The sequence below is a fragment of the Evansella halocellulosilytica genome (genome assembly GCF_002335745.1).
Classification (GTDB): domain Bacteria; phylum Bacillota; class Bacilli; order Bacillales; family Salisediminibacteriaceae; genus Bacillus_CA; species Bacillus_CA halocellulosilytica.
Genome location: NZ_NIST01000001.1, coordinates 1,575,382 through 1,633,052 on the forward strand (window position 1 = coordinate 1,575,382; position 57,671 = coordinate 1,633,052).

General features: G+C 37.2%; 54 protein-coding genes, 1 pseudogene and 1 CRISPR repeat array (1 of these 56 running past the window's edge). Of the genes and pseudogenes, 46 read left to right on the forward strand and 9 right to left on the reverse strand.

The genetic code is table 11. The features are described 5' to 3' along the window. Positions 1-153: 153 nt before the first annotated feature. The 4 genes from CD001_RS07540 (at position 154) to CD001_RS07555 (ending at position 3,156) form a co-directional block, all read left to right on the forward strand. Positions 154-1,230, forward strand: a complete 1,077-nt coding sequence (locus CD001_RS07540; protein WP_096186909.1) for a hypothetical protein — start codon at positions 154-156, stop codon at positions 1,228-1,230. Further along, on the forward strand, positions 1,223-1,627 hold the full coding sequence (locus CD001_RS07545; protein ID WP_179298649.1) for a VOC family protein: 405 nt from the start codon (positions 1,223-1,225) through the stop codon (positions 1,625-1,627). The genes CD001_RS07540 and CD001_RS07545 overlap by 8 nt, the downstream gene beginning before the upstream one ends. Before the next feature lie 306 nt (positions 1,628-1,933). Continuing rightward, positions 1,934-2,437 (forward strand): GyrI-like domain-containing protein, encoded by a 504-nt coding sequence (locus tag CD001_RS07550; protein ID WP_096186911.1) that lies wholly within the window; start codon positions 1,934-1,936, stop codon positions 2,435-2,437. 227 nt (positions 2,438-2,664) lie between these two features. Continuing rightward, positions 2,665-3,156: a GyrI-like domain-containing protein gene (locus CD001_RS07555; RefSeq protein WP_096186912.1), complete on the forward strand. Its 492-nt coding sequence runs from the start codon at positions 2,665-2,667 to the stop codon at positions 3,154-3,156. Between the two features lie 187 nt (positions 3,157-3,343). On the opposite strand, the gene CD001_RS07560 is transcribed toward CD001_RS07555, so the two are convergent. Beyond that, a complete protein-coding gene (locus tag CD001_RS07560; protein WP_096186913.1) occupies positions 3,344-4,783 on the reverse strand; it encodes a hypothetical protein in 1,440 nt (479 codons plus the stop codon). Between the two features lie 18 nt (positions 4,784-4,801). Further along, positions 4,802-5,542: an RNA polymerase sigma factor gene (locus CD001_RS07565; RefSeq protein WP_096186914.1), complete on the reverse strand. Its 741-nt coding sequence runs from the start codon at positions 5,540-5,542 to the stop codon at positions 4,802-4,804. A gap of 447 nt (positions 5,543-5,989) precedes the next feature. On the opposite strand from CD001_RS07565, the gene CD001_RS07570 reads away from it, so the two are divergent. The 18 genes from CD001_RS07570 to CD001_RS07655 all read left to right on the forward strand — a co-directional run bounded on the left by CD001_RS07570 (position 5,990) and on the right by CD001_RS07655 (position 25,340). Continuing rightward, positions 5,990-6,688: a hypothetical protein gene (locus tag CD001_RS07570; protein ID WP_096186915.1), complete on the forward strand. Its 699-nt coding sequence runs from the start codon at positions 5,990-5,992 to the stop codon at positions 6,686-6,688. A gap of 23 nt (positions 6,689-6,711) precedes the next feature. Continuing rightward, positions 6,712-7,476, forward strand: a complete 765-nt coding sequence (locus tag CD001_RS07575) for an OmpA family protein (protein WP_096186916.1) — start codon at positions 6,712-6,714, stop codon at positions 7,474-7,476. Between the two features lie 1,054 nt (positions 7,477-8,530). Then, a complete protein-coding gene (locus CD001_RS07580) occupies positions 8,531-8,827 on the forward strand; it encodes a WXG100 family type VII secretion target (RefSeq protein WP_096186917.1) in 297 nt (98 codons plus the stop codon). 226 nt (positions 8,828-9,053) lie between these two features. Further along, positions 9,054-12,479, forward strand: coding sequence for a type VII secretion protein EsaA (gene esaA / locus CD001_RS07585; RefSeq protein ID WP_096186918.1), 3,426 nt, complete (start codon positions 9,054-9,056; stop codon positions 12,477-12,479). After that, positions 12,454-12,954 carry a type VII secretion protein EssA gene (essA, locus tag CD001_RS07590; RefSeq protein WP_096186919.1) on the forward strand — a complete coding sequence of 167 codons (501 nt, stop codon included), beginning with the start codon at positions 12,454-12,456 and terminating at the stop codon, positions 12,952-12,954. The genes esaA and essA overlap by 26 nt, the downstream gene beginning before the upstream one ends. Positions 12,955-12,962: 8 nt before the next feature. Further along, a complete protein-coding gene (locus CD001_RS07595; protein ID WP_306454063.1) occupies positions 12,963-13,217 on the forward strand; it encodes an EsaB/YukD family protein in 255 nt (84 codons plus the stop codon). A gap of 44 nt (positions 13,218-13,261) precedes the next feature. Further along, positions 13,262-14,530 (forward strand): type VII secretion protein EssB, encoded by a 1,269-nt coding sequence (gene essB / locus CD001_RS07600; RefSeq protein ID WP_096186921.1) that lies wholly within the window; start codon positions 13,262-13,264, stop codon positions 14,528-14,530. Between the two features lie 54 nt (positions 14,531-14,584). Further along, a complete protein-coding gene (essC, locus tag CD001_RS07605; protein ID WP_096186922.1) occupies positions 14,585-19,042 on the forward strand; it encodes a type VII secretion protein EssC in 4,458 nt (1,485 codons plus the stop codon). Positions 19,043-19,057: 15 nt separating this feature from the next. Then, complete coding sequence (locus CD001_RS07610) at positions 19,058-19,483, forward strand: YwqH-like family protein (RefSeq protein WP_096186923.1); 426 nt, start codon at positions 19,058-19,060, stop codon at positions 19,481-19,483. A gap of 5 nt (positions 19,484-19,488) precedes the next feature. Further along, entirely contained in the window at positions 19,489-19,797 is a 309-nt protein-coding gene (locus CD001_RS07615) for a TIGR04197 family type VII secretion effector (protein ID WP_096186924.1), read from the forward strand. Positions 19,798-19,814: 17 nt separating this feature from the next. Continuing rightward, positions 19,815-21,272: a T7SS effector LXG polymorphic toxin gene (locus CD001_RS07620; RefSeq protein ID WP_096186925.1), complete on the forward strand. Its 1,458-nt coding sequence runs from the start codon at positions 19,815-19,817 to the stop codon at positions 21,270-21,272. 13 nt (positions 21,273-21,285) lie between these two features. After that, a complete protein-coding gene (locus tag CD001_RS07625; RefSeq protein ID WP_096186926.1) occupies positions 21,286-22,086 on the forward strand; it encodes a hypothetical protein in 801 nt (266 codons plus the stop codon). Positions 22,087-22,107: 21 nt separating this feature from the next. Beyond that, positions 22,108-22,566, forward strand: coding sequence for a hypothetical protein (locus CD001_RS07630; protein WP_096186927.1), 459 nt, complete (start codon positions 22,108-22,110; stop codon positions 22,564-22,566). After that, complete coding sequence (locus CD001_RS07635) at positions 22,563-23,006, forward strand: DUF5085 family protein (protein WP_096186928.1); 444 nt, start codon at positions 22,563-22,565, stop codon at positions 23,004-23,006. The genes CD001_RS07630 and CD001_RS07635 overlap by 4 nt, the downstream gene beginning before the upstream one ends. 25 nt (positions 23,007-23,031) lie before the next feature. After that, positions 23,032-23,361 carry a hypothetical protein gene (locus CD001_RS07640; protein ID WP_096186929.1) on the forward strand — a complete coding sequence of 110 codons (330 nt, stop codon included), beginning with the start codon at positions 23,032-23,034 and terminating at the stop codon, positions 23,359-23,361. A 6-nt stretch (positions 23,362-23,367) separates the two neighbouring features. Next, positions 23,368-23,697 carry a hypothetical protein gene (locus CD001_RS07645; RefSeq protein ID WP_096186930.1) on the forward strand — a complete coding sequence of 110 codons (330 nt, stop codon included), beginning with the start codon at positions 23,368-23,370 and terminating at the stop codon, positions 23,695-23,697. A 66-nt stretch (positions 23,698-23,763) separates the two neighbouring features. Continuing rightward, the gene (locus tag CD001_RS07650) at positions 23,764-24,294 is read left to right on the forward strand and encodes a hypothetical protein (protein WP_096186931.1); all 531 of its coding nucleotides are present in this window, start codon (positions 23,764-23,766) and stop codon (positions 24,292-24,294) included. Positions 24,295-24,593: 299 nt separating this feature from the next. Further along, positions 24,594-25,340 (forward strand): STM3941 family protein, encoded by a 747-nt coding sequence (locus CD001_RS07655; protein WP_306454064.1) that lies wholly within the window; start codon positions 24,594-24,596, stop codon positions 25,338-25,340. Positions 25,341-25,554: 214 nt separating this feature from the next. On the opposite strand, the gene CD001_RS07660 is transcribed toward CD001_RS07655, so the two are convergent. The 4 genes from CD001_RS07660 to CD001_RS07675 form a co-directional block, all read right to left on the reverse strand. Continuing rightward, positions 25,555-25,725 (reverse strand): XapX domain-containing protein, encoded by a 171-nt coding sequence (locus CD001_RS07660; protein WP_407081098.1) that lies wholly within the window; start codon positions 25,723-25,725, stop codon positions 25,555-25,557. A gap of 44 nt (positions 25,726-25,769) precedes the next feature. After that, the gene (locus tag CD001_RS07665) at positions 25,770-26,999 is read right to left on the reverse strand and encodes a NupC/NupG family nucleoside CNT transporter (RefSeq protein WP_257009743.1); all 1,230 of its coding nucleotides are present in this window, start codon (positions 26,997-26,999) and stop codon (positions 25,770-25,772) included. Positions 27,000-27,097: 98 nt separating this feature from the next. Next, on the reverse strand, positions 27,098-27,916 hold the full coding sequence (locus CD001_RS07670) for a purine-nucleoside phosphorylase (protein WP_096186935.1): 819 nt from the start codon (positions 27,914-27,916) through the stop codon (positions 27,098-27,100). Positions 27,917-28,065: 149 nt separating this feature from the next. Continuing rightward, positions 28,066-28,629, reverse strand: a complete 564-nt coding sequence (locus CD001_RS07675) for a TetR/AcrR family transcriptional regulator (RefSeq protein WP_096186936.1) — start codon at positions 28,627-28,629, stop codon at positions 28,066-28,068. 53 nt (positions 28,630-28,682) lie between these two features. On the opposite strand from CD001_RS07675, the gene CD001_RS07680 reads away from it, so the two are divergent. From CD001_RS07680 to CD001_RS07745, 15 genes and pseudogenes are all read left to right on the forward strand, one after another. Then, on the forward strand, positions 28,683-29,336 hold the full coding sequence (locus tag CD001_RS07680) for a fibronectin type III-like domain-contianing protein (protein WP_096190524.1): 654 nt from the start codon (positions 28,683-28,685) through the stop codon (positions 29,334-29,336). 210 nt (positions 29,337-29,546) lie between these two features. After that, positions 29,547-30,452 (forward strand): cation diffusion facilitator family transporter, encoded by a 906-nt coding sequence (locus CD001_RS07685; protein ID WP_096186937.1) that lies wholly within the window; start codon positions 29,547-29,549, stop codon positions 30,450-30,452. Between the two features lie 1,131 nt (positions 30,453-31,583). After that, positions 31,584-31,892 carry an ArsR/SmtB family transcription factor gene (locus tag CD001_RS07690; protein WP_096186938.1) on the forward strand — a complete coding sequence of 103 codons (309 nt, stop codon included), beginning with the start codon at positions 31,584-31,586 and terminating at the stop codon, positions 31,890-31,892. Between the two features lie 232 nt (positions 31,893-32,124). Next, positions 32,125-32,283: pseudogene (locus CD001_RS26870) on the forward strand (sensor histidine kinase); the annotation flags it as partial. A 327-nt stretch (positions 32,284-32,610) separates the two neighbouring features. Beyond that, positions 32,611-32,949 (forward strand): polysaccharide deacetylase family protein, encoded by a 339-nt coding sequence (locus CD001_RS07700; protein ID WP_096186939.1) that lies wholly within the window; start codon positions 32,611-32,613, stop codon positions 32,947-32,949. Between the two features lie 53 nt (positions 32,950-33,002). Beyond that, a complete protein-coding gene (locus tag CD001_RS07705; protein ID WP_096186940.1) occupies positions 33,003-33,197 on the forward strand; it encodes a polysaccharide deacetylase family protein in 195 nt (64 codons plus the stop codon). Positions 33,198-33,420: 223 nt separating this feature from the next. After that, positions 33,421-34,449: an LCP family protein gene (locus tag CD001_RS07710; RefSeq protein WP_257009744.1), complete on the forward strand. Its 1,029-nt coding sequence runs from the start codon at positions 33,421-33,423 to the stop codon at positions 34,447-34,449. 62 nt (positions 34,450-34,511) lie between these two features. After that, entirely contained in the window at positions 34,512-34,613 is a 102-nt protein-coding gene (locus CD001_RS27260) for a hypothetical protein (RefSeq protein ID WP_407081099.1), read from the forward strand. A 469-nt stretch (positions 34,614-35,082) separates the two neighbouring features. Then, on the forward strand, positions 35,083-37,137 hold the full coding sequence (cas9, locus tag CD001_RS07720; RefSeq protein ID WP_179298651.1) for a type II CRISPR RNA-guided endonuclease Cas9: 2,055 nt from the start codon (positions 35,083-35,085) through the stop codon (positions 37,135-37,137). 90 nt (positions 37,138-37,227) lie between these two features. Continuing rightward, positions 37,228-38,205, forward strand: coding sequence for a hypothetical protein (locus tag CD001_RS26330; protein WP_179298652.1), 978 nt, complete (start codon positions 37,228-37,230; stop codon positions 38,203-38,205). 15 nt (positions 38,206-38,220) lie between these two features. Continuing rightward, positions 38,221-39,129, forward strand: coding sequence for a type II CRISPR-associated endonuclease Cas1 (gene cas1, locus CD001_RS07725; RefSeq protein ID WP_096186943.1), 909 nt, complete (start codon positions 38,221-38,223; stop codon positions 39,127-39,129). A 4-nt stretch (positions 39,130-39,133) separates the two neighbouring features. Then, entirely contained in the window at positions 39,134-39,442 is a 309-nt protein-coding gene (gene cas2, locus CD001_RS07730) for a CRISPR-associated endonuclease Cas2 (protein WP_096186944.1), read from the forward strand. A 58-nt stretch (positions 39,443-39,500) separates the two neighbouring features. Then, positions 39,501-40,463, forward strand: coding sequence for a hypothetical protein (locus tag CD001_RS07735; RefSeq protein WP_142303557.1), 963 nt, complete (start codon positions 39,501-39,503; stop codon positions 40,461-40,463). Between the two features lie 25 nt (positions 40,464-40,488). Further along, positions 40,489-42,503: direct repeats of the CRISPR family, unit length 36 nt; unit sequence GTTTTAGTACTCTGTAGTTTTAAGTGGATATGAGAC. 688 nt (positions 42,504-43,191) lie between these two features. Continuing rightward, positions 43,192-44,430, forward strand: a complete 1,239-nt coding sequence (locus CD001_RS07740) for an erythromycin esterase family protein (RefSeq protein WP_096186946.1) — start codon at positions 43,192-43,194, stop codon at positions 44,428-44,430. Between the two features lie 270 nt (positions 44,431-44,700). After that, positions 44,701-46,029, forward strand: coding sequence for a S8 family peptidase (locus tag CD001_RS07745; RefSeq protein WP_096186947.1), 1,329 nt, complete (start codon positions 44,701-44,703; stop codon positions 46,027-46,029). A 70-nt stretch (positions 46,030-46,099) separates the two neighbouring features. On the opposite strand, the gene CD001_RS07750 is transcribed toward CD001_RS07745, so the two are convergent. The 3 genes from CD001_RS07750 to CD001_RS07760 form a co-directional block, all read right to left on the reverse strand. Then, on the reverse strand, positions 46,100-46,723 hold the full coding sequence (locus tag CD001_RS07750; protein WP_096186948.1) for an NAD(P)-dependent oxidoreductase: 624 nt from the start codon (positions 46,721-46,723) through the stop codon (positions 46,100-46,102). 28 nt (positions 46,724-46,751) lie between these two features. Then, on the reverse strand, positions 46,752-47,228 hold the full coding sequence (locus CD001_RS07755) for a MarR family winged helix-turn-helix transcriptional regulator (RefSeq protein ID WP_096186949.1): 477 nt from the start codon (positions 47,226-47,228) through the stop codon (positions 46,752-46,754). A gap of 188 nt (positions 47,229-47,416) precedes the next feature. Beyond that, on the reverse strand, positions 47,417-48,883 hold the full coding sequence (locus CD001_RS07760) for a TcaA 3rd/4th domain-containing protein (protein WP_096186950.1): 1,467 nt from the start codon (positions 48,881-48,883) through the stop codon (positions 47,417-47,419). Between the two features lie 425 nt (positions 48,884-49,308). On the opposite strand from CD001_RS07760, the gene CD001_RS07765 reads away from it, so the two are divergent. From CD001_RS07765 to CD001_RS07805, 9 genes are all read left to right on the forward strand, one after another. Further along, positions 49,309-49,497, forward strand: a complete 189-nt coding sequence (locus CD001_RS07765) for a hypothetical protein (protein WP_096186951.1) — start codon at positions 49,309-49,311, stop codon at positions 49,495-49,497. 351 nt (positions 49,498-49,848) lie between these two features. After that, positions 49,849-50,964 (forward strand): AAA family ATPase, encoded by a 1,116-nt coding sequence (locus tag CD001_RS07770; protein WP_096186952.1) that lies wholly within the window; start codon positions 49,849-49,851, stop codon positions 50,962-50,964. Next, entirely contained in the window at positions 50,957-52,180 is a 1,224-nt protein-coding gene (locus CD001_RS07775) for a CpaF family protein (RefSeq protein ID WP_096186953.1), read from the forward strand. Before CD001_RS07770 ends, CD001_RS07775 begins: the two co-directional genes overlap by 8 nt. Before the next feature lie 26 nt (positions 52,181-52,206). Then, the gene (locus CD001_RS07780) at positions 52,207-53,148 is read left to right on the forward strand and encodes a type II secretion system F family protein (protein WP_096186954.1); all 942 of its coding nucleotides are present in this window, start codon (positions 52,207-52,209) and stop codon (positions 53,146-53,148) included. A 5-nt stretch (positions 53,149-53,153) separates the two neighbouring features. Further along, the gene (locus CD001_RS07785) at positions 53,154-54,017 is read left to right on the forward strand and encodes a type II secretion system F family protein (protein WP_096186955.1); all 864 of its coding nucleotides are present in this window, start codon (positions 53,154-53,156) and stop codon (positions 54,015-54,017) included. 35 nt (positions 54,018-54,052) lie between these two features. Further along, positions 54,053-54,244, forward strand: coding sequence for a Flp1 family type IVb pilin (locus tag CD001_RS07790; protein WP_096186956.1), 192 nt, complete (start codon positions 54,053-54,055; stop codon positions 54,242-54,244). Between the two features lie 24 nt (positions 54,245-54,268). After that, the gene (locus CD001_RS07795) at positions 54,269-54,874 is read left to right on the forward strand and encodes a TadE/TadG family type IV pilus assembly protein (protein WP_096186957.1); all 606 of its coding nucleotides are present in this window, start codon (positions 54,269-54,271) and stop codon (positions 54,872-54,874) included. 44 nt (positions 54,875-54,918) lie between these two features. Next, positions 54,919-57,132: a DUF5702 domain-containing protein gene (locus CD001_RS07800; protein ID WP_096186958.1), complete on the forward strand. Its 2,214-nt coding sequence runs from the start codon at positions 54,919-54,921 to the stop codon at positions 57,130-57,132. Positions 57,133-57,151: 19 nt separating this feature from the next. After that, positions 57,152-57,671: the 5' portion of a DUF4352 domain-containing protein gene (locus tag CD001_RS07805; RefSeq protein WP_096186959.1), read on the forward strand. 155 nt of this gene lie beyond the right edge of the window; 520 of the gene's 675 nt are visible here — the first part of the coding sequence; it begins with the start codon at positions 57,152-57,154; its stop codon lies off the right edge, out of view.

Consider the following 57,671-nt stretch of genomic DNA (forward strand, 5'->3'; position numbering starts at 1 on the left):
TTTCGCTGACATATATTTTAAGGAAGCTTTTCATAAGTTGACAAAACTTGTGGGAAGCTTCTTTCTTTTGGGAGGGGAAACATTATTTTTGAATGGTGGTGTAAGGAAATGAGTTTTACTTACGTTTATTAAAATGAAGGGAGGAGGAGTAGTATGAAAAACGATAACCGTAATCAAGTTTCATCAAAGGTAATATTGTCTAACTATCATTTTTCTGGTATTGATAATTCTCAAATAGGGGCTATTAAATCTGTGGCAGACTATTATGGAATCCCAGTATCGACTTCTTGCATTTTTGGGATGACTGGACTTGCATTTTTAACGGTTGTGGATGAAAGCTTAAATCAAACGCATAGTGTGCCAGTGCCAGAAGTGTATGAAATGGCCGGAAATATAGGGATACAAATAGAGGGGATACATGTCCAAGCAGAAGGAGAAAAATTTAAAGAGCTACAAGCTAAGGCATGGGAGAAAGCAAGAGCAGCTCTCGACTCAGGATGTCCAGTCTTTGCCAGTGATTTGGACTTGTATGATGAAACATCACTTGTGTACGGGTATGATCATCAAGGCTACTATACACATTCCTGGCATGCAGGATACGACTATTGTGATGATGTCGTTCCGTGGACGAAGCTGGGGTATGGCTACTGTCCATGCATAAACTGTGTCAATCAGCGTGCTGAAGGAAAACATCAACCGATACGAAGCTTAATTTCACTGCATTGGGCCAAAAAAAACGAACCGAAGAATAAGCTAGCGTCGTTTAAGGAAGCCCTCAAATTTGTCATAAAATTGAATGAAGCGAATTCGTTCGAAAGAGGGAGGCGTATGTTTTTAGTTGGAAGTCCAGCCTATGGATGTGTCATTAATGCTTTAAAAGATCAATCGTTGCTGAGACGTTATTTTGGGCTCATCATGGACACATTCGATGAATCAAAGCGACATGCAGTTCTATTTTTACAAGACATAAACAAACATTTGCCATACTCTACCGATCCAATGATTCAGAAGGTGACAGGGATGTATGAAGAGATGGCTCGTCTAACGAAGTCTATCACTCAAAACTTCCCTTTTGAACAACCGCTAGAACCAATCACAGATCACGAATTGCTTGAAAAAACCATCTCATCGTTAACGGAGCTAAAAGAGTTAGATGCCGTAGCTATTGGTCAGTTAAAAGAGATTTATCATATTATATATGATGAAAGGGGTGAAAGACATCATGAATGAACTTGTTCAAATCTACTTGCCTGTGACTCATATTAAACGTTCCGTTGATTGGTATATCGAGGTTTTTGGTTATGAACGAATATGGATGGAGGATAATCATGCCAACCTTAAACTAAAGCAAGGACCACTTCTCTTCTTAAAAAAGACCGCAATTAAGCAACCAATTCATTTTTCAATGAATGGTCAGAGATTACCAGTACTCAGCTTCAAAACGAAGGATATTGATAAACTTTATAATAAACTATTAGAAAACAATGAAAACGTACAAGAATTAAGCGAATACGGCAAAGGGATAAATGGACCTTATAAAGCATTTACAGTTCGTGATTTAGATGGTCATTTACTTGAGGTTAACAATTACCCAGACTTACATCTATCGCAGTTTAGAGGGTGTTAGATTTCAAATTGATAGAGAAATACTCCATTCGGTTCGTAGAAAATGTTTATAATAGCACGGATATATGCCTTATTCGATCTAATGCTGTGAAATTCATGTCAAGGTAATTTTGAGTATTTTATAATTTTTTTCGAGATGATGTTAGGTTTTTTACCGCTTGTGGCATCTAGTTATATACGGCATTAAATGACGGCCGCGATGACAGAGTATGTGAAGAAAGGATGGTGAAGTAACCAATGATACAAAGGGTGGGAACCACCTACATCCCAGTGCCTATTAAACATAACTTAAGAAAGGGTTGATCATATGAGAATCATTGATACACGAATCGAGAACAAGGATTCATTTCAAGTAGTTGGTTTAGAAATTGATTGGACTCCGAATGATGCGAATCCAGCGGAAAATGAGATTGCACATTTGTGGAGGGAGTTTAATGAACGAAAGTCAGAGATACCGAATGCTATGCCGAACAGAACGTATGGCCTTGAACGCTTTCAGCCAAATGCAGGACCGGCAGCTCCATTGAAATATTTAGCTTCAATCGAAGTTTCTAACATCGAATCAGAGCCGCCAAAAGGAATGATTGCTGCTGACGTCCCTGCCTCGACGTATGCGGTCGTAACTTACCAAGGTATCATCGATGGTATCGGAAAAGCCTATGACCATTATTATCGTCAATGGGAACCAGCGATGAGAGAGTATAGAGCAGCTCACACGTTTTGTTTTGAGTATTACGATGAGCGATATAAAGACAATGACAATGACGAATCTATTATAGAAGTTTGGTTTGCACTCACAAAGACGTCATAATTGGTATAGATGGGGTGTTCAACAAGGAAGAGTGACTAGTTGGAGATATTCAAAAACAGACAGCTGTGGTGAGGTTTTTATGTGTTTAACCAAGGTGATAATAAGCTTCCAAGTAGGGTGGATGGCCAACAAGAAATACGGATCGTTATCGCAAAACGTATGAGAAGCTTGTGTAGTGAATATATAGAACAACTAAAAACTAATAAAAAGTAAAGGATGAATATCATTTGAAAACGTTTCAATACGAAATTGTAACAAGGCCGACCTATCGAGCAATAGGGTTAAAATGGGATGGTCCTTGGTCAGAAATTAGCGCATTAAAAAGCACAATCCATAGAGTGAGTGAAAGGGTAAGTGAGTTGGAGTATGCTGTGGATCCGAATATTCAATTAGGTTTATCGTATCATTTGCGTCCGGATGGATTTGTTCACTATTCCGTGTATGAAGTGACGGAAGATCAAGAAATCCCAAAAGGTATGATTGAAATGAGAGTACCCGAAATGACATATGTTGTTACACAGCATGAAAAGGGTGAAAGTATTGGGCAAACATACGATAACATCTCATTATGGTTAGCCGATAGTGATTACAATGCGTATACAGAGCCTGGGGAGACATATTTCGATCACCTACCGATTAAACATGAAAGGTATCCAATCGATCGCGATCAAAAAGACCCACACTTTGAAATTTTAATCCCTGTTGTAAAGCAATCTTAAATCTGTAATAAAGTAAAAAGCGACAAAGATGTATCAATCCACCTATGTTAACAATGGCGTCAATATCTCAGTTGAGGATATTTGATTATCAAAAAATAATGAGGTGTGAATAAAAAGACCGAATGGAGTGAATAGGGATAATTCCAATGACTCAAGTTCGGTCTTTTTTCATACTTTTATGATTCGTTTATTGTCTTTTGAGAGGGATATATATTTCAATTTCTTCGTCCGCATCGAAGTGTGGTACTGGACGAAATAATTCAATCGTTAAAGCACTTTTGTCTTGCTCGTATCCTTGATCTCTTATCCAATGCTCGAGGGTTGCATACGCTTGTTCTATTTCTACTATTTTCCCTCTAATATAAGCATATTCGTGAGTAACATCGTAATAATTTATACTAGCCGGTAAATCATACGGTTCAAAACTAACTGGGCGTGCGACAATATAGGAAACAATGTCTTGATCGTCACTTTCTTTTGCTTCATATGCTGTTAAGCGCATATTAACTGTACGAGAAACAATGGCCTCATCTTTCCTGGTCAGTTCTTTCATTTTGAGTGGAACGTCAGTTATTAGATTTTCATATTGACATGTATGCCTTTCACCAGCAAACTGGAACGTTTTCTTCACCAGAAAAGGAGTCATGAAGGTCTCATCATCGTACTGTTCCAACATATTAAACAACTTTTCTAGCAAAGTGACTCCTTCTTTTTCCCATTTGTATGCTTCGTTTAATAGAGTAATCGCCTGCTGACTGTTTACAGCATCGTTTGGTTCTCCTCCTTGAGGGAAAGGAAACATTTCCTGGAGAGATTGAAAACACGCTGCCACTTTTTTGTAAATATGATCGCCTTCCTTAAGACAGTCTCTAACTTGCCGGTCTACATCGGAAGATATCTCCCATTTTGAATGTAAAATGGAGAAAAAATGGTGAGCATGTTCACGAGCATCTCCAACGACAGCTGTGTTGTAAGCATTACCGAATACATCCATTTTACGAGTTTGAAACGCTTGGATCCACGCTGCAAACCCTGACAATCCATGCTTATACTCTGGTGATGCATAAGGGGACTTCCCGTATGCATGTTGAATGATTCTTTTTAGGGCGTCGCGTAGCATGATCGGTTTGCTTTTTTGCGTCGTTTCAGAGAATCCGCACACAAATAAATGGTTAAAGCGCCGATTATTAAGGTCACTATATTTAATCGTCCCATCTTTTTCAATATCTTTCGCATGAAACACTTGTTTCTCGTGATCGTAGCCATAAATCAAGCCGAATTCCGGGGCAAATAAATCCCATGAAATAATCGGTACTCCAGTATCGATACGACCTTGCATTAAACGGATCGTGTCTGCTAAATCTTTATCTGATTGTGGTGTTGGTTCACTGCGGGTCTTCGTATACACGCCAAGCGTTCTCAAGCTTTGCGATACGAGTTCATAAGGGGCAAACATAGTTGGACCAGCAGGGCTGACGGATTCAGGGTGTATATTGATACGAAAAGCATGTGTTGTATATCCCATCACTTCTGCTAAGGATAAATCCTTTTTATCTGTGTATTGTAGCATAGCGAATATTGATTGGGCAGCGGATGTCATTGTTTTAGTCGGTGGTTGAGTATCCAATAATTCTTCACTCCTTTTTTAAATGCGCATAGGTTTGGCTAGTATATTCTTTTTTTGAGATTCCTTGCCAAAATAATTTTTAAAATAACCGCTTATATAAATACGAGTTCGTTCTCGCTTTACTTTATTACGAGAACGAGAAAGGGTGGTGTAGATGTTACCTATGGTCATTCCAAATAAGCTTGCTATTTCAGCTGGGGTAATTTGTTGAAAAAAGTAAGCTTCAAAAACTTGACGTTCTTTTTTAGATAAGCAGTGTAATAGGTTTCGAATACCGTCTAATACGTCCTTTTTTATCAGCATAGCTTCAGGATTTCCGTATTTAAGATACATATTTTCATGCACACGCTGGGATAAATGATATAAAATATGGTCTATATCATGAACATCTATATCAACGTTTATTTGATGAGCATATTCAATATGTGTAAAAGGCTGCTCCTTTGCAAACGGACCACCCCGACGCATTTTCATATTTGCCTGATTGCGGACAATCGTTTTTAACCATGGAGTAAATCGACTAACATCTATGAGCGTCCCCATATGAAGAAAGGCTTTAATGAGTGCTTCTTGAACAATATCTTCAGCCGTCTCAGGATCTTTCGCTATCATCTGGGCCCAAGACATAGCTTTGTTACGATACCTGCGTACGAGTTCTCCGAATGCATCTCGGTCACCGGTACGAGCGACTTCAATAAGAGCATCATCGTCCATTTCTTCGATTAGTGATTCACTGTTCGTTTCAGTCAAAGTAGTCATTCGATTACCCCCCTATTACAACGGCTACATCATTAGATGCCATCACAACATATAACCTTACATGATTCATTCTGAAAAATTTTAACTATTCTAAATATACAATTTGCTATGCAAAATGAATAGCGTTTAAATTGGGAATTGATTATCTTTATGGCCAAACCAATCTATGCTTTGTTCACCGGTTGGAAGGGTGATGGAGCTTATTTTAGAATGATAAATATAATTTTAAAATGACATGAAGGATGGGTAAAAGTACCTAATAACAGTATCCGTCCGCTCACTATATATCTAGTCAATATGATGGGTATTTATATCATTCATCTTATTCATATTGCTTTATTATTTATGCAAATTTATAATAGTTTACTGTACAATCGTGGAACTTTTATCCAATATAGTTAAAGGTTGGTGACTCAACCTCATTAATATCAATAAGGAGTTGATCAAATGAGTATGAATGACATCAAAGTAAATAGACATTTAATCATGTTTATTATCATTTTGTTTTTTATAGCTACGATGGTTGTCGGTTGTTCCAATGAAGATGCTGCATCTGATACTGATGAAACAAATGAGGGAGCTGACGAAGCAACAAACGATTCGGATGATACGTCTAGCAATCAAGACGAGGAAGCAACTGAAGATGAGCAAGAAAATGACTCTGAAGAGACAATTGAAGCTTCAGGAGAGCAAAATGGTTCAGAAGAAAGTAGAGAAGATGATTTATCTGAAGAGGTAGGAGAAAGTAGTTTACCAGAAACATTGGAAGTTGATGAAACGGTTTACCATGATAACGGGACGATTTTGACATTAGAAAGTATTAATTTTAATGAAGAATATATTACTGTCAATATTAGTGTTATTAATGCAGCTGAACGAGATGTTTCTATTACAGCAGGAGGGAGAAGTGGAGCCTTCTTAGAAGATGATCTAGGGGACGTACAGTATTTTTACCACCCACCTGAAGAGAATGAAAACCTCGATATTCCTGAAGGAGATCGTATGACAGCATCTCTCGTATTTGTTGGTATGCTCCCAGATGAAGCGAGTTCCCTTAATTTAACGTTAAATGATACTTATGGTGGTGATAGCTCGATTGCAAGTAATCCACAGTTTGATTTTGAAAATATTGATTTAGGACGGTAGTATGATGGGAGAAGGTGGATTCCGTGAAGAGGCTAACAAAACGACTACCTTATAACAAACAAGTAAGGAAATTTAGTTTCGTCGGAGTAGTATTTCTATTTATGGGACTGTTAACATCTTGTATCGGTTCCTCTGATTCAGTGCCAGACGCTGAAAGGGTGGAGGGGGAAGAGACTCATATCGCCATGGATGAAGAAATGAATGGCGAAGAGAAGGAAGATTCGATCCCAACATCTACGGTTAAGGTAGAGCCGTTTTTAGAAGAGTTAAAAAAAATAATAAACGCGAGTACGATCACTGGAAAAGTGCCATCTAGTAGAGCAATTGTTACAGAAGGGATAGATGGTTCATCACAAGTAGAAATTGAGATGATCGAAACCTTAAGTGAGTTTAATGCTGTTGATACAGATGTAGGTACATTACTAACATTGCCAGGAAACGTTATGTTTGATTTCGATGACGACAATCTTCGTCCTGAAGCTGATGAGGTCATTGCTCAAATTGTTCAAGTCATTGAAGCAACAGATGAGGCTGTACATATTGCTGGTCATACAGATAATCATGGAAGTCCGGAATATAACGAAAACCTTTCAAAACGTAGGGCTGAAGCCGTTTTAGAAGCGCTTGTCGAGGAAGGTGTAGATGAAACGAGACTTACAGCAGAAGGTTTTGGTGAAACAAATCCAATTGCAAGAAATAGTCACGCAGATGGATCAGATAACCCAGATGGCCGGCAGAAAAACCGACGAGTTGAGGTAACCATTGAGGGGTTCACTAATAGTGAATAGACTGCCAAGCTAATTTAACGGATACATTCAATGTAAAAAGGTTAGATAATAGGGAATTACTGTAACCGCCAAGTCTTATTGAACCGTTTTTGCAATTAAATGTAATACATTACTGTCTGGAATTAAAGAATCCCTATATTTAGTTCGATGACTAGCTTCATTGTAATGGTTGCAACCTTATGACAGTTTTAATGATACTCTTGATCCATGGAGAAACTCAAAAGAGATAGGAGACTTTTCGTAAGTGTAGCTTTTCTTAGGCAAACACTTCGATAAGTCTCTTTTTTAGTTACTATCAGAACCCATAAGACCTATGGATGATCGTATAACTGCAACAAAGGCTTGCACGAAGTATAGGAATTTCGGCAAGCATCATTCGCTTGCTGAGAATCTCTTCAACGATAAATCAAGCTTTGCTTATGTATTATGCTTTTAGTCACTTCCTTTTCTTTTTAGCCAATTGAAACACGTTTCGTCACATGTTTCTAACTGGATAAGACGCTTGCTTCTTCGAAAAAATTTTTAATCGTGTTTCCTACATGTCAATTTTCCTCTTCGATTCTAGTTATGTCGCTTTTTCATAACAAGATTCATCCAACCGAACGGTTTATTTATTGCTACTCCCTCAAACTATTCGATCGCTTTACACATTGTATCGTCGATAACCTAGTATTTAAACTTTCAGATATATGATAGACAATACGAAATCAGGAGTTTATTTCTTTTTGTGAACATGAAGAGAGGTGCTATTCTCTAGTATTCTCGATAATAAAAGGACAAATGGACAGATTAATACGTAATTTCTTTATGTAGTTTTCGACAGAAAGAAATGATATATAGGGACAATTTTCTTATTTTTAATAGGTAGGAAGTAATATTCGATGAGTGATCATCGTTTAAGTAGACAGTTCAAAATATCGGTTTTTAGTAAAAAATACCAGTTTTATATTGACTAAAAAATTTACCAGTAATACCATAATATAGGCAAAAGAAGAGGATTTTGCTACTTTAATCGTAGGTAATTTCCCGATATTTAAAAAGGAGATGAGTATTCATGGCAGGCCAAATTCGTATGACTCCTGATCAACTGCAAGCAAAGGCTAAGCGTTACGGTCAGAGCTCACAGCAAATTGATCAAATTTTAAGAGACTTATCAAACTTGCAGGAAGAGTTAAGAGGAGAATGGGAAGGGCGTGCATTTGAGCGCTTTGATGATCAATTTAGAGAATTAAGTCCTCGCGTACAAGACTTCTCTCGTTTAATGCAAGAAATTGAAGCACAATTAATTAAGACGGCTGAAGCGGTTGCGCAACAGGATGAAGCTCTTTCTCAAAACTTTGGTCTTAGATAAGAAGACCAATGAGATAAGTAGCTTTTGAGGTTTACTTAACTGTAAATGAGCTACATGACGACATGTTGTGTAGCTCATACTCATTAAGTGAGAGCAATATTCGATTTTTTATACTCGATTTTATTTTTAAAAATAATATAGTTTGTTTTCCATTATATGAATTAATAGATATTTTTAATAGTAGTATTCTGATGAATATGAAAAAGTAGCAGGAGAGGAATACAAGATGAAAAGAATAGAGCTACGGTTAATCGCATTTTTAGTATTAGTTCTTGCACTAGCTGCTGGCTTGTCTTATGTGGCTTTAAATCAAGTAACACATACAAGTAATAACGATGCTGGACACCGAATGACGATTGCGTTAGTAAATGAAGATGAAGGTGCAATGTTTAATAATGAGCGATTAGCTTTTGGAGATGCCTTTGTTCGGAGCGTCGATCACGACCTTGACCATGACTGGTTTGTTGTTAGTCGTGGTGTTGCTGAGAGCGGCTTGGAAAGACAAACTTATGACATGATGATTGTGATCCCAAATGACTTCTCTGTTAAGGCGCTCTCAATGGATTCCACTTCACCAGAGCCCGTGACACTAAATTATAAAATCAATGCATCAGAGAATGATGAAATTAGGGCAGAGGCTGAAAGAGCAGCTAGTGACATATTAAATGACTTTAACAGACGCGTCATTGATGTTTATTTTGCTAGTGTGATTGGAAACTTGCATGAGGCGCAGGATCAAATTGGCTATATTGTTGATGAACAGGCGAAATATACATCTACATATAATACGGCTATTCAGAGCCCGCTTTCTAACTATACAAATCAATTTAATACAGTGAAGGACTTTACAGATGTCTCAAGAGGAAGCTTTAGTAGTTTAGAAGATACGTTGGACTCCTTTACAGATCGTTTAACAGAAGAGGTTGAAACAAGTCAAAACTTTGTATCAAATGTTAATGATGTAGCGAGTCTAACAGAATCGAATGAAGCTTTGTCACAAGGATTCTATGACTCTTTAAATCAATTTAATACAACGATTCATGATACGGATACGAAAACACAGCTTGACCAGCTCGTTCGAGCAAATGAGCGGATTTATAATCAGTTCCAACTTCAAGAAGAGAATGCAACGATTATTTCTGATGCTGCTTTGTTACGAGAGTTCTTTGATCGAGCAAACCAGCAAGTAACCCATTTAGAGAAGGATTTAGAAGAAACACTTCACTCAAATATGGAAAGAACGATATCAAGGCGCTTGTCAGGAATTTTTAGTCATGCATTTGAAAATGAATTGACGAGTTTAAATTCGTTATTTAGACATCCAGATCGAAACATTCATCGTAAGATCGAAGCGCATATTAATCAGCTCCCATCATTAAGTATACGAGATATAGATGAATCTGGTTTATCTGATCAAATGACATTGGAATTAACGAATGTCATTGCGACAGCAAGAAAATATAATCGTGAATATAATTTTTCACCTGACGAGTTAGATAATAGTGAGATTTTATCTACCCAAATTCAAGAAATAAAAAATCGATTAGCTGAAACAGGCGTTGTGATGACGAACTCTGTTGAGCTACCAGCGAATGAAAAGTCAGGTCAAACGTTCACTTTAACGATTCCGAAAGAATATGAATTAAACCGATTGTGGTTAACGTTACCAGGTTCTGATGAAGTTGATTATACCGATGTGTATAAAGAAAATGGGGAAGTGAAATTACCTGCTAATGATGAAGGGGTATTCACTGTTCGTATTCAACTTCAGTTGAAAGATGCAAATAGTGAGATCGATGTGTTCCAACCTGCAACTTGGAGTTGGGATATGCTACAGGAAGACATTACAGATGTAGACTATGTAGATGAGGAATTAGGTTACGAAGTTTCCATTGCTCCTCTACTTGCAAATACGGTGATAGAAGGCACAGATGAAGAGAGAACTGAAGATACCGATAGAACCGAAGTAGAGGAAGGGAACGGCAACCGTGAGGATGAAGAGGATTTTGATTATGAAGGGCGAGAAGAAGAGCATCCTGATGAAGACGTAGAGGAAGACACAGAACATGAGGATCAGGAGGAATCTGAAGAATTAGATGAGCCTGATCATCAAGATGAGAAAGATAATGAAGAAGGCCATGAGGAAGAGCCTGAGCCGATTATTGAAAAGGTAACAGTGATTAATAACTATATTCATCATCGAGTTATGTCACCAATATTAGATGATGGTACGCAAGCTCTTATTCATGCTGCTGAGCATACGATTAGTGACTATCAGAAACTATCAGCATTATTAGAGATTTATTTCGGGTTAGATATGAGTTCACCAGAATTAAGAGATTCGTTTTCAGGAAATCGTTTGTCTGACTTAGCAACAGAGTCTTCTCTATACTATCTCTTTAATGTTCAAGAGTTAGATGATTTGATTACGAACTATGTTGTGGAACGAGTAACGTCTGGTGTTACAGCTGAAATTAGAGAGCCGATTAAACAGTTATATGAGCAAGTGAGACTGTATCATGAACGTTCAAACCGCGCTGAAAATCGAATGGATCAGCTTGTTGAGAAAATTGTTTCTACGACAGAACAGGCGCTGGTAATGAATCAAAGCCTTTCTGAAGTGCTAGAAGATGTTATGGACTGGCGTGATCGAAGCATGGCGTTAATCGATGAACAGTCTGATGTCCAGGCTGCTGGTCAAGAAGAACAACAGGCCATTTTAGCACTAAGTAATGACTTTATGCCACTGCTAACAACAAGTGAAGCACTTGCTGAACAAGCACAAAGCAATTTCTTTACAGCAGAGACTGTTTATCAAACCTTTGAAGAAATTGATCATCAAGCGACATCGATCCAAGAAAGTGGAAATGATTTAATCAGTCAGGCAGAAGAACTATCGATTAATATGACAAATAAATTAGTGGACGATGAAGCGTTTGTTGAGAACTTTACCGAAGTGTTAGCAAATAGTCGAATTGGTGAAAGACAAAATGAGGATTTATTAGAGTTCTTATCAAATCCCGTTCAAACGAAAAATGATGGCGTTATCGTCTCTGGTGATACATTCACACCATACTTTATCGTATTAATTGCCTTTATCGTTGCGCTCTTTACAGCGTATGTGATTTCAACAAGTCATCAACGTCGTTTAGCAAAGGATGAATTTGAAGGAGAGAAAACAATCTTCTCTCAAAATACACCTATTACGATTATTACGGTCGGTATCGGAGTCATTGAAGGTGCAGCAATAGGGTTAATTTCAAGTTACATTTTAGGAATGAACGGGACTCCATTCGTGTTATGGACACTTCTGCTAACGGTTCTTGTCTTAACGATGGTCCTTCTATCAACTTACTTGTTACGTCAATTGAAAATGATCGGGATGTTTTTACTACTTGCAGTATTTGCTATGTATTTATTGTTTACAAGAGCTTTAGGTTCTGGAGCAAGTGGCGGATTACGGGCATACTCACCGTTACAATATGTAGAAAATGTTTTAGTTCAGGCTTCAAATAGCTCGATTAATTATCTAGCTACCTTCTTTATTTTGTTCGTACTATGCATGATAGGTGTTCTTCTTAATTTGCTAGTGTTCAACCGTTCTACAAAAAGTGAGGGGAAGGACGATGAAGATTCTTCAAAAGCTAGTTAACGTCGTGTTTTGTATGCTCATCTTGAGCTTACTCTTACCAACGTTCACAGTAATGGCTGATGATGAGCCAAGTAGTCCCGAAAAAGGGAAGTTAAACATGGATCTCGATCGTATTAGTGGGAGTAATCGGGGAGGAGATCGAACGAACACGGTAACAGAACTTGAGAAGGAGTTTCCAGAATTGTTTAGAGATGAGACACGGGAAATCATTGATACAAAGCAGACGGAGCAAGAAGAGTGGCTTGAGGGACTTCAACAATCTATTTTTGAAATGGAAAGTCAACCGGACGCGACAGTCGCTCTTGTACAAGAATCACTTTTTACAGACAGTTATATGGCTCCGACAACAGAAAACCGTGAATATGCAGGAGAGCCTAACGAGGGCGTGAATAACGTCCTCCTTTTTTCCATTATCGGATTTGTCACGATGATTGTTGGAGCAATGTTTACGATGATGCGACAAGTGATGGATTAGGAGAATGTATGATGGTTAAGTCAACACATATTAATGTAACGATTGATTTTCATAATTGGGGTGGCGATGTATACGATTTACGTATTCCAGTCCAAGTAACAGTAAAGCAACTATTGTTAAGCGTCTCTGAGACGATCCGTTTACAGCGACCGGATTCTTCTCTTTGTGCCATAAAGGTAGTAACGAAAAAGTTACTCATTACAGATGATGATAGCTTAAATGATTACCCAATTACAGATGGAGATATTTTACAAGTATTATAGAACAGAATGTTAAGGTCTGTTGAAAAGGTGAAGGGGTCAACGTTATGAAGGAAAAAAAGGTTCAATTTGATTCTCTCACTCTTCATGTTCAAATCGAAGGTGAAGAGTGGAGCACAGAATTAGCAAAGTCTCAAACGAAAGTGAAAGATATTCAGCAATTGGGGCTTATTACAACACCTTCAGAATATTTTTTGCCAGTCTCTGTGCAAGAGGAAGAGGATCTTTTTAGGTTTTCGTTTGTAGTGAAAGAAGAAAAAAAGAAATGGAAGGATATAAAGGAACTTCAACGGAATGAGAAGCTCCGATTACTTTGCAACTTGGCAAAGCTGAAACATTATTTATCTTCTAGGGTGACTTTCTATCTCCATCCTAATAACGTCGTTTTTGATGATAACTTAATGCCAGCTATTATGTATCGTGGGATACGGCAATTGTTACCACCTTACGCCGGGGAAGAGGAAGACTTTTTCCTGCAATATAAATGTTTCATCCTTGCCTTGTTCTCGAAGCAGTATACATTTGATGATCTATACAATGGTTCATTAAATAAGGTGAAGGATACAGAATTTGAACGTCATATTCAGGAGACGAAAAGTCTCGAAGAATTGATCAAATATATTCAAGACTGTTATCGCAAAGAGCAGCAAAAAACGGAAAAAACGATGACAACTGTCCCAATCAAACGGTTTCGTTTATTTAAACAGCTATCCATTATTACGATCGCGTTATCGGTTGTTTTAGCTGTACCTTTGTTTTATTACATGTTCGTGAAAGCTCCTTACCAAGAGAAATTATTAGATGCTCATGGTGAATTTTTGTCTTCTGATTATAACGGTGTCATTTCAACGCTTAGAGGAGAAGATCCTGAACGATTACCATATCGAACAAAATATATTTTGGCCTATTCTTATATACAAGTTGAAAGTTTATCTGATAGAGAAAAAGAAGCGATTATGAGAAACGTCAGTTTACGTAGTGATGTGGATTATTTACTTTACTGGATATTAAATGGTCGCGGCTACTTTGATGAAGCGATAGAAAAAGCGATGTTCATTGATGACCCTCAATTAATTATGTATGGATTAATTAAGCAAATTGAACAAGTACGAAACGACCCTCAAGTAAGCGGTTCGGAACGAGATGAAGAAGTACGTAGACTTCAAGAAGAACTTAATCGGTATCGGGATGATTATATTGAGGTTGGGGAAGAAGAGTCATTAGATGAAAGGCCAATAGAAGGAGCAAATGAAGAACAAGAGCTTGATGAAGACCCCGATGAAGAGGAAGAAGTGGATGATGACGAAGATGAGTAACGATGTGGCATCGTAAGCTACGCAAGATGGGCTGAATGAGAGAGGAAGAGAATCATGGCACAAACAAAACTATTCATTCTTTTTGATAAGCAGTTGCACAAATGCTCCTTACCTAAAGGTATATCAAAAGAAATAACGGTAAGTAGTGATTGGTCTGCTACGGTGACGTTTACGAGCCTAACAGCATCTTTTGTGATCACTTGGGATGGAGAAACATGTGCTCTTAAGGGGGCAGTACTTTCCCCGAATAAACGGACTCGTTTTCAAGTAGACGCTACTGATATCGAGTTTCTTGTAAGAGAAGAGGATGAAGTCATCGTTTATGATTTAGCAGGGGTTTCAACTGTGACGTTTGGAAATAGTGAACAACACGATATTCAACTGAAGTCAACGGAGGCTGACTTTTCACTTATACGATCATCAGAACAGCGATACTTTCAATTAACGGTTAATCGTGGTGAGGTTTATCACAATTATGTTTGTAAGGGCAGTGTTCGCAAAATTGAACCAGGAGATCGACTTTATGTTGATGGAATCTCAATTACGATTAACTCAGAAGATATGGAAGTTGCTCTCTTTCAAGAGGAACGATCCTCGACGTTAACGCAGTTGCTGGAACGAGATACGTATTATAGTGAGGAGTATCCAGATTACCATCGTTCTCCACGTGTCATTTATCGCGAGCCGACAAAAAAGCAGGCAATTGCGAAACCACCACCGCAGCCGGCAAAGCCGAGTGAGCAAATCGCTCGAACGGTTGTACCACCGCTCGTCATGATTGCGGCACTTGTTTTGCTCACGATTTTTCAACCACGGGGAATTTACATTGTTGTCATGCTTGCAATGACCGTGACGACCATTGTTATTTCAGTCATTTATTATGTGAAAAATGTAAGAAAATATAAAGCGGACACAAAAGAGCGATTAGAGAGCTATCGAGAGTATTTACACAGAAAAACGAAAGAGCTTTATCGGATTAGTGAAGAGCAGAGACATTCATTACAATACCATTTTCCGGATATCGAGCAAATGAGAGACATGGCTGTACGGGTTGATGCGAGAATGTATGAAAAAACGATGTTTCATCATGATTTTCTTCACTATCGTACAGGGCTAGGTACAGCAGAAAGAAGCTTTGAGATTGACTTTAATGAAGAAGAGTTTACACAAGAAAAAGATGTATTAGTAGATGAAGCAAGGGAACTATTAAATCAGTATGATGATCTTCATGAAGTTCCCGTCGTGGCATCCTTGATGAAGGGACCAGTGGGTTACATTGGTCAACGACATCTCGTATTAGAGCAATTACAGTTATTAGTCATGCAAATTGGACTGTTTCAAAGTTATCATGATGTTCAGTTCATCACGGTATTTCCTGAAGAGGAAAAAGACGAATGGAATTGGATGAGATGGCTCCCTCACGCAAGTTTACGTGATGTCAATGTTAGAGGGTTTGTCTACCATGAGCGTTCACGAGATCAAGTCCTTTATTCGATGTACCAAATATTGAAAGAACGAAAACAAGTGATTGATGAGAAAGGAAATACGAATGAAAAAACGTATTTCTTCCCGCACTATGTTGTACTCATTACCGATGAAAAACTGATCCTAGATCATACGATCATGGAATTCTTTAATGAAGATCCAAGTGAACTAGGTGTATCACTCGTTTTTGTTCAAGATGTCATGCACTCTTTGCCTGAGCATGTAAAAACGGTGATAGATATACGAGATTCAAAGACCGGGAATATCATTTTAGAAGAAGGAGAGTTGGTCAATCGTAGCTTTGTTCCAGACCACTTCCCATTGAATTTTAATAAGGAAGAAGTGTCTCGAGCGCTTGCTCCGATTAATCATTTACAAAGCTTAAAAAATTCAATACCTGAAAGTGTGACCTTCCTTGAAATGTATGGAGTGGAGAAGGTCGAGGAATTAAGTATTTCGACTAGGTGGCAAGCAAATGAAACGTACAAAAGCTTAGCTGTTCCGCTTGGGTTACGCGGAAAGGAAGACATTGTTCAGCTTAACCTTCACGAAAAAGCACACGGTCCACATGGGCTCGTTGCCGGTACGACAGGGTCTGGTAAATCTGAAATTATCCAATCGTACATCTTATCCCTTAGTGTTAACTTTCACCCATACGAAGTCGCCTTTTTATTAATTGACTACAAAGGTGGAGGTATGGCGAATTTATTTAAGAAGCTGCCGCATTTAGTTGGGACGATTACGAACCTAGATCGTAGTCAATCGATGCGCGCATTAACGTCTATTAAGGCCGAGCTCCAAAAGAGACAGCGCCTGTTCGGTGAAAATGATGTGAATCATATTAACCAGTATCAGAAGCTGTATAAGCAAGGGAAAGTTCAAGAGCCGATGCCTCATTTATTTTTAATTTCTGATGAATTTGCTGAGTTGAAGTCAGAGCAGCCTGATTTTATGAAAGAGCTTGTTTCAACTGCACGTATAGGTCGTTCACTAGGGATTCATTTAATCTTAGCGACTCAAAAGCCAAGTGGAGTTGTCGATGATCAAATTTGGTCGAACTCCAAGTTCAAGCTAGCATTAAAAGTTCAAAATGCAAGCGATTCAAATGAAATTTTGAAAACACCAGATGCTGCAGAAATTACACTACCTGGTCGTGCGTATTTACAAGTTGGCAATAACGAAATTTATGAACTGTTCCAAAGTGCATGGAGTGGTGCAGATTATGTTCCTGATCAGGATGACTATGACTTAGTGGATACGACGATATATGCCATTAATGAGTTAGGACAATATGATATTTTAACGGAAGATTTAAGTGGATTAGGTCAAAAAGAGCAAGTGGAAAAGGTGCCGACGGAGCTCGATGCGGTCATTGATCATATTGATGAATATACGAAAAAGCAAGAAATTGCCCCGTTACCAAGACCGTGGTTACCTCCATTACCTGAGCAATTAACGACAGAAGAGCTCCATCCAGTTGTTTTTGAAGAAGCTTGGGAAGAAGAGAAGAAGCCTTTACGGGCAACGATCGGATTGCTTGACCAGCCTGAGCTTCAATTGCAGAAGCCATTAACGCTAGATTTGACGAAGGATGGTCATATCGCTGTCTTTGCGAGTCCTGGATATGGGAAGTCGACTTTTTTACAAACGGTTGTCATGGATTTATCGAGACAGCATCGTCCGGAGCATTTCCATGTGTATTTGCTAGATTTCGGCACAAATGGATTGTTACCGTTAAAGGATTTACCTCATGTAGCGGATACGATTCTCGTTGATGAAATTGAAAAAATCGGTAAGCTTATTCGTTTATTAACGTCTGAGATCAAAAAAAGGAAACAGCTTCTAAGTCAATTCGGTGTAGCCAACTTAGATATGTATGAAAAAGCGAGCGGAGAGATCGAGCCGAATCTATTAATCGTGATTGATAACTTTGACACGGTGAGAGATACAGATTTCTCAGAGGAATTTGAGAAGCTAGTCACTCAAATTGCCCGCGAAGGAGCAAGTGTCGGCATTCATTTAACGATTAGTGCAGGAAGGCAAGGAGCTCTTCGAATGCCGTTACTATCAAATATTAAGACACAAATCCCTCTTTACCTTATTGAACAATCAGAAGCGCGTTCTATTATCGGTAGAACGGATCTAGAGATTGAGGAAATCCCTGGTCGAGGGTTAGTGAAGCTAGAGGAGCCTGCTTTATTTCAAACGATGTTACCAGCAGAAGGTACGGAGGCATTAGAAATTATCGACTCGATTCAAGCGACTACTAAGCGAATGGATGAGTATTGGCAGGGCGAACGTCCAGAGGCGATTCCGATGATGCCAGAAGGTGTTATTGATTTTGAACAATTTAAGCAGAGTAGAAAGGTGAAGGAGGTTGTTAGTCAACAACAACTACCTCTTGGTCTTGAGTTTGAAGAAGTTCAGCCGTTAGCTTTTGATCCGCATAAATTTGGACAGCTAATTGTCGTAAGTGACCGTAAAGAAGGGTTAAGACGGATGAATCAGTCTCTTTTAAAAAGTATGATGCTGCTTGCGAATGACTATCAACTTATGTTGATAGATACGGTTCATAAAGAGTTAGCAGAGAAAGCTACTGAGGTTAGTGCTTATATTTGTGAAACAGAAGGTCAAAAGACGGTAAAGAACGATTTACTGAGTGAGATCAAGATTCGGATGGCTCAAGGTGCTGAAAGAATGCCGAAGTGGTTAATCTTCATTACAGATTTAGAAGATTTCTGTCAAAGAAGTGAGCTCACAATAGAGGAAATGACAACTTTCTTTGAACAAGGAGCAAAGCTAGGCATCTACTTTATTATCTCAGGAGACTATAGCTTTATCGGAACAAGTTTCGATCCAATTGCCAAATATGTTCGCACACAGTCGATTGTAGGGCTTATTAGCATGCGATTAAGTGATCAGGATATTTTCAAACAAGCATATATTGCAAAGGAAAAGTATCCAAATCCATATGAATGCTATTACGCAATGGATCATCAAAGTATTAAACTAAAAATCTCTGAATAAGGAGGTTGGAAGAGAATGAGTTACTTGAATACGTTATACGCTAGAAGGAATCGAGTTTCGAATCAACTCCATCAGACAAGACAACAGCATGCTACGGCTTCTGATGAAGTTTCAAGGTTAAGCACAGCTGTATCCAATTTACAATCGGCAGTTTCTGATCTGAGGTCATCAAAATCAAAAATTGATAAGCTCACAATTCAAGCGAGTAGTTGGAAAGGGGAGAAGGAATCGACCTTCTCAAATCGGTACTCATCTTATCAATCTGCTGTAAATCGCTATTCAAACAAAGCGGATGATGCGAAGGAGTGCATGGAAGATGACCTTCGAAGAGCGGAAGAACGAAGACAATCGCTTGCAGCAAACATTAGCAACCTGCAATGGTCAATAAATTCTCTCGATAACCAAATTAGATGGGAACGCATGAGTCAACAGAAAGGGTGAAGGATATGGGATCAGAAGTAAAGATTAATATCGATGTATTTCGTGCAAACGTCGATAAGCTAAGAAGTTCTTTGACAGGGTTAGAATCAAAGATGAATGCGAATAAAGCCTTTAGCCAAACGAACATTTCTCCTTTTACCGATGATGTTGAAAAGTTTGTTGAATCGTTACAACTCTTAAAGAAATACAAGCAGATAATTGAAGTAGATGTAGCTATCTTGGAAGAAACAGGAGAGGATATGCGTGAAAATGACGAACAATTAGCTCGACAAAATGTCCATTCAACAACGGGATCACAACCTTTACCATCCTAAGGGAGGAGGAGAAGTGAATGAGTCATAAAGTAAAGCTAGAGGAAGTTACACAATTTTCAGATGAACAGTATAACGAAACGATGAATTTTATAGAAGGAATTGATGAAGTTCGTTTAAATATTGACCAAATCATTCAAATGGATACATTCCAAGGGAAAACAGCAGATAATTCAAAAGCATATTTTGACCAAATACACAAAGCTATCCTGCAAGCATTTGAAGATTTGTTCACAGCTTTATCGAAAACAATTGACAATCATATTGAAGCCTTTCAAGCGAATGTCGATGCTAATGAATCAGCTATTGTTGAGAGTAACTATTTAGAAGAGCAAGTTACAAAAATCGATGATCATTATAATGAACTATCTCAAGTCTCGCAAGATATTAATCGCATTATTCAAAGTGTATCAGACATCTCAAGTGCTACAACACCAAGCTTAAACAATGTTACGAACCATCAAGAGGATGTCGTTGAAGTGCCAACAAAATTAGCTAAGAATTTATCCGAATTTACGAGTAGTGGAAAAAATGATATTAGTAATCTTAGTGCGATTATTACCGAAATAGAGTCGTTAATAAGTCAGATAGAGGCAAAGAGAGGCTCGTCTCAAAATAATAGCAATTGGTTTAAAGAAGGGTTAGACTGGGCTTATGAAAATAAAGTTTTACTAGGTACAGCCGGGAATGTTGTAGGTCAATCACGAACCGCATCTTCAAGTACTGCTATGTACAATGCAGGAAAAGATGGGGGATTAAATACATCGCAACATCGAACATCAACAGGGACAGGGTATCGGATCACTGCTACAAGCGATGCATTAGAGCAGCTAGGAGTAAAACCAGATGGTCAAGCAAGACGTGATTTGAATCATCGTTTACCTAAGAATGGTCAACCTTTAAATACAGTGCAGCAACAGCGTGCAAGAACGAATCAAACGACTTTACGAGCGGCTGACCAAAGACCAGGAAGAACTGGTTGGACGAATACGGGGCAGCAAGCATTAAATATGCATCCGGAATTACAATATTTCGGTGCTGGTTCTAATACGTTAACTCCTGTTGGGTCAGCAAAAGAGATTGCGAAAGCAGGGGTTCATGGCGCAGCTAGAGGAGCTGTAGGAGCTTTTACAGACGTTTTGAAGAAAAGTACAAATAAGCTATCTAAAGTAGCAAAAGGAGCAGGAGTATTTGGAGCTGGTTTAAGTGCTTATACAAACTTTAGAGATGCTGAGGATGATGGCTTATCAGGTTGGAGTGCATTAGGAAGGGCTGCGAAAGATACTACCATTGATTTGGCCGTAGGTGGCGCCGTCCAAGCTGGGATAACGGCGGCAGCAACTGTAGCTATTCCAATACCGGGTGTTGGGACAGCGATAGGAGTGGTAGCAGGAATTGGAGCCAATGCTCTGCTAAATGTCAAGTTTGGCAAGAGTGATAAGTCAGTAATGGATCGAATGAAAGGCTGGTTTAGCTAATTGGAGGAACATTATGTTTAGTAAATTATCAGAAAAGGATTTTTTAGTATTAAGAGGCCCGTTTGAATCGGGAAGGCAGGCACCTGTATCATTGGGTGGTGCTATGATTATCGGTATCTTTGGCCAAGCGTTAATGGTTTTTTTAAGTCTTTTTATAGGTAACTATTCCATATTACCTTTTACAGATAAACTAGTAGCGATTCACCTATGGATAACGATTATTATTGTAGCGCTAACGATTCTATATTCATTTCCGTATTTTTATAAAAACCATCAAAAGTCTCAGTACTTGTTAAGTATTTTCATGACGCATAACTTATTGACATATTCATGGTATATTCTCCCTCTACTTACAGTAGGAGCGAAATTACCAGAAGATTATGTTTTAGAAAATGTTATAAAGTATATCTATATTACATTAGCAGTAGGGGTTATTTTGTTTATCGTAACGTGTATTCGTTTTTACATTTTGTTGTTGAAAGGGAAGTATAGAAAGGGGGCTTCGCGGGATAAATTGCGTGGAAAGTTTGAAGGGAAAATCAATATGGCCTCTATTGGAGCCGGAAGCATAGGAGTTGCGGTTAGTGTACAATATTTTATGAGAAATATCGATCTCATGGATAATGAAGTTTTGTTTATTGTTGGAATTGGGTTATTCATATTTTATATGATGATCTTTGTTCTTCCAGAACAGCTTGTCATTTTGTATTGCAAATATCGCTTTAAAAGCTTCAATTTTAAACCAACTGGGAAGCATTTAACATTAATTCCTCTGCAAGAAACAGAGGAAGATGAAAAGACTTCTCTCAAATGATCAATAGAAAGGGTGATATGAATGACAATTGAAAAACGGCCACTTCAATTTGATAATCTATTAGTTTACGAAAAAACACAGCTGCGAACCGATTGGCAGGAAGGTTTTTTTATGATGGAGGATTTATTGCTTACTGAAGGGATTTATAAAACAGGTCCTGTCTTTTTCTCTGTTGCACCTACAGAAGGGGAAAAGTCCTTTGGGCATTTTACATATTACTTACCGATTAATGAAGCGGTTCGTCTTGAGAATGAACCGGACTTTCGCTTTGAAGGAACGGTTCAAGTAGAGAATGCCCTCGTATTAAGACAAGCGAATAAAGAGGTTGATTTTCATGCTGCTTATGAGAGAGTACGAGAGTATGCGAGTGAACAAGGCATTTTGTTAGAAGATACGTTTTATTGTGTGTTACTAGAAGTGTATGGTGATATGATGATCGATTTGTATGTGCCGATTCAAGGGCGAGGCGATCAAAGATGATAGATAATCATAAGATCGCCTATCGAAATGTTGTATCGAAATATTATCAATTTGTACCGGAAGAAATTGAACTAGCGTTTAAAGATTTTGAAGCGTTTTTGGAGCGATATAACTACCACCCAACGGGTACCGCTATTTTCTCCATTATGAGTGATCCTACCGATGAAGTGATGACAGCGGAAATCTTTTTTGGAATAGAGGAAGAACAATTTAACGTAGACTCAGACGATTATGTGCGCTTCCGTAGCTATTTTTCGGTGAGTCCGATGTTAATGACTCGCGTAGAAGGGAATATCGAGGAGCAAGCACAAGTGAAGTATTGGGAGTTAATCGAGCGTTTAAACCATCTTGGCTTAGAACAAGCAACTCCTGTATTCGTGGAATATAAAAGAACTCATTCAGATAAGTCGTATATTGAGATGAGTGTTGGGTACCGATGACAATAACAAAAGGAGATATGAAATCATGAGACACATTTTATTAACAACTATCTTATTAGGAATGATCTTAGTCGGCTGTAATTCAGAGGATACGAGTACAGATGGAGAAGGAGCTGATATGAATATGGAAGAAGATAATCAAGTCGAAAATGAGGAAGAAGAACTTGATCTCATAGATGAAGAAGAGTCTTCTATGAATGAGGAAGAGGAGATAGACCTGATTGATGATGAAGCTGTGGAACATACAGAACTTGAACCACTACAGCTTCAAGTGAATAAGATTGATCAAGAAGCGGGAGTGACGATTGAAAATCATCCATTGTATGCCGATATTAATGAAGTTGTGACAGCTTAACCTGATATGGGCATTCCAAATGATTTTGGTGTCGTTCCGATTGATATTTACATAACTGAGGAAGGGAGCAATCTTTTCTTCTTAGCAGTGAATCGTTTAGAAGTCCCAATTACAAATGTTTCATTTGATTTTACATTAGGAAATACAGATGGAGAACTTGTATTTGATCAGGTCGAGATTTATTTAAGTGAAGAAGAGTTTGGCGTTATTGAACCTAACCATACACTGCCTTTTTTCCTCGAACTAACGCCAGAGAGTGAGGAATTATATGAATCATTAACAATGGACAATATGTTCATGGATATTGCGAACTTTTCAATGGATGTAGAAGAATAAAGGTGGTCAGGGTGGGCAACCGATTGGTTGTTCATCCTTGAAGTGTTTATGGGGTAGGAAGAAGGAATGAAGTATATGAAGCTGATTCCGATTTATACAAAAATTATTAAAGATGGACGAAATTACACGATATTTCTTGATGGAAAAACAAGGTTTACATATAAGGCTGACCATAAGGATTCCGGCCAAGATTTTTTAAAACCCTCTTACTGGATTTTTATTTTTACTTTTATAGGTGTCATGAGAGCAATACAAGGAATTAATTTACCATTTTCAAAGATTGGAACCATCATTGGTGTCATTGTGCTTGGCATAATTTCCGGTAAGTATTTCTATAAGAAATTCGGATATAGAGACGTGAAAGAAATTTATTTAACAGAATCAATGATCGAAGATTATATCGAAAAAGGAAAGAAAGTATTCAAACTTGAGGTGTGGATTGCAGCTATTAGTTTTGTAATCTTTCTTATCCTAATTATTTCCTATTACTTTACTTCTTCTTTAGCTTTATTAATCTTCTCTTTTTTTGCATTCGTGTTTTTTATAGTCTATTTGAATAGATTACCAAAAGAAAGAATTAGATTGTATAAAGATTAACAAATGACATGACTTCCTGAAAGTCTAGTTTTTTATATATGACAAAGAGTAACTGTCGACAAAAATGTCCGCACTGAAGGTTTGAATGAGAAGCGGATTTTTTCACAACGTGAGATATAGAAGGGGTTGTAAATGAAGAGTCTACTATGAAAAATACAAAAGAATTACATTTCTATCCGCCAAAATTGAAGATCTTGTATTTAGTGCTCTTAAGTTCGGTATTTAGCACATTCGGTGTTGTGATATTCGGACATACCTATAAATATGGAGATTTTTTTTGAAGTATTTTAAGCGCACTATTGATCTTGTTTTTTAGTTTTTTGATCTTTATTTTATTTAAAAAGTTGTTGAATCCAAAACCGTATCTTACCTTAACCGAAGAAGAGTTAATTATTCAACCTTCTTCCAAGCACCCAACTTCGATCAAATGGATAGACATAGAAGGCTACAATGTTTGGGAGGTAGATTTTGATAAATTTATAGAGCTCTTGTTAAGTGATGAGGAAAAATACCGTGCACGTATGTCTAGTAAAATGAGAAAGCTCAATAAACTTAACGAAGTGATGAATCTTGCTTCGTTTGCTATTGCGTTGGGCCATGTGAAACGTAAAGATAGGCGAAAGCTTGTTCAAGAACTAGGTAGACGTACATTTAAAGAAGTAAATCTATTGACCACCAATGATGTAGATAAAAAACGCCAAGTGAATGGTAAATACTTTTTGAAATCATATGTGTTTAGTTTGATTTTGACAGGCGTGATGTATTTTCTTATTTATGTACCCACGAATAATGATAATATGCCATTTCTCATTACATCGTTTTTCTTATATCCCTTTGCAAAAATTATATATGATGTCTTATTGGGATTCAAACTTGATTACAGGATGGAAAAGCAGTCATTTATATCTGTGTATTATATCCAACTTAGATTTATCATTCACTTAATTCTTTATTTTGTTAGTCTTTTTCTTGCTCCAATTGGTTTTCTTTATTTGATCTTGAGAGCAATTCGAAGATTTATAAAAAAATGGAGGATATCAGAATAATTTAATGATCGTTCAGACATTATTTTACTGTTAGTGGTAGATGAGGAATATTCTTTAGACTAAGAAATCTGAGAGCTAAATTGGGCATGAAGCGACGTGTCAAAAGCGATAATAACATTTTATAAAAAACAAAGCGAAAAACGAAAGGACTACCATCGGGGCAGGGTAACCTACCCCAATGGTTGTGAAATGTCTTTTAACCTTAAAATGTAACCTAAAATCCATAAAAGAAATTAACTAATTTATGTCCGAGATATATTCCTAAAATCCCGATGATACCAGGAAGTGCAGGGGGGGACGGTATAGGGAGTTTAATCCATGTAAAGACTATTCCAACAATTAGACCAGCAATTAAAGCTAGTAATATTTCCTGCATGAACCTCATCCTTTATAAATTTATTTGTTAAACTATTTATAACTGTTTGCAGCTTATAGTATAATCATGACGATTGCGCCATTTAACAAATTAGCCAGTGTAGCAGCAATGAGTGCCTTTATTGCTAGTTGCTGAACTTCTTTTTTACGGTGAGGGACCATTCTTGAAAGCATCCCTACAATACTCCCTGCAGCTCCGAAATTTGCAAATCCGCTTAAAGCAAAAGTCAAGATTGCAATTGAACGATCAGAGAAACTTTCTAGACCTGTGGAGAAAGAGGCAAATGCAACAAATTCATTTAATAGAAACTTTTGAGCAAGAAGATTTCCTGCCATAACCGCTTCATTCCAAGGAATTCCAATAATAAATGCGACTGGAGAGAATAGGTAACCAAATAATATTTCTAATGAAAGATTCTCCAGTCCAATAAGGGAACCTCCAAAACCCAGTATTCCGTTTAATAATGCAATAAGACTAATAAACATAATAAGCATTAAACCTACGTTCACTGCGTAATGCAATCCCTCTTTTGAGTTCACAAAAATAACATCTATTAAATTTGTATCTTCCTTATCGTTTGTCATCGTATCATCATTTCTTTTCCATTCGTCTCTATTAATTTCATCCGACTCCGGAATAACAAATTTTGCGATCATTAACCCTGCAGGGGCTGACATGACTGCTGCTGAGAGAAGATATTTAATAGGAATACCCATAGCTGCAAGTCCCATCAAAACAGCGCCTGAGACAGAAGCAAGTCCACCAACCATGACAGAAAATATCTGTGATCTTGACATAGTTGAGATGTATGGCTTCACCACTAGTGGGGCTTGCGTATTACCGATAAAAATATTTGCTGCAGCTGCAACAGATTCTGCATAAGAGGTTTGCATTACTTTTGAAATAAATCCACCTATTATCCGTACAATATGTTGCATAATCCCAAAGTAATAAAGTAATGCAATTAAAACTGTTAAAAATATAATCATTCCAAGTACAGTAACTGCGAAGACTCCAACCTCTCCATTATTATCAGCTAATGGTCCAAAAACAAATGACAATCCTTCATTCCCATAGCTTATGAGATTATTTATTCCAGTAGAAGCAAATTGAATGATATCCTGTCCTATATCCCATCTCAAAACTAAAATACCGAAGATTACTTGCAAGAAAAAGCCGACAGTTACAGTACGGATGTTTATAAGTCTTTTATTTTCAGATAAAAGAATTGATATTAGTATAATTACACTACACCCAAACATGCCCCAAATAATATTCATCATTCAGCCCCCTTGGATTATTTTGTCAAAAACGGTCGATTATTAGCTGCCAGTTATCACAAACTAGCAGCTAGATATACTAATAAGGTAAATTCATAAACTTAAGCTTTGTGAACAACCTCTTTGATTAACCTGATAAATTTGTCCTTTGCTTGACCGGCGACATCAATAACCTCCTGGTGGCTTAATGGCTGATCAAGAATTCCACATGCCATATTTGTTAAACATGAAATTCCTAGAACTTTTATTCCTGAATGAACAGCTACAGTTGTTTCAGGTACAGTGGACATGCCGATGGCGTCTCCCCCTAATGTCCGAATCATTCTGATTTCTGCCGGTGTTTCATAAACCGGTCCACTCCACCATCCATAAACTCCTTCTCGCAAAGTAATGCCTTGTTCTTTTGCAATTTCCTTACTTAATTTTCTCAATTCCTTCGTGTAAACTTGTGAGACATCCGGGAATCTAGGGCCAAGTTCTACATTGTTTTTTCCGATAAGCGGATTTGTGCCTACAAGGTTGATATGGTCCGTAATTAGCATGAGCTCCCCTGGATTAAAAGAGGTGTTCACAGCACCACAAGCATTTGTAACGATCAGCGTTTCAATTCCTAATGCTTTCATTACACGAACAGGAAAAGTTACTTCATCTAATGTGTATCCTTCGTAATAGTGATACCTCCCTTTCATTGCAACAACAACTTTTCCTTTTAATTTTCCAATGACTAATTGGTTTGCATGACCTTGGGCTTCTGACTTAGAAAAATAAGGAATGTCTTCGTATGGAACAGTTACAGATTCTTCAATATGATCAGCCATGTCACCGAGACCCGAACCAAGGATTATACCAATTTCAGGTTCGAATTCAGTTAATCCTTTTATATAATCTTTCGCACTATTAATTTCATTTGTAGTATGCAAAAATATCTCCTCCTAATTTTATTAATTACAATTGATTTTTATAAATGTCGCATATTATTGATGGCTATATACCACCCCCTAAATTAATTGTAGACCGGTCTACATAATTAACTTTAAAAAACAGGATGTATTGAACGAAAGATTACGAATTACTTCTTTAACAGAGAAGGAATAACATTTGAAATAACTCTTAAAGGTTCCCCATCCTTTCTAGTTAAACATATAACTAAAGCCCCTTGAATCATGGCATTCACCGTCATCGCAACTTCATATGCAACAGCTTTCTCATACCCGTTATCGAGAAGTTTTTCTGCAAATATTTTATGCCAACTTTCAAATACACTTTGGCATGTTTTCCTTAGGTTATCACTTATATCTGAGGTCTCAAGGACAATTGCAGCAATTGGGACCCCCTGGAAATAGTTATCTTTATCAAATCGCTCAGCACTGTCCAGGATGTAATTTTGAATGGCTTCTGTCGGGTCAGAATAATAGTTTAGTTTTTCTTTAATGAAATCAGATACACTTTGCTTAGTCCATTCGATTGCTTCTGTTGCTAGTTGTTCCTTACCATTTGGAAAATGATAATAGATAGAGCCTTTAGGGGCTCCACTATGTTTAATAATGTCATTTAAACCAGTACCAAAATAACCTTTTGATTGAAGCAAATAAGCCGTTGTTTTTATCATATCTTCGCGTGAATTTCTTTTCATGTGTCTATGTCCTTTCTAAAAATATATCAGTCAGTCTACATATTTATCGTAATATGAAAAAACAAAAAAGTAAAGAGTATTCAGAAAAAACAAATTTTTCGGGAAAAGTACAATTTGAGTTTGGCTTTGGTTTATCGTATACGGACTTTACGATAGATGCTGAAGAAGCGAAAGTAGTTAAGAGAGATAGGGAAACGTTCATTGAGATTGATGTTTCGGTAAAAAATTGTGGAACTAGTTATGCTGGAAAAGAAGTTGTTCAAGTGTATGTGGAATCCCCACAAGGAAAGTTAGGAAAACCAGCAAAAGTGTTGGCTGCATTTAAGAAAACAAAAGAATTACAAGCTGGTGAATCAGAGCACTTAACGATTAGCTTCCCTGTTCATTCTTTGGCCTTCTATGATGATGGAGGTGTGACAGGTCATCCTTCCTCTTATGTGTTAGAAGCTGGAAAGTATAACGTATTTGTAGGAAATAGTGTAAGAAATCTAGTGAACATAAATATTGGTGACATGAGCAGCTTTGAACTAGAAGCTTTAGAAGTGGAGGAACAACTAGAAGAAGTTTTAGCGCCAACAATGTCGTTGAAACGAATGATGCCAAGTCGTCAAAAAGAAGATGGTACGTATGAACTTACCTATGTAGATACGCCAAAACAAAAAGTTTCATTAGGAGAGAGAATAGAAATTGGAGTTAGAAGATGTTAAGTCTGGTATATCCATTGATTGGATTATGTTCAAACAAGTGAAAGGATAAAAAATTGGCTCGTCCATTAACTAACCTTGGAACGGGAACGTAAAAGAATCAAGACAAGCTAAGATTTGTTTATGACATTTTCTATTGACAGAAAATCGTGTTCATCTTAATATGAATATATGAACAGTTACTCATGTATTCACATTTAAGGAGGAGAGGACATGTCTGGACATCACCATGGCCATAGTCACGGTACGAAAAATAAGAAAAGATTAATTGCTGCGATGGCGATTATCGGAAGTTGGATGTTTGTTGAGCTTGTTGGAGCGATTTGGACCGGTAGTCTTGCTCTGCTCGCTGATGCAACTCATATGCTTAGCGATTTCTTAAATTTGCTGATTAGTTTTGTTGCGATCGTTTTCGCGACACGCGCAGCAACAAAGAAAAGAACGTTTGGTTATCACCGGTTGGAGATTCTTGCAGCACTAGCAAATGGTCTCGCTCTTATCGGTGTAAGTGTATACATTATTTACGAAGCGATTGATCGATTTGCAAATCCATCAGTTATTCATAGCGGTCCAATGATTGTTATTGCTGCAATTGGGCTCATTGCAAATATAGGAGCACTTATCGTTTTGACAGGTGACAGCGCAAAATCGAACTTAAATATGAGAGGAGCCTATTTACATGTTCTTGGAGACACATTAGGGTCAATTTCCGCGATCGCTGCTGGGATAATCATGCTAGTGTTTCAATGGTACTGGGTTGATCCGTTATTAAGTATTCTCATTTCGATTTTAATTGCGGTGACGGCGGTCCGTCTATTAAAAGATACTTTACATGTTCTTATGGAAGGAACACCAGATCAGGTTCATATTGATGAAGTAGAAAGTGAGTTGTTAAAAATAAAAGGGGTTACGAGTGTACATCATTTGCACATTTGGAGCTTGTCATCAGAGGTGCACAGTTTTTCTTGTCACTTAGTATTAGATGTAACGAATATAGATCAACAACAGCAAATTACGCAACAAGTAAACGATTGGGTAAAAGATCATTTACACATTGATCGATGCACCGTTCAAGTGGAAACGAGTGCTAACTATGCGTGCCAGCACGTTTCTATATAAAAAATACGATCAGCCAGTCCCCACTGATTATATTCTTTGTAAACGACAGGCTCTGCTTGTGTGAATATAAACCTTTAAGGGTTGTATTCGTGAGATCTCTTTAAAAATAACGAAGAGTGTGGAAGGTATACTGTGCTTCATCCTCTTCTAGTATATTCGAGGTTGTGAATGCGTCGAAAGCGCTTGACTGCTTTTCCTACCGTCAAGGGACTCAAAATCTTCTCTTGACGGTGTCCTATGACTGCTTTTCCTACCGTCAAGGATCACGAAATCTTCTCTTGACGGTGTCCTATGACTGCTTTTCCTACCGTCAAGGATCACGAAATCTTCTCTTGACGGTACTTTTTCTACTTCTCCTACCGTCAAGGGTCATGAAATCTTCTCTTGACGGTACATTTACTGCTTTTCCAACCGTCAAGGGTCACGAAATCTTCTCTTGACGGTCCTATGACTGATTTTCGTACCGTCAAGGGACTCGAAACCTTCTCTTGACGGTGCTTTTTCTGTTTTTCGTACCGTCAAGGAACTCATAATCTTCTCTTGGCGGTCCATTTACTGCTTTTCCGACCGTCAAGGGCCACGAAATCTTCCCTTGACGGTCCATTTTCTTCTTTTCCTACCGTCAAGGAACTCTGAATCTTCTCTTGACGGTCCATTTACTGCTTTTCCGACCGTCAAGGGACTCGAAATCTACTCTTGGCGGTCCTATGACTGCTTTTCCGACCGTCAAGGGACTCAAAATCTTCTCTTGGCGGTCCATATTCTGCTTTTCCGACCGTCAAGGGTCACGAAATCTTCCCTTGGCGGTCCTATGACTGTCTTTCTGACCGTCAAGGGACTCAGAATCTTCTCTTGGCGGTCCTATGACTGTCTTTCTGACCGTCAAGGAACTCAGAATCTTCTCTTGGCGGTCCATTATCAGCTTTTCCTACCGTCAAGGAACTCTGAATCTCCTCTTGGCGGTCTTATGACTGTCTTTCCGACCGTCAAGGGACTCGAAATCTTCTCTTGACGGTCCATATTCTGCTTTTCCTATACTAATGAACGTTTAGACTTTTCCATTTAATATCGATATAATAACAATACGAACGTTGTCTAAATTTAGCTATCGGAAAATGAGGGGGAACGGAATTGGAGAAACATAATCACCATTTTTTAAAGGAAGATACGATCCATCACGTCGTATCGATGTTCCGAGCAATCGCAGATCCAACACGTCTAAAGCTTCTTCATTTATTGTCAGAGGAAGAATGCTCCGTCAATCATATTGCCGAAATTCTAGACATGAGCCAGTCCGCGATCTCTCATCAACTACGAACGCTTCGTCAGGCAAATTTGGTACGTGCCCGTCGAGAAGGACAACATATATACTATAGCTGTATTGATGAACATGTCATTACACTCATTGACCAAGCGATTACGCATGCTGAGCATGAATGAGTATATAAAAAAGAAAAATTGAATACTTACGAGCGGCTTCTCATAAGTTCACAAAACTTATGAGGAGTTTCTTTTTTTCAGTGAAGGTACACGTTTTACCATGTTTAGAAATAGCATTTCACTTCATTTGGTAACTTGGATCTATTAACTTCCAGGTCGGATTCTAAATTCTTTATCTTATCTTTACATGTTCCTGTTATAATTTTTGCGATTAAGCCAAACTAATTGGAGGGATCGTTTTTATCAAAGTGAGAAAAATCAGCGTTCGAAAGAAGGGACAGGACTAGGACTTGCTATCTCTAATAATATTTTAAAATTACATGACGTAGAATATGGGGTACGTAATACGGAAAATAGTGTATGTTTTTATTTTTATTTATATAAAAAGTAAATAAGTCAAAGAGAAAGTCATCTAGCAATTGATCTTAAATTCATGCAGTTAGATGGCTTTTTTGTTATATTTAAAAGTGCTGTTTATTTGTTTTTAACGTTATAAGATCTTTAATTAATATTCACTCTATCATTATCTTATCTTCATTTCATCCATTTACTCTATCATCATGACCAAATCATCATAGCGGTAAAAGTGAAAGGAATGTAAGATAATTGGTTAAAAAAATTCAGTTTATCATTATTTGTGTATTAGTAGTTTTACTGTTTTTTGTAGTTTTAGATCGAAATAAAAAATATCGACTAACTCGACGCACAAGTCTTAGAAATGAATGAAGAAGGAGTAGAAGACTCTATAGAGGAGACGGGAGAAAAAGAAGAGAAAATTGCCGGGGATAATGTTGAAGCATCAATGAATGAAGAGGTTAATGGAAAAACGGTTTACTTAACTTTTGATGATGGACCTAGTTCAGCGTCAATTGAGATTTTGGACATTCTCGATCAGTTTGATGCAAAAGCAACATTTTTTATGCTTGAACCAGAAATGAGAACACACCCAGACATCGTGAATCGGACGGTTAAGGACGGACATGCGGTTGCATTACACTGTGTCACTCATGATAGAGATAAAATTATTTTACCAATCAGAGCAGTCTGCATTAGATGAAATGAAGACGGTTCAAGAAACACTAGAAAAACATCTCAGGTGTTCAATCGTATTTGATTCGCACACCTTATGGTAGCATACCTTACTTAACCAATTCTTTTAGAGAAGTTTTAGGTAATAATGGATTTAAATTATGGGATTGGAATATAGACAGTGATGATTGGAATTTATCAGATGGCGAATATGTAAAGAATGTAATTTCACAAATTGAAAAACTAGATAAAGTCGGGGAAACTCCTATATCCTAATGCATGATCAAGAGGAAACAGCGAATCATCCATCTATTTTATTAAGTTACTTACAAGAACATAGGTATCAGACAAAAATAATAGATGAACATATAGAACCTTATAACTTTAAGTGTTATGATCGTTGTTATCGTGTCGGTGAAAGAAATTAAGTAACCTATGGATATGAAAAGAAGAATCGTAGATAAGTGAGGGAATGACATTGAGGAAAAGAAGATCAAAAATGAAAAGATGGAAAAAAATGATCCTTTCATTCGTATTACTATTGTTCATCACGGTCATTGGGTATAGTACGTATTTATTTATGAATGTATATGGGGCAACGAAAGAAGCTCATGTAGAGATAGAACGTGAAGATAATAAGTCAGAGCTTCGAGAAGAAGAAGTGACCATCGGTGATGATCCGATATCCATTTTGTTAATGGGGATCGAGGATTACGAAACGAACGGTCAAAATGGTCGTGCAGATACACTCATTGTTGTCACACTAAACCCACGTACTGAGCAAATGACAATGACAACTGTACCACGTGACACAAGAATGGAATTTACTGCCGTTGAAGCAGGACAATATGCAGGTTTCCATAAGATTAATGCAGCATATACGTATGGATCGATTACTGGATATGGTGAAGAAAAACTTACGATCGAAAAAGTAGAGCAATTGCTTGATATTCCAATTGATGAATATGTCGCTGTTAATTTTGATGGATTTAGAGATATTGTGGATGCACTAGGTGGAGTCACAGTTGATATTAAACAGCCGTTTTATGAAAAGAATTTCTATGTTAGTGGTGAGCACTTCTATTTTGAAGAAGGAGAAAGTTTATTAAATGGGGAAGAAGCTTTGGCGTTTGTAAGAATGAGAAAACATGAAGCAAATGCTAACTATTCTCGTGATGAAAGGCAGAGTCAATTTATCGAAGCAACGATTGATGAGGCGATTTCAACAGGAACACTTTTTAAAATGGGAGAAATCACAAATATTTTAGGTGAAAATGTAAAAACAAGCTTTAGTCCGAAAGAGATTTTCGATTTACAGCAAAGCTATTCTTCCATCAATACATCTGGAATCAAAACGTTTGAAATAGATGGACAAGATGAAATCAGGGACAATATCTATTATTTCATCCCAAATGAAATGGACTTACATAAAGTATCAGAGCAATTAAAGCAAGAACTGGAATTGTCAATCGACAATGAAGAACCAAGCGCTGTGAATGATCAGAATATGGAAGTTGAAAGGAATTAGACCGACAAGATTTTTGCTGCAGTTCAGCTGGAATCTATCATATTATTAACCACGAAGAATCGATGGATATATTAGATGTAAAAATGAAAGAGGTGTGTGGTACAGGCTCTCAATCGATTGTAAAGACAAACCTTGGATGTATGTTGCAAATAATCTCGGAATAGAACGTGCTTGAGTGAGCAACTCCATGGATACCGTATATCTCGTTGATCTATTATTGGAGGCCGATCAACAACATAAGTAAACCTATTTCTAGAGCAACTCTAGTTTTCCTAATTCTTAGTTTTATAAGTTTCAGCAATTATGAAAGTGTGTCCCTCTATCATTGTTGTGTATTTGTCCTAAATCCTCTTTTCATAGCAGTAGTAAGAGGGGGGATAAATTCACAGTAAAATAGTCGCAAGAAAAATTTGACAAATGAGTTTAATTATAGTATTCTAAACTTGTCTCATACAACCAACGGGTTGTATATCCACTTAAAACTACAGGATCTACTAAAACAAGGCCAATGTGCCGGAATTGATCCAGTAGGATCCAAAAAAGGAACTACCTTAGGTAGTTCCTTTTTTCTATAAAAAAATCCAGAAATATGTTACAATTTTCCTATAATAGCCATTATATGGAGGTGCTTTTATGTCGAAAGGTTACACCATTGGTCTGGATATAGGCGTTGGTTCAGTTGGTTTTGGGGTTATTGACAAAAGTCAGCAAATTATTGAAGCTGGAGTAAGACTGTTTCCAGAAGCAGATGTTTCTAACAATGATGGTAGAAGGTCTAAAAGGAGTACTAGGAGATTAAAGAGGAGAAGAAAGCATCGTAAGGAAAGACTTCAGTATTTGTTGGCGAAACACGATTTCTCTCCTCATATTACCTCTGAAAAATGTCCCTACAACATTAGAGTGAAGGGACTAAAAGAACCACTAGAAGAGTCAGAATTAATGTCAGCTCTATTCCATATAATCAAGCGTCGTGGAGTTCATAATGTCTCTAACATAAATTTAGAAGAAGAACAAGGGAATGATGATTCACTATCTACAAAAGAGCAATTAAAGATTAACGAAAGTAAATTAAAAGAGAAATATGTTTGTGAACTACAATTGGAGCGGCTAAAAGCTGAAGGGCAAGTACGTGGTCACAAAAATCGATTTAAAACAGACGATTATGTGAAAGAAGCAAGAGCCTTACTTTTAAGACAGAAACAATATGATACAAGAATAGACGACGATTTTATTAGTTCTTATATTTCATTAGTTGATACTAGGAGAGAATACTACGAAGGTCCTGGTACTGGAAGTGAGTATGGCTGGGATCAAGATATCGAAAAATGGTATCGTCAATTAATGGGGAAATGCAGCTATTTCCCTGAAGAGACGAGAGCTGTACGACAATCTTACTCTGCACAGTTATATAACGTGTTAAATGATTTAAATAACTTAACATTATTAAGAGACGAAAATTCGAAATTATCTGTAAAAGAAAAAGAAGAAATTATTAAAAAAGTATTTATGGATAAAGGGAAGCCTACCTTAAAGAAAATCTCAAAGGTTTTAGAAGTACCAGAAGAGGACATTCGCGGATATCGCATCAATAAGAAAGAGCAACCTGAATTTACTTCTATGGAACTTATTCAAGAATTAAGAAAGATCGATACGTCTTTAATAGAGTTACCTAGTTCAGTGCTCGATCAAATTGCTGAAATATTAACAATATGGCAGGAAGAGAATGAAAAGAAAGATAAATTAATAGATTTGGAATTAAATATAAAAACCAATATTATTAATGAAATAGCAAAGCTGAACTTTACAGGTACGCATGCGCTCAGTTTAAAAGCAATTAATCTTTTGTTACCTGACCTATGGGAAACTGAAAAAAATCAAATGCAATTGTTTTCTGAAAAGGGCCTAATTCCAACCAAAATTGAATTAAAGGGAAGAAGCAAAATCCCTGTAGAATATGTTGATGATTTAATTCTTTCACCGGTCGTTAAACGCTCGTTCACCCAAGCAATCCGTATCGTGAATACCTTAATCAAAAAATATGGTGAGCCGACAGCGGTGGTAATCGAACTTGCCCGTGAAAAGAACAGCCAAGATAAAAAGGTATTTTTAAATAAACTGCAAAAAGAGAATGAGGCAATAAATAAACAGGTCCGCGCAAAATTAGAGGAATTTGACTTGGTTGAACAACCAGGAATGTTCAATAAATTACGTCTTTGGCATGTACAAGATGGGAGATGCATGTATTCACTAAAATCAATTAGTATAGAAGATTTAATTATAAACCCAGCAAACTATGAAATCGATCATATCATTCCTCGCTCTGTTTCATTCGACGATTCTCAGGCTAACAAAGTGCTAGTATTATCAGAAGAAAATCAAAAAAAAGGAAATCGAACACCATATCAATATTTAAAATCCGGGTTAGGTGAGATTCCATATGAAAAATTTAGAAGCCACATCCTTCAATTAGCTAAGTCAAAAGAAAAAATGCCGAAGAAAAAACGTAACTATTTGCTTGAAGAACGGGATATAACGAAATATGATACTCAAAAGGAGTTCATTAACCGTAATTTGGTTGATACTCGTTATGCGACGAGGGAAATTATGCTACTTTTAAAGTCTTATTTTAAAGTGAATGAGAAAAATGTAGTCGTTAAATCCATAAATGGTTCGTTTACAAATTATTAAAGAAAACTATGGGGGCTTAATAAGGATCGTGATGAAGATTTTAAGCACCACGCCCAAGATGCTCTGATTGTTGCATTAGGTGGCGAAATAATGGAAAACAAGGATGTCTTTAAGCAACAAAACCTTATTATAAGTGATGAGAGATTAATAGATCGAGAGACTGGTGAAATATTAAATGAGTCAGATTTCGATGCTGCATTTACCGACAAGTTCGATACCGTTAAGCGAATTAAAAATTTTCGATATTTTAAGTATTCACACCGAGTTGACAAGAAACCTAACAGGCAGTTAATGAATGATACGATTTATTCGACACGGCAAACAGATGATGGTGATGAATTTATTATTGGGAAAATAAAGGATTTATATGACCCTGATAATTCAAAATTGGCAAAACAATTTAACAAGTCACCAGAGAGTTTCTTAATGTATGAACACGATCATCGAACTTTTGAAAAACTATCTATCATAATGAAACAATATTCAGAAGCAAAAAATCCATTGGCTAAGCATCTAGAGGAAACCGGTGATTATTTAACTAAGTATAGCAAAAAGGACAATGGACCTGTCATTAAATCGGTGAAGTACAAGTCAAAGAAATTAGGAAATCATAAAGACTTATCGTATAAATTTAGTTCCAAAAATAAAAAAGTAGTGACTCTTTCATTAAAGCCGTATCGGATGGATGTATACAAAGAAGGTGACCAATATAAGTTTGTTACGGTACGGTATGATGACATAAAAGACGCGAAAGACTATTACCTAATTCCTGAAAGGAATTACTACGAAAAGCTTAAAGCAAAAGGCATAGATGATATTCAATCTTTCCAATTTAGTTTCTATAAAGGGGACATTATTAATATTGATGGAAATGAGTTTAGGTTTATTGGAGTTAATAATGATAGTACAAATAGAATTGAATGTAATTTAATTACAACGTCTTCATCTAAGCGGATAATGCCGACTATTTCTAAAAAGATTAAGTCTATGAAGAAAATGCAGACGAATGTTTTGGGAGACAGGTTCGCAAGCTATAACGAAAGGTTAAAACTAATTCTTAATAAATAATCTGGAGGTCATGCTATGTCATGGAGGGTGGTTCACGTCACAAATGTTGACCAAATGTCACTCCATTTGGATAGCCTTAAAGTAAAGCGCGGGGATGATGAGTTGAAAATTCCACTGAGTGATATTTTTTCAATCATTATTGAAGACTTAACCTGTAAACTAACTGGAAGATTAATTGTTGAACTGTCTAAGCATAATATTTTAGTTCTTTTATGTGGTCAGGAACATCTCCCTGAAACACAATTATTACCTGTAAGTGGACATTTTGGCCAACATAAAAGGATGAGGCAACAGTTAAAGTGGAGTGAAGATAAAAAAGGTGTTTTATGGAAGAAAATTGTTTCACAAAAAATTTTTAACCAAGTGAAAGTAATGGAGCGACAAAAGATTGAACAACCAAGGATCAATCGGTTATTAAATTTAATGTCTGAAGTTGAAGATTTTGATTACACTAACTGTGAGGCACAAGCTGCGAAAATTTACTTTAATTCATTTTTTGATGATCATTTTTATCGTAGCAATACACAAATTATAGAAAATGCAGCTTTAAATTACGGGTACTCGATTTTTCACGCAGCAATTGCTAGAACGATTGTCGCAAAAGGACTAATTCCTGGTATAGGGATATTTCATAGAGGAGAGCGAAATCCCTTTAACTTAGCCTCTGACATTATCGAACCTTTTCGTCCTATTGTTGATGCCTTCGTATTGGAACGACCACCAGAGGAATTTTTAACAAAAGAATATCGTTTGAACTTGATTAACTTGTTACACAGTCGTATCTCAATTGATGGTAAATTACAGACTGTTATACGTGCAATAGATATCTTTGTGGGCTCAATCGTTGACTACTTTAGTGCTGAAAAAGGTGATAAAAAATTAAAATTGCCTGGCACACACAAACTGGTTTTCCATGAGTTATAGATTTATGAGAGTCTTTATTATGTTTGATTTGCCTGTTGAAACAAAAGCCCAAGTTCGCACGTATACAAAGTTTCGTAAACAACTCATTCAAGATGGTTTTCTGATGATGCAGTATTCCATTTATATAAAATCATGTATAAATAAAGATGCAGCACGGCAAACCGTTAATAATGTTAAAAGGTATTTGCCAAAAGATGGACATGTAAGGTCATTAGTTATAACAGAAAAGCAATTTGAAAAAATGATGATACTTGTTGGGGAAGAGGATAAAAATATAGAGATCTTAGGAGACAATCGAACAATTGAGTTTTAAAGGAGGTGTACATATTAGTATGAAGTGAAAAGTCAGATATGAAAATGTTGACCTAGACTTGAATATAGCAAATTACACTTGTATTTTTGACAACCATACGTTTAATGAAAAAGGGTTACTAGATCTTCTTGTAGACTACTTCCAGCCAAGAAGTAAAGTGAAAGATATGGTAAGTGTTTTGGATATGGACAATGACTTTGAGAATGTAAACGCACATCATTTTCAATTTTATGGATTGTCGAATAACGACTTATTAACAGAAACGCAGCTTGGGTCAAAATCGATTTTAAAGCAAAAAATAAAAAACGATTTTTTTGAAGAGCTTGAATTTGATGGGTACATTGAGACAATTAATAACCTAATTGAAGACTTGATCGAATTAGTAAATACAGACTTACCTATACAGCATAAAAAATTTGATATTGAAGCTTTAATTAAATTGCTAAGTGTTGACTTTCTGACAGAAGGTGAAAGTGATTATGAGTTTGTTTATAATAGACTTTTAAAAGTGCTGCCGTTAGTTACTAATACAATACTGAAAATTAGTAAAGGAAAGCCACTTCTAGTGTACTTTTATCCTGAACATCAATTAAGTCCACGCCAACAAGTGAAATTTAAAGAAATGCTTGTTCAATACTCAAAAAAACTACCAGTGGTTGTATTGTCCAAGTCACGATATTTCCTTTCAGATCGGTTATTTAGTAATAACTTGATTATGAATGGTAAACAGTTTTTAATGAATAATTTTCTAGATGATATAGAATGGAATGCACCATTAAACTACAGCAGAGAAGAACTTGAACTTACATTCTCAGAGGTGTTTAAAAAGTATGCTGTAAATTTTGAGACCTATCCTATAATATCAAATTATAAAATAGCGGATATACAGGTATTTAATGATATACAACTCTATGTATTGCTTGAGTTTATGAAAGGTATGGAGTTTGAATATCATTTAGACCTCGATCATTCCCAATTAAATCCGATTCTACTAAAATACATAGACAGTCAAGCTATGTAATGGGATGAAAAAATTTTCATGACAGGTTTTAGTACTCTGTAGTTTTAAGTGGATATGAGACTGTTGTAAACAGTGAAAGAATCCTCATCTAGTTTTAGTACTCTGTAGTTTTAAGTGGATATGAGACGACTACCTAAGACTGTTCCTCAAGACTACTGTTTTAGTACTCTGTAGTTTTAAGTGGATATGAGACCATTTATAGGATAAGGAGGTTTTACCATGTGTTTTAGTACTCTGTAGTTTTAAGTGGATATGAGACTGGACGCCTGAGTCCATCTCTGCAATGTGTGTTTTAGTACTCTGTAGTTTTAAGTGGATATGAGACAGGGATGATCTTTTACATTGGTGTTAAGGTGTTTTAGTACTCTGTAGTTTTAAGTGGATATGAGACTAGTGGGTTGGCATTGTCTGCTACTGGGGCGTTTTAGTACTCTGTAGTTTTAAGTGGATATGAGACGAGTTGCGAAAGGGCAAGGCGGCGAGGTTGGTTTTAGTACTCTGTAGTTTTAAGTGGATATGAGACTGTTAAAATGTCTAACCCGCAAATTAGAGAGTTTTAGTACTCTGTAGTTTTAAGTGGATATGAGACTAGGCGACCATAATCGTGTCGTTATCCTTGGTTTTAGTACTCTGTAGTTTTAAGTGGATATGAGACCACGTCATTAGCTTGTAAATATTCTGTACGGTTTTAGTACTCTGTAGTTTTAAGTGGATATGAGACTCACTTCCGCCTTTTCTACGTCGTGACCGGTTTTAGTACTCTGTAGTTTTAAGTGGATATGAGACAAAGCTCTAAGGAAACGTTAGAAAATGCAGGTTTTAGTACTCTGTAGTTTTAAGTGGATATGAGACCCGTTTCACATGCATATCGTTGGTTGTCTAGTTTTAGTACTCTGTAGTTTTAAGTGGATATGAGACCAGAAGCTAGTATTTTTAATGAATGGTTCAGTTTTAGTACTCTGTAGTTTTAAGTGGATATGAGACACCGTCACGATCTGTGATGTCATAAACCTTGTTTTAGTACTCTGTAGTTTTAAGTGGATATGAGACGCTGCTGGGTTAACGGATGTTGATCCAGATGTTTTAGTACTCTGTAGTTTTAAGTGGATATGAGACGCAGCACTCGGAGGCATGGCTTTAGCAGCAGTTTTAGTACTCTGTAGTTTTAAGTGGATATGAGACTAATTTTCTTTAGGGTAATTGCCGTCCTGGGTTTTAGTACTCTGTAGTTTTAAGTGGATATGAGACTTCAATCGAAACAACTGGATTACAAGTGTTGTTTTAGTACTCTGTAGTTTTAAGTGGATATGAGACTACTCGCAATCACCGACATTCACGGTAATAGTTTTAGTACTCTGTAGTTTTAAGTGGATATGAGACTCCGCAAATGGATACGCAACAACTCCGATTGTTTTAGTACTCTGTAGTTTTAAGTGGATATGAGACTCGTATCTGAAAAAGACAAGACGCTACGTGGTTTTAGTACTCTGTAGTTTTAAGTGGATATGAGACAAACGGTTAGGGAAGGTCATACCTAAGATAGTTTTAGTACTCTGTAGTTTTAAGTGGATATGAGACCAACGATTTATCCGTATCTCGAGGATATGCGTTTTAGTACTCTGTAGTTTTAAGTGGATATGAGACTGAAGATCCCGAAAGAAAACAAGCACAACAGTTTTAGTACTCTGTAGTTTTAAGTGGATATGAGACATGAAATCCGCGACAACATCGACACACTGAGTTTTAGTACTCTGTAGTTTTAAGTGGATATGAGACGCGAGGCTAAACGCAACGCCCGGTAACTTTGTTTTAGTACTCTGTAGTTTTAAGTGGATATGAGACGAATCGCCGACCTTCGACGCGTGCAGGTAGGTTTTAGTACTCTGTAGTTTTAAGTAGATATGAGACGAATCGGGGCGATTATCCCGGATGTCATCAGTTTTAGTACTCTGTAGTTTTAAGTGGATATGAGACGAACCCACCTCCTTATACTACTCACACATAGTTTTAGTACTCTGTAGTTTTAAGTGGATATGAGACCTGAAAAACGTGGAGGATTTAATGACACTAGTTTTAGTACTCTGTAGTGTGAATTAGCACATTATTTCAGTTCCAAGTTTTCAAATTGTTTATGCAAGAAACACGCAATAATATGCTCTCTTTTTAAAAACGTATTTTAGAACATGAAAAGTTTGTTCAAATTATGCCAGTTTATAAATTCCACTAGTTGGGCTCGTACTACCTATGAGAGGCCTTTTTCTAAGTCAAAACTTGTGGGGAGCCTTTTTGTATGTATCGGTAAAATCAAAAAGTATTGATATATATTGTTAGAGGAGATTCTAAACAGATATGTGATCTATTTGACCTTGCAGTACGGTATATTCCGGTCAAGATTAATTCAATTGGAAAGGTTTTAGCCCGTTCTAATCGTCCTGCTGTTTGTCCGAGCAACGGTGGGCTTTAAGAAACTAATGTGCTAAAAAGCGGATCCTACTCATTCATACGACCTTTTTCGTACCGATTTTTTCGACATTTGCATGAAGCTAAAAATGCATAATGCAAATACAATGAGACTTAGAAAGAAACACTCAAATGACAGGTACTAAACTTTTACAATTTACACTACCCATAACCAAAACCTGCTTAAATATGCAGGTGAAATAGTAGCAATGGAAGGTGGTATGATACATAATATAATAGAAAATAGAGGCTATTAAAGAGGGTGGTCGTGATCAAGGTTATTACTACTTTGGCAGTTATGGTTTTATTATTAAGTTCTTGTCATTCTGAAACAGGTGTATTTCCTTTGAAGAATCATGAATCAACAAAATATGACTTCTCAGGCCTTGACCAGTTTATTGAGGATAAGCAAGTTATATTTATTGGCGAATCAACTCATGGAGCAGAAGAATTTACAGAAATTAAAGCTGAATTAGTAAAGTATTTAAGTGAAAATCACGGATACTCTATTTTAGCTATGGAAAGTGGGAAAGTAGAAATTAATTTTTTGAATGATAGGTGGCAGTTTTTTGATGATCAGTTCATGATGAAGAGCATGATATACGAAGCATGGAATACACCAGCTATGAAAGAATTAATACAATATATACGTGAAAATGAAGGTTTAACGATTGAGGGGTTAGATCCTTGGCCTGTTGTTAGTGGAAGGTGGATAGGTGAATCAGAGTTACATCAATATATAAAAGAACGTATTTTGAATGAGGACAGTAATTTGGCAAGAGAGTTTATCGATGTTGATAACAAGTTTATTACTTTCATGAATGAAATTGTTTTCGATAATTATAATATGATTGATTTCGACAGAGCTAATCTCATTTTGAAGGAATATAAAGATTTTTTGTATAAAGGAGAGGAGTTACAGTTTGCTGAAATGGAATTTGTTAAAGGTAGGATTAATGTTTTAGAACAGTATTTTAATGAAGAATTTCTATCTATAAGTGAATTTGATAACCCTCACCAAGCATACTTTTCTAGAAGAGATTTATCTATGTTCAATGAACTTGAAAACATTATTAATGAAAATCCAGAAGAAAAAGTTATTGTGTGGGCTCATAATGGACATATACAAAAAAACTTTGAATTAATAGATCAGACGAATGAATATCTTGCGGAAGACTTCGATCCTCCACCATTAGTATTAGGTTCTTTAGCAGCTGATAAATTGGGTGATGATGCTTATTTTATTGGTATGTATTTCAATCAAGGGAGCATTAAGTTGCTCGATGATAACATCTATGATATTGAGCCGAAAAGTAAAGATAGTGAACTTGAATACATCTTATCTCAATATGGGCATGAGAAAATATTCATTGATTTTGAGTCTCATAATGAAGAATGGTCAAATACTAGTGTAAAAGCATATAGTGAGGGATTCTTTGAATACTACCTTACCCCCTCTGAACAGTATGATGCGTTAATATTTATTGACAGTGTTAATCCTAGGTAATAATCGAAAAAAGATTCCCCCTTCATAGAAAAGTTTTTTTATAATAATTTTAAAAAGGAGAAAGTAAATTTAAAGTTATTTTCCTATTCACTATCACTATCAGTATTAAATTTGATAAAACCGTTGAACGCAACAAATAACGCTAATGAATGCTTTCGCCATTGTGACGTGGTGATAAGCCAAGTTTTGTTTATAGTAGACTGCTACCGTTTCTATTAAAACCACTGAATCATACATTATCTCATCAAGCTTAAAAGGAGTGGATGAGTCGTGTATGGTTTTTCTACAGTGAAAGCGATGCGGTCACATGCTGGAAAATTAGACAAACCTTTCAGAGATCGAATGTTGAATATGTATAGACCATTTAGATGGACACCTTGCTTTTTGCACAAACCTTTAGATGCAATATTGAAGAGAATGAAAAAGGTATCTGTCGTTGTCCAATTTGAGGAAGGCTGCTTTTATGACGGATGTGAGGAATTTGATTCAGTTGTCAAAAAACATGCTAGATGTAAACGGAAATTAGAGTTTCCGAGCATTTCATGCTGTAGTGCAAATATTACTCCACAAGCGTTAGAAGAGTTGCTATCTTCATGTAAGTTTATGAAAAAAATCTATTTAAATCGAGAGGTTTATGCATTATTAGACACAGCAGTAGAGTCTAGTAATGCGAATAATATCGTTCGAAATGGTAGTGAAGTCACAGGAGAGGGTGTCAATATCGCTGTCATTGATACAGGTGTGCATCCACACGAAGACTTATCAGGAAGAATGACTGAATTTGTCGATTTAATTAATAACCGTAACGAGCCGTATGATGATAATGGACATGGAACACATTGTGCGGGGGATGCGGCAGGTGATGGTGCAGCTTCTGATGGGGAATATGCAGGACCTGCACCTGAAGCAAACATCGTGGGGATTAAAGCACTTGATAAAAATGGAGCAGGTACATTAGAAACGATTATTCAAGGTGTACAATGGTGTATTGATTATAATGAAGGAAATACGGACAGTCCTATTCACGTCTTAAGTATGTCATTAGGAAGCAACGCGCAACAATACGAAAATGAAAATGATGACCCGATGGTGCAAATCGTCAATCAAGCATGGGAAGCGGGAATTGTTGTCGTTGCCGCAGCTGGAAATTCTGGTCCGGAGCCTTCTACGATTGCAAGTCCTGGTATTAGTAGTCAAATTATCACAGTAGGAGCGCTAGATGATCGAGGAACAGTAGATCGTTCAGATGATGAAGTAGCGAGCTTTTCAAGTCGAGGGCCAACAATATATGGTGTAGAGAAGCCGGACATTTTAGCACCAGGCGTAAATATAACGTCATTAAGAGCACCAAACTCAAGTTTAGATAAGTTTCAGAAAGGAGAACGAGTCGGTTCAGATTATATGACGTTATCGGGTACGTCAATGGCAACACCAATTTGTGCAGGAATTGTCGCGCTGATCCTTCAAGTGAATCCGCAGCTTAGCCCAGACGAGGTGAAAGAGCTCATTCGAAATGGAGCCGATTTATGGACTGATCGAGACCCTAACATTTACGGAGCAGGCTATATAAACGGGGAAAATTCTGTTCCAGAACAATAAGTTATGTTAGAAAAAATAGGTGGAGGCGATTGAAGAAGGGAATCCCTGTTCATTCGCCTCTTTTACTATTTTATCCAGCGGTCACGTTGATGATCGAGTTTACCTCTTTCTTTTGTTCGAGTAAGTCGAGGAGAACATTCGCTAAATCTAATCTGGAAATTTCATATGGGCTGGAATTGAAGTCAGTTCCAGCTTTTGTGATCCGGACTTGATTTGTTTCAGGTTTATTAGTTAGTTGTGTTGGCCTAACGATCGTCCATTCTGTTTGACTAGAAGCAATCAGCTGTTCGGCAGATTTTATATCAGACAAGGTGTGACGTATGAACCATCGGATCATTGATATCGTAATTCTTGGGCGCTTTCCATCAATTAAGTAAGAGCTGACGAAAAGTAGACGACTCACTTTTTCATTCTCCATTCCTCGAATAATGTTACGAATCACATCGGTCGTTTCCGTTACCCCTTTTTTATTATCTGAACCGACGATGGCTAGTACGGCTTCTTGCCCAGCAATTGCTTGTTGGACATCGGATGAGTTGAGCCCATTTCCTTGAATAACTTTTTTTAATCCTTGGACAGTTGCTAATTTTTGCTCACGTCGTGTAAACGCGGTGATTTCATGTCTACGATTAATCGCTTTTTCTAACACTTGTAAACCGGTTGAACTAGTTGAACCGAATACAGCAATTTTCACTCTAAGCCCTCCTTTCTATAATGGTGTGTTAACGATTCTTTCTTATTTCATTCACTTGATTACTCACGCTTTGCAACACCTTCTTTAGCCCGCTCATCATGACTTTGAGCTCTTCATTGTTTATTCCAGTGAGGCTTTGACGGGTTATCTTCTCTAATTTTTCTTCTATTTTAGGTACTACTTCCTTGCCTCCATCTGTTAAGTAAAGCATTTGATATCGTTTATCGGAACGGTCGACTTCCCTTCGTACATACCCTTCAGCTTCTAGTTTTCGAATCGCCTTTGCGGTTGTCGTTTTATCGATTAGAAGTTCTTCACTTAACTTTTTTTGTGAAATGCCTTCCGTTGTCGCAATGGCTAGCAAAAAACTAAGCTGGCCGCTGCCAATATTGTACTCCTCAAGGTCATCAGACACTAAAATCTGCAGATGGCGATAAATGGCTGAAATATACATACCAAGAGCATTTGAGTCAGTTTGCATATCCGTTTGTAAATCATGATTCATAAGATCACTCCTAAATAGCATGCTATTGCAACTAATTTAAGTATAACGAAAAATAACATGTCATTGCAACTAATTGATTGTAGAGAAATTATGTATATTTGCACAAACAATTCCAATATAAAGAAATAAGAAATGGCCCTCACCACGGTGGGTGTGGGCCACTCTATTTAAGTCCTAGCCTCATGTTTTTAAAACTCAAACGATTCTTGATCGTCGCTGTTAGTGATGAAGAAATGACCGACATCATAATTTTCGATAGCCCACTCCCCTTGTTCTTCATCATAATAGGCATGAACATAGTAGGTTGTACGATTGTAGTCGTCATCCTCTCGAAGCAAAGCATAGGTTCTCACATCAGGCTCATACACGGTGTACTCGGCTTCAACCTCGAGCTCATATCGCTCTGTTTCCTCATTATACTCAGGTAAAGCTAATGAATCGAGACGATATCTTGAAGCAACGACTTCTCCAATATATTCGCCGCTGCGGTCTTGTAGCTCATCATGTAAGTCTGAAATTCGCTCTTTATATTCGTCTGAAGCATAAGACATGATAGAAGTATCTCCTGTAACAAGTGCCTCCGTATGCTGTTGCCAATTTTCATTGAGTGTCGCCATGATTTCCATTTTGTCATCTTCGGTAAGGACTTCGATATCGTCTATATAAATGGATGCCTGTTCAACAGGTATGTCATCAGTTTGGACGTCATTCCATGGGAACTCTCTTTTAAATGAAACAGTTGCGGAGCCATCAACAGGTAAGATGCCGATTTCTTGTGGCTCTGGACCAATCGTAATATCCGAAGGTTCACCATTAATGTAAACGATCGAATCTTCATAAGGTGCGGAAGCTTCAATCGTTTCAATTTCAAATTGTAACTCAGCAGTGTCATACTCGTTTGCTAATTCAAATAAGTGAACGTCTACATCTTTTTCTACATCCATTAAGTCAGATTCTACGGTTCCGTGTACGTTAAATGATCCAGGTGTAAGGGGTCCGATTCGGACTCCATTATCGATTTGTTCAAACTTATCTATAACTTGGCCATTAATGGAAAATGTGACATCCTCTTCATTCGTTAAAACATGTATATAAGCAGGGGTTATCTCAAATGAATAATCATCAAATAACAACCAGCGTTTTCCGTCTTGTTTTAATGAAACAGTCGCATACTGAGCAGAATTGCTACGGTCAATTTGTTGATTTGCATCACTGCCAGATTCGTCTAACAGTTCGGCGTGATGTTCTAGCTTCGTATATAATTCTTCTTTTGACTCATGGTTTTCATTTAAATAAGTGATGAATGCTTCAGCATCCTCTCTTGTAAACTCCCAATTGTCGCCATTTTCAAGAACAGTCGTTAGAAGGTAATCAACATCTTCCTCCTCGATCGCAGCACGAAAATCATGAACATAGCTTCCAGCAGTAACGGAGTTTTTCCCGATCTGATAAAGGACGGTCGCCGCTATACCTAGTAAAATAACGATTCCTAATATAGATAGTGTAAAACGAGAGAAACGCGGTGACTTTTCACTCGATTCTGTTGGTTCGACTTCTTCTACATCGTCTACTTTTTCTTTGGTTACTTCCAACCCGCACTCAGGGCAAAAGTTTCCATCTTCTTTTACGTGATGACCACAATTTTTACAAACCATTTTTACCACCTCGATTAAAAATAACATTCAATGTACGATTCAATAATTCATCGGCTTTTACGAAAAAAAGATTCTTTTATTCATAAAATAAAACCATTTCAATATCATGTGATAGTGTTAAATCATTCAGTTAAATCATAATGTATTCTCCCATTATCACCATGTTATTCCTTCTACATGGTAAGAATGAACAAAACGACATTGATGATAAGAAATTCATAAAAAAATGGAAAATGTAGTTTAAAAAATAGCAAAATAGAGCAAATATTAATATAATCCATACGAGTAAAATTTTAACATCGTAAAAATAGGGATGGACAGATGCCGTTCGTCATAATTCATAAGCTGAATTTCTTAATTAGTTGAATGAAATGTGAGGATTGTAACATTTAGAGTGTGAAAATAGTAACAAAATGGAGGGTATTATGAAAAAACAAGATGACACAACCGTATTAAACAAACAAATAAAGGAGCAGTTTGAGGCAAATGTAAGTAGTTCGAAGAATCAAGAAAATGAGAATGTTCACTATAAGAAACGCTGGTTTGTTGGGATTATTCCATATTTCATTATGATACTTTCAGCGGCTATTTTGATTACATACACCTTGCTTTAATAAGGAAGAGATTACTTTAGGTATAAAGTCATCATTCAGTAACTTTTCTCTAGTTTAGGAAAAAATAACCCTTTTTAGTGAGATCATCCCATTATTTTCTATATATAGTATAATAATGGGCGATTTAACAGTGGGATTTTGACAAATTCTTCATTCATTCTATGAAAAAATAATGGGTTCTTCGATATTTTCTGGCTCAATTCTTTGTCAAGAATGGTTGGAGTTGCTTGGAGATAGAAGTGCGAGTAAAGTCTTAGAAATGATTACCTGTTCTAGCTTTACATAGATCTTTGTTACTTAATAGATTCCATAAGAGATATTGGAGCCAAAAACATAAAGGAAGTGAAGAAATTGAATAAATTAAAAATTGTATTAGCTGATCGTGATAAATCATTCGTCGAGTCTTTTGGGAATTATGTTACTTCATCTTCATTTCGCAATCAATTTGATTTGAAACTGTTTACGAGTGAGGAAACATTTGAGCAATATTTAAGTAAAGGCCATGAAATTGATATCATGCTTATAAAGGAAGGCTTTACTACAAAAAATTTACATAACCGAGATCAATACCTTCTTCTAACACTCGTTGAGCATGATGAAAAGGTGAAAGAAGCTGAGATTTTTAAATATCAACCGTTGAATAGCTTAATTTCAATGATCTTAACAAGCTTTTATGAATCTTTTTCTGGCTCAAGCTCTTCATTAGCCCGCACGAATAACACGCACGTATTATCTGTGTTCTCTCCTTCAGGAGGGAGTGGGAAAACGACGTTGGCTGTTACGATGTCTCACCAGCTTAGTTTGCAAAATTATCGTGTATTTTACTTGAATTTAGAACTGTATAATTCCACTTCACTTTACTTTCAAACGACTGAAGATAGCCCATCACTGCAGGTATTCTATTACTTGAAAGCAAGGAAAGAACAGCTATTAGCTAAAATTGAGAAGCTGAAACGGCATGACCCGCATATGCAAGTTGACTACTTTGACATGCTGCCTAGTCCAGACGAGATTATGGAAGTGAGCAGAGATGATGTTCAATTGTTGTTGCAAACGCTCGTTAACACTGGGGAATATGATTACATCGTCGTTGATCTAGACAGCTCCTTACACGACATTACTCAAGGAGGACTAAAAGCGTCACATCAAATTATTTGGCTACTAAATAATGATAGCCAAAGCTTCTTGAAGTCAAAGGTATTGTTAGATAGCACTGAAGACTTCTTTGAAAAGAAAAACTTTTTGGCTGAAAAAGCAACGTTTGTCCTTAATCGTTTTCAAAACCAATTATCAGAAGAAATTGTTTCTTATCATTTTCCGATCAAAGCATACTTACCTTTTGTGAAGGAATGGACTGATGTGACAGATAGAAATAGTCTTTTCTATCATCCGGTCATGTCGAAAGAAGTAAATTTACTCATACAAGATATTGTTAAAGGCTCTCAGGCAGGTGTTCCAAATGGTTGAAGATAAGGTTGTAAAAGAATTAATCCAAAAACTACGGGAAACGCTCGACTTAATGCACTCTATCCCGAATGATGAACTTTTAGAATACGTAGAAGCGGCTGTGTTTGAATATGCAGAGGAACACCGGATCAAGTCAGCTGAGATGAGGTGGTTAGTCGATCGTATCTACCATGCTTTTCGAGGCTACGATGTGTTGCAGCCCTTACTTGATGACAAATCAATTACGGAAATCATGGTCAACAATCATAAAGAGATTTTTATTGAGAAAAACGGTGAAGTCTCACAAGTTCATGTCGCTTTTGAGAATGAGCAAAAACTCGAAGACATTATTCAGGCAATTGTTTCAAAAGTGGACCGGGTTGTAAACGAATCTTCACCTATTGTCGATGCAAGGTTAAAAGATGGTTCCCGTGTCAATGTAGTGTTACCGCCAATCGCCTTAAAAGGACCTGTCATTACGATTAGAAAGTTTCCAGAAAAGCCATTAACAATTGATGACTTAATTGAGAAGAAGGCAATTTCCGTAGAAGCAGCTGACTTTCTAAAAGATCTCGTAGCTTCCAAATACAACATCTTTATCGGCGGCGGAACGGGTTCTGGGAAAACGACGTTTTTAAATGTGTTGTCTAATTTTATCCCGAAAGATGAACGGATTATTACGATTGAAGACTCAGCCGAATTACAAATTAAAAATGTTCCGAATATCGTCAGTTTGGAAACGCGTAATGCAAACACAGAAGGCAAAGGTGAAATAACCATTCGTGAGTTAATTAAAACGTCGTTACGAATGCGTCCAAACCGAATTATTGTTGGTGAGGTACGGGGGGAAGAGGCACTCGACATGCTCCAGGCAATGAATACCGGGCATGATGGTTCGTTATCAACCGGACATGCGAACTCTGTAGAAGATATGCTCAGCCGGCTGGAGACGATGGTGTTAAGTGGTGCTCATTTACCAATTCAAGTCATTCGTCAGCAAATTAGCTCTGCGATTGATATTATGGTTCACCTTACTAGATTACGAGACCATTCAAGAAAAGTTGTCGCTATTAGTGAACTGTTGCATGTGGAAAATGGAGAAATTGAAATCAATCCATTATATGAATTTGTGGAGGAAGGTGAAGCGCCAAATGGAGAAATCATCGGCTCTCTTCAACCGACTGGAAATGAATTATTGTCGAAGTCAAAGCTTCATCTAGCTGGGATTCATTCCTAGAATATAAATGAAAATGGTGACGTAACATGAACCAAGATCAACTCATTCTGCTCTTATTGCCAGTCATTTTTATCATCTACATAGTGGCTGTGAAAAAGCGAGATAAAAAGAAAAACAAGAACGAAGAAAGTGAACCGAGGGAGAAAAGTTCTTTTGAAAAAAGAGCGATGGAAATTAGAAAAGAAGCAGAACAAAAAAGATCTATCCAAGTTGTCGGTCATTTAATTGATTATTCTACATACCGATTTTCTTTAGGAGACTTTATTAAATATTTTTTAATTGCTGCTGCTGCTCTGTTTGGACTAGGCTATTTATTTTATGAAAGTTTCATAGCAGCTATCATATTAGCCTCTTTCGGTTTATTGTTTCCGAGAATCCAAAGGAAAAAATTGTTAGAAACCCGGAAAGAAAAGTTGAACCTGCAATTTAAAGAAGCAATTGCCTCTTTATCGTCGTCCCTAGCTGCAGGAAGGTCAATTGAAAACAGTTTTCGTGAAGTGGTAGAAGACTTAAAGCTGCTTTACCCAGACCCAAATACGTACATTATTCGAGAATTTGAGGTTATTAACAGGCGTGTCGAGAACGGTGAAACGGTTGAGAGAGCGATACAAGATTTTGCCCACAGGTCAGACTCAGAAGATATTTTAAATTTTGCTGACGTATTTATTACTTGTAAGCGGACTGGAGGGAATCTCGTAGAAGTCATCCGTCGTACGTCTGATGTTATTAGTGAAAAGATAGATATCCAACAGGAAGTACAAGTGATGTTAGCGCAAAAGCGCTTTGAATCCCGAATCCTATCGATTATGCCGATCGGAATGATTGCACTTTTGAAATATTCGTCAGGAGACTATTTAGCTCCTTTATATGATTGGCAGCAGTTTGGCCCGATCATTATGACGATCTGTCTCGGTATCCTATTATTTTCAATTTGGCTGTCTCAGCGCATTATGAATATTAAGGTGTGATCGAAATGCTGATATACGTTAGCTTGATCCTTATTGTTATCGTTTTTTACTTTATATTATCTATTAAATCGCGCAATAAGTATGATGACATCATTGAAGAATTTAAAGAAGAGTACCCGCTCATGTTTATGGCACCTGTTTCCTTACATGTACTCTATTCATTTCGGTTACTTGAGCGATTTCATACACAAGTGTCATTTGTTCAGCAAAAAATGATTAGTTTACACGGGACGAGAGATGCGTTAAAGCATACACAAATGTTTATTACGCAACTATTGTCAACGGTTTTGTTAGGGCTGTTAGGCTCCTTTATGCTCCCGTTAGTCACAGACGGTGACAATATCATGTTTATCGCTGGTCTTATTTTCACCGTTGCGATACCAATGCTGCTTATTAACCAGCTTTCTAAAAAAGAGAAGGAACGGAAGGATAAAATTATTCTTGAACTTCCTGAAGTCGTCAATAAAATCATTTTGTTAGTAAACGCTGGAGAAACGGTGCAACAAGCGTTGATTCGTTGTGTCGAGCTAAAAAGCGACCACGATTCGCCGCTCTATGATGAATTGAAAATTGCCGTTAACAGGATTACGAGTAATGAACCTTTCCCATTAGTCATGAATGAATTCAGTAAGAGATGTTCGATTCAAGATGTGTCCATCTTTACGACGACCGTGCTCCTTAATTACCGAAAAGGCGGTCAAGATTTAATTTTATCTTTACGGGAGCTGTCACATGACTTATGGGAAAAACGGAAGAGTATCTCAAAAACGAAAGGGGAAGAAGCATCATCTAAGCTCGTCTTTCCCCTCATCTTAATCTTTGTTGCAGTAATGATTATTGTCGGTTATCCGGCGATAACCATTTTGTAAATATATGTTTCATTAAAGAAAAGGAGGATTTTCAAATGGGGAATTTGAAAAATTTGATGAAAGATTTTTGGAATGATGAAGAAGGGCTTCAAACATTGGAAATCATGCTGATTATCGCCGTTCTTGTCGTAATTGCCCTTGCGTTCCGAGAGCAAATTATGGGATGGGTCGACGACCTGTTGCAATTTGGCGATGATAATATAAATGATTTCCAACAAAATGATTAATATATGGTTTTAAGAGGCAATCATATGACGTTTAAGCGTGATGAACGAGGGAGCTTTACGATTGAAGCGTCCATGCTGTTTCCGATGATTTTGATTATTACGTTTTGTCTCATCTTCTTTAGTTTAGTCGTCTACTATAAAGCGATTCTTCAATTTGAGGCGAACCGTCTAGCAGATCAAATTACTTACGTATGGTCGAATAGTGAAAAAGACCATGAAACTGGCGAGTTCAATGCGTATACGACTGCCGATGGAGGAGACGGCCTTTATTGGAGACTGACGAGTAATAATTTTATGGAACAATTCGGTCTTCCGAATATCGGCAGCGGCGGTCTAGTTGAAGAGAAAAAACGCTCTGAACTTATCGTAGATATGAATGGCCCGGTAAGTGGTTCAGTGGAATTTAATAACGGTCTTTTAGGCAATGAAATACAAGTCACGTTAGAGCAATCAATTCCTTTACCGTCCATGTTTACTGATATTTTAGGCATGGATGTGATGCAAGCACAGTCAACAAGAACCGTCACAGAGCCAGTTGAATTTATCCGTAATACAGATTTTGTCGTCTACTTTACTGGGAAAATTACAGATCGGGTGACAGGCTATTTTGATACATTCAATAGTAATTAACGTTTTCTTTATGATTAGAGAAGTTGAGGGAGGGTTGTGGAATTGTGAAAGCATGGATACGTAAATTTGTAATCAAAGAGAACGGTGCCGTTTCTCTTTACGCTATTATTATTACCCTCCTTCTCTTCATTTTTAATGCAGTATTGATTGATTATACGAGGATTATGGTTGCAGAAAGGGAAACAGATCAAGCGGCAAAAGCGGCATTAAGGTCAACGATGGCTGCATATGACGAAGGGGCAAAAAGTTACGGATTGTTTGGCTTTGATGGAGATGAATCCCAGGCTCACGACATATTCACGGATATTTTTACGAAACACCTTGAAATGGGTGAAGGTGACTATTTCCAATATGCCGATACGAGACCGGAATTAGATGAAATCGACATTCAATTCGACTCATCACGGATGCTGTCATCTGGAGAAACGATTAAATATCAAATTTTAGAGGATATGAAATATGTTGCGCCGATTGAAGTCGGTGAATCAATCATTGATGGATTTCTTCAAATTTCCAGTGCAATGGAAGATGCCTCAACATATGCAAGTGTCGCATCAAAGATCCAAAGTGACATTGATGATCGAGAAAGCAAGCTAGATGAAATTGAGGAGAAGCTCTTGGAAGCACAAGAAATATTGGAGAGATTGGACAATTCGATTAATGGAGATGCTAGCTCCTCCTTTCCAGAAGTGAACAATTTAAATGATTTGAATGATCACTTCTCTGAATATAAAGACATTCGCAAAGAGGAGCGTGATGCAGAAGATGATGATGACATGGATGAAGATGAGCGGGAGGAATTGGATGAGCGAATCGATGATGCCGATGATTATGTCGAGGAAGTTCAAGACTTATTTAGTTCAATTACGACTCGTTTCTCAAATGTCGAAACGCTTTTAGATGAGGTTTACACGCTTTTAGAAGAAGCCGAGGAATTAAACAATGATATTAAAGAAGTCATTGACGAAGAGCGAGAGAGAAGCAATGAGAATTACTCTGACTCGAATCAAGCGAGTGATGAATTAAGTAACAATCCGATTGATTCAGGAGGATTTGATGACGCTAAAGACGGAATTGGTGAAGCGAGTGCCGCTTTAGATGAGTTGGTCATCGATCAAGCGTTTTTCGATGACTTAAAGGGAAAAGTTGCTTCGGCTTTAACGCAAGTCCGGCACGAAGAACTAGCAGATTTATCTCTGTTAAGTAATATGCTGAGTCCATCAAATATTTCAGATGCACAAGTACCGTGGGTAAATAATGGTGTAACGAGTACCCAGTCTAGATTTAACAATGACGGGGAAGGTCCAAAGCAAAAAACGGATCAAGCGGTCGAGATCATTTTAAATGACCGTCCTGAGATGAAAGAAGAGGAAGTAAACGGTGAGACGGTGGAAGATAAAGAAGATGAAGCGGATGAAAATTTAGAGGATGCGAACGATCAACTTGATGACCTTTTAGATGACGCTGAATCAATTATAGATGACGCCGACCTAATTGCAGAGTTAAGACAACTCGCTGAAAAGTATGAAATGGCAATCGAGGATGCAGAGGAAGCAAAGTTGGATAGAGAAACGACGGATGAATTGACTGAGGATGCAATGGGCATTGTAGACGGTATTTTTAGTGGAATCGGTCGCGTTCTACTGCACGCTCGAGATGAAGTGTATGTCAATGAATATATCTTGACTCGCTTCAAGCACCATGACTTTTCGAAAAGTGGAACAGAAGCGTTTCTCTTGGAAAACAATGAAGTTGAATACATTATGTATGGCCTGAGCACACCGGGTGCAAACTTCGCTGCTGCGATGACAGAGCTATTCGCCTTCCGATTCGCAGTTAATTTTATCGAAGCTTTCACAGATAATAGAGTCCGGGCTTTCGGAAAATTCAGTTGGATAGCTGCAATTGTTTATGCTTTAGAAAGAACAATTTCTGATATACGACAAATTAATGATGGAGAAAGCATATTGTTTTTTGAGGGAACTATGTTTTATACAAGTTATAAAGATTATTTACGAATATTTTTATTTATTCACCCTGAAGGGAATAAAATGGCCCGCCTTATGGCGATGGTTGAAAATGATACAAATACAGATTTGACGTTAGCACCAACATACGTAGAAGTGAATGCGACAACGTCTGTCGATTTATGGTTCTTACCTGGAATAACAGACATGTTAGGCAGGGCAGATATATTGTCAGGAAGAGTTGAAAACAAAAGGTATTATATTGATAAACATGTGATTTATTCTTACTAACAACAAGGAGTGACGTAAAATGAAAAAGACAATGAAGATCACACTAGCAACATTATTAGCTGCAGGGCTATTAGCAGCATGTGGCGATAACTCAGATGATGAGGTGACAGATGTTGATACCCCAGAAGACAACGAAGAAGAACTTCAAGATGATGACACTGACACTGATGGTGTAGAGGAAGATAGTGAGGAAAAGAGTGAAACTGACGAAGAAACGGACTCCAACGATGGTGACTCAGTAGGAAGTGGCTCGTTTGAAGATCAGGAAGATTTAAGTATTGGAGATACAGCAGAGATCTCCACTAATACAGGAGAATATGAAGTAACTATTAACTCTGTTTTAAAAATGGATGAAGTCGATGACAGACCTTCACAGTTAGGTTTTTTTATTCTTGCAGATGTAACGGTTAAAAATATTGGAGATCAAGGTTTGCAAGCAGAAGATACTATAGATATTTTAGAACTTACTTATAACTTAGATGCAACAGGTTCTGGCGGTGATAATTCACAGCATTTTGATAGTATTGATGGACTATCTG

What these genes read in the sequence shown, in the direction of transcription:
- CD001_RS07540 (WP_096186909.1), top strand. Translation starts at nt 154, where the DNA reads ATGAAAAACGATAACCGTAATCAAGTTTCATCAAAGGTAATATTGTCT.
- CD001_RS07545 (WP_179298649.1), top strand. Translation starts at nt 1,223, where the DNA reads ATGAATGAACTTGTTCAAATCTACTTGCCTGTGACTCATATTAAACGT.
- CD001_RS07550 (WP_096186911.1), top strand. Translation starts at nt 1,934, where the DNA reads ATGAGAATCATTGATACACGAATCGAGAACAAGGATTCATTTCAAGTA.
- CD001_RS07565 (WP_096186914.1), bottom strand. Translation starts at nt 5,542, where the DNA reads ATGACTACTTTGACTGAAACGAACAGTGAATCACTAATCGAAGAAATG.
- CD001_RS07570 (WP_096186915.1), top strand. Translation starts at nt 5,990, where the DNA reads ATGAGTATGAATGACATCAAAGTAAATAGACATTTAATCATGTTTATT.
- CD001_RS07580 (WP_096186917.1), top strand. Translation starts at nt 8,531, where the DNA reads ATGGCAGGCCAAATTCGTATGACTCCTGATCAACTGCAAGCAAAGGCT.
- esaA (WP_096186918.1), top strand. Translation starts at nt 9,054, where the DNA reads ATGAAAAGAATAGAGCTACGGTTAATCGCATTTTTAGTATTAGTTCTT.
- essA (WP_096186919.1), top strand. Translation starts at nt 12,454, where the DNA reads ATGAAGATTCTTCAAAAGCTAGTTAACGTCGTGTTTTGTATGCTCATC.
- CD001_RS07595 (WP_306454063.1), top strand. Translation starts at nt 12,963, where the DNA reads ATGATGGTTAAGTCAACACATATTAATGTAACGATTGATTTTCATAAT.
- essB (WP_096186921.1), top strand. Translation starts at nt 13,262, where the DNA reads ATGAAGGAAAAAAAGGTTCAATTTGATTCTCTCACTCTTCATGTTCAA.
- essC (WP_096186922.1), top strand. Translation starts at nt 14,585, where the DNA reads ATGGCACAAACAAAACTATTCATTCTTTTTGATAAGCAGTTGCACAAA.
- CD001_RS07610 (WP_096186923.1), top strand. Translation starts at nt 19,058, where the DNA reads ATGAGTTACTTGAATACGTTATACGCTAGAAGGAATCGAGTTTCGAAT.
- CD001_RS07615 (WP_096186924.1), top strand. Translation starts at nt 19,489, where the DNA reads ATGGGATCAGAAGTAAAGATTAATATCGATGTATTTCGTGCAAACGTC.
- CD001_RS07620 (WP_096186925.1), top strand. Translation starts at nt 19,815, where the DNA reads ATGAGTCATAAAGTAAAGCTAGAGGAAGTTACACAATTTTCAGATGAA.
- CD001_RS07625 (WP_096186926.1), top strand. Translation starts at nt 21,286, where the DNA reads ATGTTTAGTAAATTATCAGAAAAGGATTTTTTAGTATTAAGAGGCCCG.
- CD001_RS07630 (WP_096186927.1), top strand. Translation starts at nt 22,108, where the DNA reads ATGACAATTGAAAAACGGCCACTTCAATTTGATAATCTATTAGTTTAC.
- CD001_RS07635 (WP_096186928.1), top strand. Translation starts at nt 22,563, where the DNA reads ATGATAGATAATCATAAGATCGCCTATCGAAATGTTGTATCGAAATAT.
- CD001_RS07640 (WP_096186929.1), top strand. Translation starts at nt 23,032, where the DNA reads ATGAGACACATTTTATTAACAACTATCTTATTAGGAATGATCTTAGTC.
- CD001_RS07645 (WP_096186930.1), top strand. Translation starts at nt 23,368, where the DNA reads ATGGGCATTCCAAATGATTTTGGTGTCGTTCCGATTGATATTTACATA.
- CD001_RS07650 (WP_096186931.1), top strand. Translation starts at nt 23,764, where the DNA reads ATGAAGTATATGAAGCTGATTCCGATTTATACAAAAATTATTAAAGAT.
- CD001_RS07660 (WP_407081098.1), bottom strand. Translation starts at nt 25,725, where the DNA reads ATGAGGTTCATGCAGGAAATATTACTAGCTTTAATTGCTGGTCTAATT.
- CD001_RS07665 (WP_257009743.1), bottom strand. Translation starts at nt 26,999, where the DNA reads ATGATGAATATTATTTGGGGCATGTTTGGGTGTAGTGTAATTATACTA.
- CD001_RS07675 (WP_096186936.1), bottom strand. Translation starts at nt 28,629, where the DNA reads ATGAAAAGAAATTCACGCGAAGATATGATAAAAACAACGGCTTATTTG.
- CD001_RS07680 (WP_096190524.1), top strand. Translation starts at nt 28,683, where the DNA reads ATGAAAAAACAAAAAAGTAAAGAGTATTCAGAAAAAACAAATTTTTCG.
- CD001_RS07685 (WP_096186937.1), top strand. Translation starts at nt 29,547, where the DNA reads ATGTCTGGACATCACCATGGCCATAGTCACGGTACGAAAAATAAGAAA.
- CD001_RS07700 (WP_096186939.1), top strand. Translation starts at nt 32,611, where the DNA reads ATGAATGAAGAAGGAGTAGAAGACTCTATAGAGGAGACGGGAGAAAAA.
- CD001_RS07710 (WP_257009744.1), top strand. Translation starts at nt 33,421, where the DNA reads ATGAAAAGATGGAAAAAAATGATCCTTTCATTCGTATTACTATTGTTC.
- CD001_RS27260 (WP_407081099.1), top strand. Translation starts at nt 34,512, where the DNA reads ATGGATATATTAGATGTAAAAATGAAAGAGGTGTGTGGTACAGGCTCT.
- cas9 (WP_179298651.1), top strand. Translation starts at nt 35,083, where the DNA reads ATGTCGAAAGGTTACACCATTGGTCTGGATATAGGCGTTGGTTCAGTT.
- CD001_RS26330 (WP_179298652.1), top strand. Translation starts at nt 37,228, where the DNA reads ATGGAAAACAAGGATGTCTTTAAGCAACAAAACCTTATTATAAGTGAT.
- cas1 (WP_096186943.1), top strand. Translation starts at nt 38,221, where the DNA reads ATGTCATGGAGGGTGGTTCACGTCACAAATGTTGACCAAATGTCACTC.
- cas2 (WP_096186944.1), top strand. Translation starts at nt 39,134, where the DNA reads ATGAGAGTCTTTATTATGTTTGATTTGCCTGTTGAAACAAAAGCCCAA.
- CD001_RS07755 (WP_096186949.1), bottom strand. Translation starts at nt 47,228, where the DNA reads ATGAATCATGATTTACAAACGGATATGCAAACTGACTCAAATGCTCTT.
- CD001_RS07760 (WP_096186950.1), bottom strand. Translation starts at nt 48,883, where the DNA reads ATGGTTTGTAAAAATTGTGGTCATCACGTAAAAGAAGATGGAAACTTT.
- CD001_RS07765 (WP_096186951.1), top strand. Translation starts at nt 49,309, where the DNA reads ATGAAAAAACAAGATGACACAACCGTATTAAACAAACAAATAAAGGAG.
- CD001_RS07775 (WP_096186953.1), top strand. Translation starts at nt 50,957, where the DNA reads ATGGTTGAAGATAAGGTTGTAAAAGAATTAATCCAAAAACTACGGGAA.
- CD001_RS07780 (WP_096186954.1), top strand. Translation starts at nt 52,207, where the DNA reads ATGAACCAAGATCAACTCATTCTGCTCTTATTGCCAGTCATTTTTATC.
- CD001_RS07785 (WP_096186955.1), top strand. Translation starts at nt 53,154, where the DNA reads ATGCTGATATACGTTAGCTTGATCCTTATTGTTATCGTTTTTTACTTT.
- CD001_RS07790 (WP_096186956.1), top strand. Translation starts at nt 54,053, where the DNA reads ATGGGGAATTTGAAAAATTTGATGAAAGATTTTTGGAATGATGAAGAA.
- CD001_RS07795 (WP_096186957.1), top strand. Translation starts at nt 54,269, where the DNA reads ATGACGTTTAAGCGTGATGAACGAGGGAGCTTTACGATTGAAGCGTCC.